The 57671-nt window shown below is 60.0% G+C and carries 41 protein-coding genes (1 of these 41 running past the window's edge); 28 read left to right on the top strand and 13 right to left on the bottom strand.

From position 1 onward, the window contains the following. The 4 genes in view from DCC24_RS05910 to DCC24_RS05895 are tightly spaced (at most 29 nt apart) and all read left to right on the top strand, a layout consistent with a single transcriptional unit that may run on beyond the window. On the top strand, window positions 1-1427 hold the 3' portion of the coding sequence (locus DCC24_RS05910) for an amidohydrolase (protein ID WP_110099001.1). Its footprint begins 190 nt before the window's first position; 1427 of the gene's 1617 nt are visible here — the last part of the coding sequence; its start codon lies beyond the left edge, outside the window; its stop codon occupies window positions 1425-1427. Between the two features lie 29 nt (window positions 1428-1456). After that, window positions 1457-2419: an ABC transporter substrate-binding protein gene (locus tag DCC24_RS05905; RefSeq protein WP_233492000.1), complete on the top strand. Its 963-nt coding sequence runs from the start codon at window positions 1457-1459 to the stop codon at window positions 2417-2419. Next, entirely contained in the window at window positions 2416-3384 is a 969-nt protein-coding gene (locus tag DCC24_RS05900; protein ID WP_110098999.1) for an amino acid ABC transporter permease, read from the top strand. The genes DCC24_RS05905 and DCC24_RS05900 overlap by 4 nt, the downstream gene beginning before the upstream one ends. Before the next feature lie 3 nt (window positions 3385-3387). After that, complete coding sequence (locus DCC24_RS05895) at window positions 3388-4155, top strand: amino acid ABC transporter ATP-binding protein (protein ID WP_110098998.1); 768 nt, start codon at window positions 3388-3390, stop codon at window positions 4153-4155. Between the two features lie 21 nt (window positions 4156-4176). Here DCC24_RS05895 and panD read toward each other — a convergent pair whose 3' ends face one another. Then, the gene (gene panD, locus DCC24_RS05890) at window positions 4177-4587 is read right to left on the bottom strand and encodes an aspartate 1-decarboxylase (RefSeq protein WP_110098997.1); all 411 of its coding nucleotides are present in this window, start codon (window positions 4585-4587) and stop codon (window positions 4177-4179) included. Window positions 4588-4778: 191 nt separating this feature from the next. On the opposite strand from panD, the gene DCC24_RS05885 reads away from it, so the two are divergent. Then, the gene (locus DCC24_RS05885) at window positions 4779-6692 is read left to right on the top strand and encodes a heavy metal translocating P-type ATPase (protein ID WP_110098996.1); all 1914 of its coding nucleotides are present in this window, start codon (window positions 4779-4781) and stop codon (window positions 6690-6692) included. 37 nt (window positions 6693-6729) lie between these two features. Here the strand turns inward: DCC24_RS05885 and DCC24_RS05880 are convergent, their stop codons facing one another. The 5 genes from DCC24_RS05880 to DCC24_RS05865 all read right to left on the bottom strand — a co-directional run bounded on the left by DCC24_RS05880 (window position 6730) and on the right by DCC24_RS05865 (window position 13123). After that, a complete protein-coding gene (locus DCC24_RS05880; protein WP_110098995.1) occupies window positions 6730-7986 on the bottom strand; it encodes a DUF418 domain-containing protein in 1257 nt (418 codons plus the stop codon). A 177-nt stretch (window positions 7987-8163) separates the two neighbouring features. After that, window positions 8164-8973, bottom strand: coding sequence for an alpha/beta fold hydrolase (locus tag DCC24_RS05875; RefSeq protein WP_110098994.1), 810 nt, complete (start codon window positions 8971-8973; stop codon window positions 8164-8166). A gap of 218 nt (window positions 8974-9191) precedes the next feature. Continuing rightward, window positions 9192-10814, bottom strand: coding sequence for an AbgT family transporter (locus DCC24_RS05870; protein WP_110098993.1), 1623 nt, complete (start codon window positions 10812-10814; stop codon window positions 9192-9194). 121 nt (window positions 10815-10935) lie between these two features. After that, window positions 10936-11070, bottom strand: a complete 135-nt coding sequence (locus tag DCC24_RS12520) for a hypothetical protein (RefSeq protein ID WP_255410800.1) — start codon at window positions 11068-11070, stop codon at window positions 10936-10938. 163 nt (window positions 11071-11233) lie between these two features. Further along, window positions 11234-13123 (bottom strand): FAD-binding monooxygenase, encoded by a 1890-nt coding sequence (locus tag DCC24_RS05865; protein ID WP_110098992.1) that lies wholly within the window; start codon window positions 13121-13123, stop codon window positions 11234-11236. Between the two features lie 139 nt (window positions 13124-13262). On the opposite strand from DCC24_RS05865, the gene DCC24_RS05860 reads away from it, so the two are divergent. The 13 genes from DCC24_RS05860 to DCC24_RS05800 all read left to right on the top strand — a co-directional run bounded on the left by DCC24_RS05860 (window position 13263) and on the right by DCC24_RS05800 (window position 28170). Further along, complete coding sequence (locus DCC24_RS05860; protein WP_158524609.1) at window positions 13263-13988, top strand: IclR family transcriptional regulator; 726 nt, start codon at window positions 13263-13265, stop codon at window positions 13986-13988. 140 nt (window positions 13989-14128) lie between these two features. Continuing rightward, window positions 14129-15775 carry a thiamine pyrophosphate-binding protein gene (locus tag DCC24_RS05855; protein WP_110098990.1) on the top strand — a complete coding sequence of 549 codons (1647 nt, stop codon included), beginning with the start codon at window positions 14129-14131 and terminating at the stop codon, window positions 15773-15775. A 165-nt stretch (window positions 15776-15940) separates the two neighbouring features. After that, on the top strand, window positions 15941-16528 hold the full coding sequence (locus tag DCC24_RS05850) for a TRAP transporter small permease (protein WP_110098989.1): 588 nt from the start codon (window positions 15941-15943) through the stop codon (window positions 16526-16528). Continuing rightward, on the top strand, window positions 16525-17898 hold the full coding sequence (locus DCC24_RS05845) for a TRAP transporter large permease (RefSeq protein WP_110098988.1): 1374 nt from the start codon (window positions 16525-16527) through the stop codon (window positions 17896-17898). Before DCC24_RS05850 ends, DCC24_RS05845 begins: the two co-directional genes overlap by 4 nt. Window positions 17899-17934: 36 nt before the next feature. Further along, window positions 17935-19119 carry a TRAP transporter substrate-binding protein gene (locus tag DCC24_RS05840; RefSeq protein WP_110098987.1) on the top strand — a complete coding sequence of 395 codons (1185 nt, stop codon included), beginning with the start codon at window positions 17935-17937 and terminating at the stop codon, window positions 19117-19119. 77 nt (window positions 19120-19196) lie between these two features. Further along, window positions 19197-20690, top strand: coding sequence for a fumarylacetoacetate hydrolase family protein (locus DCC24_RS05835; protein ID WP_110098986.1), 1494 nt, complete (start codon window positions 19197-19199; stop codon window positions 20688-20690). After that, window positions 20690-21388 (top strand): GntR family transcriptional regulator, encoded by a 699-nt coding sequence (locus tag DCC24_RS05830; RefSeq protein WP_110098985.1) that lies wholly within the window; start codon window positions 20690-20692, stop codon window positions 21386-21388. Before DCC24_RS05835 ends, DCC24_RS05830 begins: the two co-directional genes overlap by 1 nt. 2 nt (window positions 21389-21390) lie before the next feature. Further along, complete coding sequence (hpaE, locus tag DCC24_RS05825; RefSeq protein ID WP_110098984.1) at window positions 21391-22899, top strand: 5-carboxymethyl-2-hydroxymuconate semialdehyde dehydrogenase; 1509 nt, start codon at window positions 21391-21393, stop codon at window positions 22897-22899. A 48-nt stretch (window positions 22900-22947) separates the two neighbouring features. After that, entirely contained in the window at window positions 22948-24108 is a 1161-nt protein-coding gene (gene hpaD, locus DCC24_RS05820; RefSeq protein WP_110098983.1) for a 3,4-dihydroxyphenylacetate 2,3-dioxygenase, read from the top strand. A gap of 41 nt (window positions 24109-24149) precedes the next feature. Beyond that, window positions 24150-25559, top strand: coding sequence for an FAD-binding oxidoreductase (locus DCC24_RS05815; protein WP_110098982.1), 1410 nt, complete (start codon window positions 24150-24152; stop codon window positions 25557-25559). Window positions 25560-25568: 9 nt separating this feature from the next. After that, the gene (locus tag DCC24_RS05810) at window positions 25569-26354 is read left to right on the top strand and encodes a 2-oxo-hepta-3-ene-1,7-dioate hydratase (protein WP_110098981.1); all 786 of its coding nucleotides are present in this window, start codon (window positions 25569-25571) and stop codon (window positions 26352-26354) included. Continuing rightward, window positions 26339-27196, top strand: a complete 858-nt coding sequence (locus DCC24_RS05805; RefSeq protein WP_110098980.1) for an HpcH/HpaI aldolase/citrate lyase family protein — start codon at window positions 26339-26341, stop codon at window positions 27194-27196. Before DCC24_RS05810 ends, DCC24_RS05805 begins: the two co-directional genes overlap by 16 nt. Then, on the top strand, window positions 27193-28170 hold the full coding sequence (locus DCC24_RS05800; RefSeq protein WP_233487907.1) for a helix-turn-helix domain-containing protein: 978 nt from the start codon (window positions 27193-27195) through the stop codon (window positions 28168-28170). The genes DCC24_RS05805 and DCC24_RS05800 overlap by 4 nt, the downstream gene beginning before the upstream one ends. Here the strand turns inward: DCC24_RS05800 and DCC24_RS05795 are convergent. Further along, complete coding sequence (locus DCC24_RS05795; RefSeq protein ID WP_110098979.1) at window positions 28151-29485, bottom strand: NAD(P)/FAD-dependent oxidoreductase; 1335 nt, start codon at window positions 29483-29485, stop codon at window positions 28151-28153. The genes DCC24_RS05800 and DCC24_RS05795 overlap by 20 nt on opposite strands. After that, complete coding sequence (locus tag DCC24_RS05790; RefSeq protein ID WP_110098978.1) at window positions 29478-30947, bottom strand: APC family permease; 1470 nt, start codon at window positions 30945-30947, stop codon at window positions 29478-29480. The genes DCC24_RS05795 and DCC24_RS05790 overlap by 8 nt, the downstream gene beginning before the upstream one ends. A 175-nt stretch (window positions 30948-31122) precedes the next feature. Between DCC24_RS05790 and DCC24_RS05785 the strand changes: the two genes are divergently transcribed. Then, entirely contained in the window at window positions 31123-32538 is a 1416-nt protein-coding gene (locus tag DCC24_RS05785; RefSeq protein WP_110099069.1) for an aldehyde dehydrogenase family protein, read from the top strand. Window positions 32539-32685: 147 nt separating this feature from the next. Then, a complete protein-coding gene (locus DCC24_RS05780) occupies window positions 32686-34506 on the top strand; it encodes an alkaline phosphatase (RefSeq protein ID WP_110098977.1) in 1821 nt (606 codons plus the stop codon). 73 nt (window positions 34507-34579) lie between these two features. On the opposite strand, the gene DCC24_RS05775 is transcribed toward DCC24_RS05780, so the two are convergent. After that, entirely contained in the window at window positions 34580-35425 is an 846-nt protein-coding gene (locus DCC24_RS05775; protein ID WP_110098976.1) for a CoA transferase, read from the bottom strand. A 113-nt stretch (window positions 35426-35538) separates the two neighbouring features. Here DCC24_RS05775 and DCC24_RS05770 point away from each other — a divergent pair, with 113 nt between their 5' ends. From DCC24_RS05770 to DCC24_RS05755, 4 genes are all read left to right on the top strand, one after another. After that, window positions 35539-36648 (top strand): alcohol dehydrogenase catalytic domain-containing protein, encoded by a 1110-nt coding sequence (locus DCC24_RS05770; protein ID WP_110098975.1) that lies wholly within the window; start codon window positions 35539-35541, stop codon window positions 36646-36648. 147 nt (window positions 36649-36795) lie between these two features. Further along, a complete protein-coding gene (locus tag DCC24_RS12185) occupies window positions 36796-40119 on the top strand; it encodes an isopeptide-forming domain-containing fimbrial protein (RefSeq protein WP_199446234.1) in 3324 nt (1107 codons plus the stop codon). Window positions 40120-40488: 369 nt separating this feature from the next. After that, complete coding sequence (locus DCC24_RS12550; protein WP_110098974.1) at window positions 40489-43206, top strand: metallophosphoesterase family protein; 2718 nt, start codon at window positions 40489-40491, stop codon at window positions 43204-43206. Between the two features lie 172 nt (window positions 43207-43378). Further along, window positions 43379-46882, top strand: coding sequence for a lamin tail domain-containing protein (locus DCC24_RS05755; protein ID WP_158524608.1), 3504 nt, complete (start codon window positions 43379-43381; stop codon window positions 46880-46882). On the opposite strand, the gene DCC24_RS05750 is transcribed toward DCC24_RS05755, so the two are convergent. Further along, a complete protein-coding gene (locus DCC24_RS05750; RefSeq protein WP_110098972.1) occupies window positions 46879-48207 on the bottom strand; it encodes a hypothetical protein in 1329 nt (442 codons plus the stop codon). The two genes, DCC24_RS05755 and DCC24_RS05750, sit on opposite strands and share 4 nt — an antisense overlap. Window positions 48208-48299: 92 nt before the next feature. Beyond that, entirely contained in the window at window positions 48300-49442 is a 1143-nt protein-coding gene (locus DCC24_RS05745) for a zinc-binding dehydrogenase (protein ID WP_110099068.1), read from the bottom strand. 374 nt (window positions 49443-49816) lie between these two features. Here DCC24_RS05745 and DCC24_RS05740 point away from each other — a divergent pair, with 374 nt between their 5' ends. The 4 genes from DCC24_RS05740 to DCC24_RS05725 all read left to right on the top strand — a co-directional run bounded on the left by DCC24_RS05740 (window position 49817) and on the right by DCC24_RS05725 (window position 55395). Next, window positions 49817-50893, top strand: coding sequence for a 2,3-butanediol dehydrogenase (locus DCC24_RS05740; protein WP_110098971.1), 1077 nt, complete (start codon window positions 49817-49819; stop codon window positions 50891-50893). Window positions 50894-50984: 91 nt separating this feature from the next. Further along, the gene (locus DCC24_RS05735; protein WP_110098970.1) at window positions 50985-51731 is read left to right on the top strand and encodes an IclR family transcriptional regulator; all 747 of its coding nucleotides are present in this window, start codon (window positions 50985-50987) and stop codon (window positions 51729-51731) included. Window positions 51732-51826: 95 nt separating this feature from the next. Further along, on the top strand, window positions 51827-53215 hold the full coding sequence (locus tag DCC24_RS05730) for an FAD-binding oxidoreductase (RefSeq protein WP_110098969.1): 1389 nt from the start codon (window positions 51827-51829) through the stop codon (window positions 53213-53215). A 2-nt stretch (window positions 53216-53217) separates the two neighbouring features. Next, window positions 53218-55395: a malate synthase G gene (locus DCC24_RS05725; RefSeq protein WP_110098968.1), complete on the top strand. Its 2178-nt coding sequence runs from the start codon at window positions 53218-53220 to the stop codon at window positions 55393-55395. A gap of 48 nt (window positions 55396-55443) precedes the next feature. Here DCC24_RS05725 and DCC24_RS05720 read toward each other — a convergent pair whose 3' ends face one another. Next, window positions 55444-56460: an alpha/beta hydrolase gene (locus tag DCC24_RS05720; RefSeq protein WP_110098967.1), complete on the bottom strand. Its 1017-nt coding sequence runs from the start codon at window positions 56458-56460 to the stop codon at window positions 55444-55446. A gap of 2 nt (window positions 56461-56462) precedes the next feature. Next, complete coding sequence (locus DCC24_RS05715; RefSeq protein WP_110098966.1) at window positions 56463-57506, bottom strand: hypothetical protein; 1044 nt, start codon at window positions 57504-57506, stop codon at window positions 56463-56465. Window positions 57507-57671: the final 165 nt, after the last annotated feature.

The raw sequence follows: 57671 nt of genomic DNA, 5'->3' as shown, positions 1-57671 counted from the left end.
ACGCACACATTCACACTGGCGATATGGCGCGAGGGCTGGTGGCACCTCAGCTGGGTGGAGCCACAAATTACCAAGAAGTGTTGCGACGGTTGTCCGAGTTTGCAACATTCCGGTCGGGTGAAACCTGGGTGCTTGGCGGACGTTGGGATTCTCATGAATGGCACTGCGGATCGGCTCCAGATAAGGCTGACCTCGATGCGATTTTTGGGGCGACACCTGCGGTGCTACAAAGCGTCGATGGACACGCCTCGTGGGCAAATTCTGCTGCCCTTGCGCAGGCGGGAATTCACCGCGAAAGCCCCGAAGCTCAGGGTGGTGAGATCGTTCGGGACGATACGGGTGACCCCACAGGATTATTGCGAGAAGCTGCACAAGATATACCTCGTCGGATGGCAGAGAGTTCGCTTGAACCGCAGCTTCCCGACCTGATCAGTACCACTCAGGATGAGCTGATTCGTCTTGGCATTACCCAGATCACGGATTTCGATGGAGAAGAAATCCGGAACGTGTATCAACAACTGGATGACGCCCGAAAGCTTCGTTTGCGGGTTAATAAAGCGGTACAAGCAGCTGATCTTGAGCTCGCGATAGCGCAGGGGCGTCGAACCGGTGCGGGCTCTGATTACCTGCGGACCGGTCCCGTAAAGTTCTTTTCCGACGGTGCGTTGGGGACCCACTCTGCTTTGGTCTCAGAACCCTATGCAGACTCCACCCCAGAGCAGCCGTGTAACTGTGGCATCGCGGTTACGAGTGTTGCGGACCTCGTCACTGGTGTCACGCGAGCGAATGCACACGGGCTGTCAACAGCCATTCACGCGATTGGCGACCAGGCCAACACCAACGTCTTAAAGATCTACGCCGGTGTGTTTCTGTCCACCCGTGCCAACCGGTTGGTCAACCGCATCGAACACGCCCAGCATCTCAGTCACACCGACGTCGCCCGTTTTGCCTCCTACGGCGTGGTGGCTTCACAACAACCCACGCATTGCACCACCGACTATCCACTGAACTCCAAACGTCTCGGTGACCGCCCGCTGGCTAGTTATGCCTGGAAGACTCTCCTTGACGCGGGGGCCCTGGTCGCATTCGGATCCGATGCTCCCGTTGAACCAGCGAATCCATGGTTTGCTATCCACGCCGCAGTTACCCGGCGCACCCGAGAACCGAATGCGCTGACAGATGGTAAGACCTCAGAAACGTTGACTGTTGCCCAAGCACTTCATGCTCACACACAGTCGCCGGCAGACGCACTAGGACTTGGGGAGTTGAGCGGAACCCTTGCCCCGGGAAAGTATGCGGATTTCATTGCCTGCGACCAAGACCCCTTTGAAGTAGGACCCACCGATCTCTGGAAAACACAGGTGCAGGCCACAGTGATTGGCGGGACGGTCCAATATTCTGCGCCAGATTCCGCAGACGTCGGATGAAAACATCATCCCGAAAGGTGAAAATACGCGTGAAGAACGTCAAAACATGGAGCCTCGTCACAGTACTTGCTGGGTCGTTACTCGGCCTGAACGGTTGCGGAGCGGAAGCGCTGTGGCTCATTGATGAGGAAACCGATCCAGCAAAAATAGACCTCAGCGATTTCGAGGCAACCCCGGTACCCGAGGAAGAGAAGGCCAAAGAAATCATCGAGAGGATAGAGCCTCAAGAAGAACTTCACGCCATGCTTCCTCCCGAATACCGCGCTGGGCTGAAATGGACAACGTCAGTCGGCTACCCGCCAATGGAACTGTGGGCGAGCAATAACGAAGACATTATCGGCGTCGATCCCGCAATGGCACGAGCAATGTCCGCGGCCCTTGGTGTTGAGATGACCTTGGAAGACCAGGAATTCAACGCCATGATTCCAGGGTTGATCTCCGGGCGCTACGACGTATTGGCCAGTTCGATGACCGACACGGAAGAACGACGGGAGACGACGTCCTTTGTGAGCTATGTGAAGTCTGGCAACGCGTTCCTGGTGGAAAAAGGCAATCCGCTCAACGTCGAGGTACCAGAGGATCTATGTGGCAAAAAAGTAGCACTGGTCGATGGTGGCTCTAGTGCTGCATTTGCTGAAGGTGTTTCAGCAGAATGCGAAAGCAATAACGAGGAACCGTATGAAATTTTGAGGTTCGAACAAGATCAGACTGCCAATCTAGCGCTGGAAAGCGGGCGAGCCGATGCCACGGTCACCGATCTGCCGGTTGCACTGTCTCACGCAAGTTCCGACAACAAAAATTTTGAAGCGGTCCCGATCGACGGCGACGAGGCCATCTGGGGTATTGGCATTGATAATGCGCAAACACAACTCGCCGAAGCCATACAGGCTGCCATGCAGTATCTGATGGATGAGGGCTACTACGAGGAGATTCTTGCCGCCTGGGACGTCGAGGTCATGGCGGTCGACGAGGCCACACTAAACGGGGAATGACCAAGAAAGGGAAAACCGTGGAGAGAAGAACTGAACCTTTTGTCTTAGCAGATGGAAGAACGATTCCCGTTGCACCGGTCAAACATGTCAAACGGTGGTTCGTCGGCGCAATTGCCATTGCGGTGCTGATCTGGTTGCTGTCGGTTCTGGTCTTCAACGAGCGGATTCGTTGGGATCGAGTGTGGGAATACCTGTTTTTCCCTAATATTCTCAGCGGAGTCGGCGTCACCATCTATATCAGCATCGTGGCAACGATTCTCGGGCTCGTGCTTGGTGTTTTCATCGCGATTATGAAGTTGTCGAATAACCCAGTACTCCGGTGGATCGCTGAAGGCTATATTTGGTTTTTCCGCGGCACTCCGGTGCTGGTGCAACTGATCTTCTGGTTTAATCTGGCGTTTCTCCTGCCGTACTTGGTGCTCAAAATCCCCTTCACGAATCTCGGGTTTCGATGGGACACGAATGAGCTCATCTCTGGCTCCACCGCTGGAATCTTAGGGCTGGGCCTGAACCTGTCTGCCTATTTCGCAGAGACAGTGCGAGCCGGAATAATGGCGGTCGACCGAGGGCAGACCGAAGCTGCGTTGGCCTCAGGAATGACGCGCGGACAAACCACCCGGTTGATTGTCTTGCCCCAGGCACTGCGCATCATCATTCCGCCGACAGGCAACGAGTTCATCTCGATGTTGAAGACCACCTCACTGATCGTGGTCGTGGCCGGTAATGACTTGATGACCAATGCCAGCCAAATCTACAAGCAAAACAACCTCATCATCGAGCTACTGATTGTGGCAAGTATTTGGTACATGGTGATGACCGCGATTGCCACGTACGGGCAGTCACTGCTGGAAAAACGGTTTGGTAAAGAACGCGTCCGTGCCATTCGTGGCACCACTTTCAGCCAGAAGGTTGTTGAAGCCACGACCGGTGCAATCAAAATCCCTCAGGGCTCGAGAAAGGGCTGACCCATGGCTAGCGACACATCACTTGTTCACGCGCATGGAGTGCGCAAAGCATTCGGCAACCACGAAGTCCTCCGTGGTATAGATTTCAGCGTCAAGCCGGGAGAGGTCTCGGTCATCATCGGACCGAGCGGATCCGGTAAGTCGACGTTCTTACGGGCGATCAACGGCTTAGAGACGCTCGACCAAGGAAGCCTCGTCGTTGATGACCAGCAAGTTGGGTTCGACTTCCGTGATGGAAAGTACCACGAGTGGCCCGATAAGCGCTGGGCTGAGTTTCGAGCCGGAATCGGGATGGTTTTTCAGCGTTTTAATCTCTATGGCCATCTCACTGCGGTCGAAAACGTGACGATCGCGCTGGTCCATGTCAAGAAGATGAGCAGGTCCGAAGCAAAAGAGATCGCAGAACGAGAACTACACCACGTAGGTCTGGCGGAGCATCAACATAAACGTCCCCACCAGCTCTCAGGCGGTCAGCAACAGCGCGTTGCGATTGCCCGTGCCTTGGCGATGGAACCAAAGCTGATTCTCTTTGACGAGCCCACCAGCGCATTGGATCCAGAACTGGTCGATGAAGTGCTGGAAACGATGAAAACTCTCGCGAAAGCGGGCATGACCATGATTGTGGTCACCCATGAAATCGGGTTCGCCCGAGAAGTGGCCGATACTATTTCCTTCTTTGATGATGGACAGATAGTGCTACGGGAAGCGCCGGAACAATTTTTCACCAGCGACAACACCCGGGTTCAGGGGTTTTTGGAGCGGGTGCGCTAGGGACAACGCGGTGGACCAGCCCTACTGCGCCAGTGGCGGGCGCTGGGCGTTATCGGTGGGTGGCTCAGCCGGGTCGTTACCCAGGCGCAGGATGTTGTTCTGCTCATCGACGTGCACCACGGTGGGTTCGTAGGTGCGGGCTTCTTCGTCGTCCATTTGCGCGTAGGCAATCAAGATGACGAGGTCCCCGGGGTGGACCAGGTGCGCGGCCGCCCCGTTGATGCCCAGGACCCGAGTGCCTCGCTGTCCGGCGATAGTGTAGGTCTCCAGGCGAGCGCCATTGGTGATATCGACAATCGAGACCAACTCACCGGGCAGAATTCCGGCAGCATCAAGCAGGTCCTGGTCGATGGTCACCGAACCAACGTAGTTCAGGTTGGCTTCAGTCACCGTGGCGCGATGGATTTTCGCGTGAAACATGGTACGGAGCATGCCTCCTAGTCTAGGGGGCTTGGGGACAGACCGTGACCTTCAGTGACCGAGCCAACGTCGATGGTCGCCACGTAGCCCGGAAGGGGACCCTCACCACGGTGAGGGATAGCAGACTACAGCAGGGCTATATACCCATTTAGCCTTGCCTAGGATTGCTGGAAGCTCGACAGCGTCAGCGAGATACTTGAGCCATGAAAAAGATCGCGACTTTCATTCGGCAGTATCCCATTGTGGCCATTACCTTGGTGTTGCTTGTCGTCGTGCTCGCCTGCGAGTTCTCCGGTGCCACCACTGCGGCGCAGTGGATTGCCACCGGGTATGTCATTGTCATTATTGCCTTGACCGCCTTCGACATGATTCGCGATATTCTGCGTGGCCACTTTGGCCTCGACATCCTTGCGTTGGTGGCGATGATTGCCTCCATTGCGGTGGGTGAATATATCGCAGCGATGATTATCGTGCTCATGCTCTCGGGTGGTGAAGCGATTGAAGACTACGCCGCCCAACGAGCGACCAAAGACCTCGACGCGTTGTTGAAGATGGCGCCAAATACCGCGCACCGGTTGCGCAGCGATGACCCGGACGCCACCGCCGATGACATTGACGTCACCGAGGTCGCCGAGGGCGATCTATTACTGGTCAAGCCTGCCGAAGTAGTGCCGGTCGACGGTGAATTGATCAGCGATTATGGCGACTTCGACGAGTCCTCGCTGACCGGTGAGAGTCTGCCGGTCCAATACGAACGCGGTCACGCGGTGCTGTCGGGTTCCATCAACGGTCAGCGGGCGGTGCGGATCCGTGCCACGGCAGACTCCAACTCCTCCCAGTATCAGAAGATTATTGCGCTGGTAGCAGAAGCCGAGCAAGCCAAAGCCCCCACCGTGCGGGTGGCCGACCGGTTTGCGGTCCCGTTCACGCTCGTCTCGTTGGCCATCGCCGGTCTGGCTTGGTGGCTGTCGGGCGACCCGGTCCGTTTCGCCGAAGTACTGGTGCTGGCTACCCCGTGCCCGTTGTTAATTGCTGCCCCGGTGGCATTCATGGGTGGGATGAGTTCCAGTACCCGTAACGGCATTATCGTCAAAGGTGGAGCCACCCTGGAGGCGTTGGCGCGGGCCAATTCAGTGGCCTTCGATAAGACCGGTACCCTCTCCTACGGCCAGCCCGAACTGGTTGACGTGATCCCCGCCGACGGGGTGGATGCCGACGAGTTGCTCACCGTGGCGGCCTCAGCTGAGCAGTACTCCTCCCACGTGCTCGCCGAAGGCGTGATCTCTGCAGCTTATGAGCGTGGACTGAGGCTGACCACCACCGAGGATGCGAACGAAATTGCGACCAATGGTGTCACTGCGGTCATCGACGGTCGCCATGTGGTGGTGGGTAAGTTGGCTTTCGTTCAAGAGACCGACCCGGAGGCAACGCGTGTTCCGTTGGAGCCGGGACAAACCTCGGTGGCGGTGGCGATCGATGGCAGGTTTGCCGGTAGTTTATTGCTCGCTGACTCGCTGCGCGACAACTCCTCGACCACCGTCCGAGAGTTGCACGACCAAGGCATCGACACGATCGCGATGCTCACCGGCGATAATCAGGACACTGCCACCTCACTGGCTGAACAAGCTGGCATTGATACGGTCCACGCCGAACTGTTGCCCCACGATAAGGTGGAGATCATCAAGACTCTGCCCAGTCCGGTGATGATGGTCGGCGATGGCGTCAATGATGCCCCGGTGCTCACCGCCGCCGATGTCGGAATCGCCATGGGCGCTCGCGGAGCCACCGCTGCCAGCGAGTCCGCCGACGCGGTGATTGTCCGCGACGACATCAGCCGGGTGGGCTTGGCGGTGCGCATCGGTAAGCACACCTTCCGGATCGCGCTGGAAGCGATATGGATTGGCATCATCCTCTCGATCGGGCTGATGCTGGTGGCCGCCTTCGGCTACATCCCCGCTGTGTGGGGCGCGCTAACCCAAGAACTCGTCGACCTGGCCGCTATCCTCTACGCCCTGAGGGCACTGACCGGTGGGATCAAGGGCAAAAACAAAAACCGGGGCGCGGACCGTCATGACGAGGCCCAGCCCTCCGACGTCACGGAAGTTTCGCGTAGCTGACGCGTGCTCCCGGGGCTCTGGGTCCACCTGGCTTTTCTTATGGGATGGCGTGGCGACCTGTTTCATGGCGATGTAATTCGCCGGAGGCCAGGCGACCAACATGGCGAGTCAGAGCCTCGAGCGGTCCACGTCCGGTGACCGCCATCCAGAGGGGGCAGACGATCAGGGCGCCGATGACCATGAACAAAGCGGTGAGGTCCTCTTCAGCTGGCCCGATCCAGTCTCCGAGGTTGATGTTGCCATAGACGATCAGCGTGACCACCGCATGGGCCGCATAAACGGTCAGGGGCATGGCTCCCATCGCCGATAGCGGGTAGGTGACCCAACGTACCGGACCGCGACATATCAGCAGGCACGCTCCAAGGACCGTGGCACCGACGCCGAGGCCCAGCATGATTTCCAGACTGCCACCGGTGTGTGGGCGGCTCGAGGTTAGGCCCAATCTCAGCCATTCCACGGGGTCGACGGGTTCTTCTTCCGGAACAACGTCCCCTGGTTTCCACGACGAAGAATCGTCTGTGTCGTAGGGGTAGAAACTCCCGTCCTCGAGGTAGCCGTAGGAGTCTTCGCTGTCGTAAATACTCCCGTAGGAAGAGTAGCTCCCCTCATCCAGGGAGGTTCCGGCGCCGTCTTCAGTCAGCGAGGCCAGGAAAAAGCCCAGCGCGGCCACCACCAGACCGCCTAGCGCTAGCACCGTAGCCAGTCGGATACTGCGCAAATTGGAACGACCAATAGCCATACCGGTCAGGGCTAGTGCGAGCCAGGCGGTGAGCGGGTAGGGGCTGAAGAAGAGAAATGCCAGTGCGCCATCAAAGGAAGAGAGGGCATTAAGCATCTCCAACAGGACCGGGCCGATGATGGCGAATCCTGCTGCCCAGACCAACAGCCAGCGACGACGCAACCGCATAAACGGCATCATGGCAATATAGAGCATTCCGAAAATCGGCAAGATGACCGAGATGGGAGTGCCCAACGCCTCGAGGGCAAGACCGATGCCGAAAATGGTGGCCGCGCGCCCTAGCAAACGAAGACGCAAGAAAGGCAATGCCTCGATATCGGGACGCCGGGTGCCTCCGGTCATCATCGCCAGCGAGATCCCGGCCAATAGCGCGAATAACAACGAGGAAAAGCCGTGCACAATTCCCGGCCAGGTCGACGGTTCGGAAATTTCGAGCTCAGGAATTAACGCCATATGGGCGAAAATCATGCCAATAATGGCCAGAGCCCGGGCGACGTCGAGGCCCGGAACGCGGGGCGGTGTTATCAGCGTGCGCGCTGAACGAAAGGAAAGCACAACATGTATTTATCTCATGCTCTTCTGGAGAGCAAATGCGACACACTGTTGAGACCTTGTTGCAATAGTGGTGGCCGTCGTGTGGGAATCAGCGCGATGATCAACACAAAGACCCAGGACTCTTTCACTGGTGCCGAGAAAGCACCGAAAATGATGGCGACCTAGAGGATGGGCACCTTAGCCTCGTTGCTTGGTCAGGAACGTCAGCATCAGGTTGGCGAGGACTTCAGGTTGTTCAAAATGGAGGAAGTGAGGGGTGTTACTGCCTTCGAGGAGATGGAATTCCGCGCCGGGGATGGCGTCGGCAACTTTCTTCGACTGCCACGGTGGAGTGAGGAGGTCCTGTTCTCCGACTACCACTAGGGTCGGTGTTTTGATCTGGGCCAATCGGTCGAGGGTGTCATGAGCCAAGTCGGCGTCCCACTGCTCGACGGTGGTTTGGATCTGCACCTCACTCTGCGGCAACCCGCGCAGAACGGGGGCGAGAAATTCCGGGAGATCAGCACGGTCCAACGTTTCGGGAGAGAAGGCAAGACCGGTGGCTGTGGCGGCAACGTCTAAGTCACCTTGAGCGTACGGGTACCGGAGGGAAGTAATCACTGCGGCTTGGAACCCGTCGCAGCGACCCCACGTGGAGTAGAGGATCAGGGACTTGACGTGGTCCGGATAGTTGATTGCGAGCTCTTGTGCGACAGCGGAGCCAAGGGACCACCCCAGAATGTGCGCTTGAGGAATCTGCAGTGCGTCCATCAGGGCCGCCACATCCTGAGCCATTGAGCGGACTGAAATATCACCATCGCCACGGTCAGTCTCGCCGATCCCCCGGTTATCGAAGGTGATGACACGGTAATTCTGAGCAAATCGGTCTTCAAACTCGGCCCAGGTACCAATAGCTCCCGAGGTGCCCATGATCAGAATCAGAGGTTCGCCCGAGCCTTGCTCTTCGTAGTGAACATTGATGCCGGTCGAGATCTGCACGTGTGGCATGTGAGGCTTCTTTCTGGCGTCGAGTCGTTCTTATCTCTGTGACTGAGACTACCTGGGTTGCACGACCAGAGACCAGGCATACAGCAGACGTAGCGCCCTGTGCTTCTCGCGTTTCACGATAGCCTGGCAACTTCGACAGGACACTTCAGACAAAGATGCCTAGATACACTCTGCAGGGAGTGCATCTAGGCATCGGGAAGCGGTCGTGGGCTGTGAAACTAGGGTGATTCGTAGAAGATCGGAGCGTTGGGTCCTAGTGGCAAGTCGAGTCCCATCCAACCGATGGTCATCAACGTCCAGACGGCCCAGAATGCTAGCGAGTAGGGCAACATTACCGAGACCAATGAGCCGATGCCGATCTTCTTGTCGTAGCGTTGGGCCACCACGATGATCAGCGCAAAGTAGGTCATCAGCGGACTGAGGATGTTGGTGGCTGAATCCGAAACGCGGTAGGCGGCCTGGGTGAACTCCGGGGAGATGCCCAGCTGCATCATGATGGGCACCATGATGGGTGCCAGCATCGCCCATTTTGCGGAGGCCGAACCGATGAATAGGTTTACCAGGCCGGTGAAGAGCATGAAGAGCAACACCAGAGGAATTCCGGTGAGGTTGATCGAGTCTAGCGCTTCGGCGCAGAGGACCGAGAGAATCAGACCCAGGTTGGTTTGTTCAAAGTAGGCGATGAACTGACCTGCGGTGAAAGACAAGACCAGGAACATGGCCATCCCGGAAATGTATTTGGAGATGTGGTTCACGGCATCGGTGTCGTTTTTCACCACATTGGTCACGATGCCGTAGACCAGGCCGGGAATGAAGAAGACGACGACGAGAATAATGGCCAGCGAGCTCATGAACGGCGACTGGATAACAGCACCGTCTTCACCACGCATCGGAGCATTCGGCGGAACAATGAGCAGAAGCAACAACCCAATGGTGATCACCAGCGAAATGCCGGCCCAGATCAGGCCCTTTTTCTGCAACGGGGTGACCTTCAGTTGTTCCTCGTCCTCGCCCTCGATGACCCCTTCACCGGTCCACTTACCCAGCCGGGGTTCCACGATGAACTGGCTGACCAGCGTACCGACGATGGCCAGGATAAAGGTTGAAGCGATGATGAACCAGTAGTTCATCGCCAGGTTCATCTGGTCGGCGTAGGCAGGGTCGATGGTGGCGGCGGCTTCAATGGTGAGCTCGCCGAGCACCACGTCTGTTCCGGAAAGCAGAAGGTTAGCACTAAACCCTGCCGAAACGCCGGCGAAGGCGGCAGCAATACCGGCCAGCGGGTGTCGTCCAAGGGCGACGAACAAGATGGCTGCCAGCGGAGGCAACACCACGTAGCCGGCGTCGGAAGCTACCGAGGACATCACACCGGCAAAGACAATGGCGAAGGTGACCAGCGTGCGGGGGATGGAGAGGATAAAACCACGTAGTGCGGTACCGATCAGTCCGGTGGATTCGGCCATACCGATACCGATCATGGTAGCGAGCACCACGCCGAGTGGGGCGAAGTTGATGAAGTTATCGACCGCTGAGGAGAAGATCCACTCAACACCTTCGGCGGAAAGCAGGTTGAACACTTCCACCGTTTCGCCTTCAACTGGATCTTCGACACTCAGCCCGGCCTGGGAGAGAACCCATGACAACAGGATGACCAGCAGGGCCAAAATCCCGAAGAGAGTGACGGGGTGCGGAAGCTTATTTCCACCCCACTCGATGACGTCCAAGAAGCGTTGGAAAAAGCCCTTCCGCTTTCCACTTTCCAAGGTTTTTGACGGGGCATCATCATCGGTGACGGTGTTGTCGGTCGTTGCTGCTCCCGAGTCGTTGTGGTGGATGCTCATAGAGGTCCTCTAGTAACGGTTATGTGATGAGATAGCCAGCGAGCTGGTGGTGTAGCACGCCGGAATGGTCTTATTTTTCCTGTGGGGAGACATAAGACCTATGAGGTGAGAAAAATCATAGCTAACGTTTTGGGGTGATTTCAAAAACGTCACTCTTAAGATCGGTGTAGTTAGCCATCCGCAGGGCCTCTTCTTCACCGTCGACCTTGAGAATGCCAATAGCGTCTTCGAAGATCCGGCGGGTAGCGATGCCCATGCCTGGGTGGAGAAACCCGACCTGCACCCCGAACGCGAGGCAGCTCCCGTTACTACAGCGGTCTAGTCGGATTTGTTGATAGCCTTCACGACAGGCCGGTGCCGGTCACCTCGATTGATGAAGGCACCGGCCCGCCAGTGTCTTTGCCACGCTTGTAGCACGCCTAGTTGGTGGTCAACACCGCATCGAAGTAGGCGGCAATACCGTCCACATCATCCAGTGGTAACACAGCGGCGACATACTGGTCCGGACGGACAATCACGACCACACCGTCGCGAGAAAGTTCACGAGCCTCAAAGATGTCCTCGTCCGGTATGGTGGCGTAGATCTTCTCCCAGTACTCCAGGCCAAACTTCCCGACTTTGGGGCGGAAGATCGTCGGGGCATCCACGCAGTCGAAGCTCGCGGTGTCTTGCTGATAGATAACATTCGGCTCAATCTGAGCGTTGATGTCATCGCCTTCGCGACGGTATTTCACAAACGGTGAGTCCGCGGAGGTCTCCAACCACTCGGCCAACTTTGAGAGCTTGGAATCGTGCTCGCCACAGGCCGGGCGGTCCGCAAAGGCGTACAGTCGCCAGCGACCATCGGCCACCGCCTGGTGGCCGATGTGCAAGGGATTGGCGTCACAGACGCGCATGGCCTTAGCCGACTTGAAGCGCTTACCCACCGGGAACCCGGTGGCCAACTCCTGGTGCTCGGTGCCGCCGGTGACCATGGACGGACGGTACTCGGTCAGGAATCCAGCCGGGAACTCGGCGGTTTTGACGTAGAAGTCCTCCAGGTAGGTCGGATCGGGCAGCTCTTCGGTTGGGGTGGCCATCAGGGTCGACCATTCCTTATCGAAGTCGATGAGGTTCTTGGCCACCTCTTGGCGCTCATCCGAGTAGGTGTGCAACAGGGTCTTAGGGCTACGCCCCGACAACACCTGGCCCAGCTTCCAAGAGATATTGAAACCGTCTTGCATTGAGACATTCATACCCTGACCAGCTTTGGCCGAGTGGGTATGGCAGGCGTCGCCGGTAATGAACACGCGCGGGGTCAATCGGCCGCGGTCTTCGGTGTCGACATCGTCGAAGTGGTCGGTCAACCGGTGTCCTACCTCGTAAACCGAGTGCCAGGCCACTGACTTCACATCCAGGGTGTAGGGAGTGATGATCTCGTTGGCCTTGCGGATGATTTCCTCAATCGGGGTCTCGCGCACCTTGTGGTCATCATCCAGAGGCACTTCACCCAAGTCCACGTACATGCGGAACAGATGCCCACCCTCGCGAGGGATGTGCAGAATCTGGCCGTGCTTGGAGTTGATGGCGCACTTGGTGCGGATATCCGGGAAGTCGGTGTTAGCCAGCACGTCCATGACACCCCAGGCGTGGTTGGCGACATCGCCAGTCATCACCCGCCCGATGGAATCGCGGACGCGAGAGTGGGCGCCATCGCAACCCACGACGTACTTGGCGCGCACGGTGCGTTGTTCGCCCTTCCGGGGGCCGGCTACGTACTCCACCTGGACCTCGACCGGGTAGTCCTGCTCGCGGTCCACACTCAGTCCGAGGAACTTAATCCCATAATCCGGGGTAATCCGACTCGGGGCCCGCAGTGCAGCTTCGGCGTAGCCATCCAATACGCGTGCCTGGTTGACGATCAGGTGTGGGAACTCGGAGATGCCGGAAGGGTCATCGGGAGTCCGGGCGGTACGAATGATGTTCTCGGGGTTGGTGGGGTCCGGCTTCCAAAAACACATCTCGGTGAGCCAGAAGGCCTCGTCGATAATTTCGCTAGCGAAGCCAAAGGCTTGGAAGGTCTCCACCGAGCGGGCCTGAATACCGTCGGCCTGGCCGATCTCCAGACGTCCCTCACGGCGTTCAATAATGCGTGTATTGACTTCGGGGTAGTAGGACAGCTGAGCGGCGGCCAGCATACCGGCCGGACCGGTTCCGACAATCAGCACGTCCATTTCGTCGGGGAGTTCGTCGCTGCGGTTGAGGCCGTAGCCAGCAGCAGGACGAATTCGGGGGTCTTCGGAGACATAGCCGTGTTCGTGGAAATGCATCGGTGGTTCACTCCTTGTCGGAAAAGACAGAGTAGATCGTGCCGTAGAGCGTGTTCTATAATCGAACACTAAACTCTATTATCGAATTTATGAGTCAGATCATAGAGGAAATATGAGCTGGCTTACAAGGAGGTGTGTCGTGGCAGACCCGGTTACTCGGTCCGCAGGATCACAAACCCTCAGTCGCGGTCTTCGAGTACTGGAAGTGCTCGCTAATTCCCCGTCTGCGATGAGCATCGACCAGGTCGCTCACGCTTTGGGGCTACACCGCTCGGTGTGCTACCGGCTGGTGCGCACCCTGGAAGACCACGGGCTGGTGGTGCGTGATCAGCTGGGGAAACTCGCGCTAGGTGTACGACTCGTGGCCTTGGGCGCCTCGGTCGAGCGAGATATGCGTGCCACTGCCCTGCCCTTATTGACCCTGGCCGCTCAACGGTTAGTCATGACCTGCTTTCTGGCCATCGAAGACCGCGGGGAATGCTTGACGGTCACCAGTGTGGAACCTCCCCACCAAGAAACCGTCATCGCCCAGCGCCCCGGCGCGCGCCATGCCATCCAGGACGGGGCCACCGGAAGAGCGATCTTGGCGATCATGGATGAGGCTTGCTGGCCAGAGGGCATCAGCGACGAGGTGCGAGCCAATGTCCACGAGATCAGGCAGTGCGGTTGGGCGGAGTCCTACAGTCAGGTCATCCCCGGGCTGTACGGCGTCGCGATCCCAGTGCGCTTCGAGGACGGTCGGCTGGGATCGGTTGGAGCGTTGAGTCTTTTCCACGCCACGGGCGAGCATCTCAACCGTGTCTTGGAAGGCCTGTGCACAGTTGAGACCGGACTTGTTGAAGCTGGCGTGTGTACTTTAAGGTAGGGGTGTCGAAGGTCATAGTGGGCTGAACCAACTGTGACGCCTTCTCGGCCTGGCGTTTGAAAAAGAAACGCTAACTCTTCGGTGAAGAGCCAGACATATATGGAATCGATCGACATATCTGTCTGTTGGGAGCGTTTCATATGCCAACTGTTGCTGCTGTTCTTGCCGATGCCCTCCACCGTCACGCCACCGCCTTCTTCGGGCTGATGGGCAATGGCAATGCCTATTTCATTGACGCGCTACATCAGCTCGGCACCGACATCGTGCCGGTCCGCCACGAAGTCGCCACGGTAGCCTCCGCCGATGCCTACTACCGGGTGCGCCAAGAACTCGCGGTGGCCACCACGACCTATGGGCCGGGCTTTACCAACACGCTGACCGCGCTCGCTGAAGCCTCGCTGTCGCGGATCCCGCTGATCCTGGTGGTCGGAGACCAGCCCACCCCGGGGCGTCGCCCCTGGGATATCGACCAAACCGCCGCCGCGGCCTCCATGGACGTGCCGACACTGACCGTTGAGCCCTCCAACGCCGGCACCGTAGCCATCTCTGCTGTCGAACGAGCCGTGTCGCTACAACGCCCCGTGGTCCTCGCAATTCCCTATGACTTGGCCACCGCTGAGGTCAGCGCCGGTGGTGCCGTCATCCCCGAGCTCACCCCTAAGGCGCCGAGCCCGGTAGTTGATACCAAGACCATCCACAACATGGCCACTGCCTTGCGAGAGGCTTCCCAGCCACTCATTCTGGGCGGTCGCGGTGCCCGTCAGTGTGCCGGGGCCTTGCGTGAATTGGCCGGCCTGCTCGGCGCCGATGTGGCTACCTCCGCACCCGGGCGCGGACTGTTCGACACCGATGGCACCGACGGATTTACCGATTTGGGCGTGTGCGGAGGATTCGCCGCCCCGGGCTCCGCCCAGCGCATACGTGAAGCCGATGTTGTCCTGGTAGTGGGAGCCGGACTGAACCAATTCACCATGGCCTTTGGTGAGGCCTTCGGCCCCGAGGCGCACGTCATCCAGATTGACAGCGAACCACAGGCCACCCACGCCCGCGTCAACCAGTTCCTCAGCGCTGATTCCGCTACCGCCGTCCCCGCGCTACTGGATGCGTATAAAGCCACCACCTCTGCGACCGAGTCGCGGGCGAAGACTGAAAACACCGAAGACATCGCTCGCGAGCTCCGCGCCTATGAGACCGGCACCGAATTCGGCCCCACCGGTGGGCTCGACCCCCGCGCGCTGAGCACCCGGTTGAACGAGCTGCTGCCACCAGACCGGATCTACATCACCGATGGTGGCCACTTCATCGGCTGGCCCAATATGTTCTTCGACGTGCCCGAGATCGACCACATGATCTTGCTGGGCACAGCCTTCCAAACTATTGGGCTGGGTTTCTCCGCCTCTGTCGGAGTTGCTCACGCTGCCCCGGAGAAAACCACTGTGCTGGTCACCGGTGACGGGGGTGGCATGATGGCCTTCGCTGATGCTGAATCCCTGATCCGTACTGCCAAGAGCGCCGTGGTCATCGTTTTCAACGACGCCGCCTACGGGGCTGAGGTCTTCCAATACGGCAGTAAGGGATTGGCCGAAGAACCCATGCGCGTCGGCGAGATCGACTTCGCCGGGCTGGCCACCAGTCTGGGCGCTCGCGCCTGCGTGGTCCGCAGTTTCAACGACCTGGAGGACTTCACCCAGTGGGTTGCTGACGGCGCACACGGCACCTTCGTATTGGACTGTCGCGTCGACGGGAGCATCGTCGCCCCGTATATGCAAGAGATCGCGGGGATTTAACGCTGTATACCGCCCTGCCACTGTGAATGATGTCATGTGGTCTATATGACATGAGATCTCAGATCGTATATAGTCTGAGCTCAGCGGGTATGACCTAGACCACTATGCAGCGGTTGAAACGCCCTCTCTCATCACACTCCCACCCTGAGAAAGTAGCAGTGGACCATGGAGAAACTAATACGCATTGCGGTTCGTTTTCTCGCAGTGCTCTCAGCGATCGCAGTCGTCGTGATGGTCATTGCCATCGCCATCGATGTCTTTGCACGCAATATCACTGGTGCATCGTTACCGGGCATGATCGAAATCGCCGAAACAGCCATGGTGACCGCCGTAGCCTTCGGTCTGGCCTGGGCCGGACTGAACGGCGAACACGTCGCGGTTTCCCTGGTGACCGACCGTTTTGGTCCCGGATTGACCAGAGCTACCAATGTCTTCGTCTGGGCCCTGGTGACTCTCTACACCGGCTGGCTCTCCTACGCCAACATCATGCGCGCCATCGATTCCTTCATCTTCCGTGAAACCCGCTTTGGCATCGTGCAGTGGCCGATGTACCCGATGCGCTGGATTCTAGCGATCGGCCTGCTCTCTTTGTTGTTGGTGGCCGTCCTTAACCTGGTGCGCACATTGCGTGGCCAAGAACCCACCGGCCACGCCGATGAGGTCCAAGCCGCTCTGGCCGACCAGCCGGATGTCGTCTCCAAAACATCCGCCAGCATCGCAACTTCTACCGCCGAAGGAGGCCGTGCATCATGAGTCTCGGCGCTGTCGTGATCCTCGTGCTGGTGCTGATGCTGGCACTGCTACTGCTCCGAGTCCCCGTGGCCGTCTCCTTGGGTCTGGCCGGTGCCATCGGCCTGGTGCTTTTGCATGGATTTAACCATGCCACCCTGGAACTCGGTGCTGACCCGTTCTCCCAGATCGCATCCTTCTCATTGACCATCGTGCCGATGTTCGTGCTCATGGGCATGTTCGCAGTACGAGCCCATGTGGCCGAATACGTCTTCGCCATCGCCGACCGCGTGTTGAGCCGTTTTCCCGGCGGGCTTGGTGTCGCCACTGTGGTCGCCTCGGCCGGTTTCTCCGCGGTCTCCGGTTCCTCGATCGGTACCGCGGCCACGATGGCGCGCCTGGCTGTCGGAGAAATGCGTAAATCTGGGTACCCGGCTCACATGGCCACCGCCTTGGTTGCGGTCGCCGGAACCCTGGGATCGATGATTCCGCCCTCGACTTTCCTCGTCCTTTACGCCATCCTCTCTCAGCAATCGGTAGGAGAAATGCTGGCCGCCGGTATTGTCCCCGGCGCGCTCTCTGCGTTGGCCTATGCCATCTGGATCGGCTTTGCCGGCTGGCAGCTCCGCCATCGTGGCCAGGTTGTCGCAGACGCAGAGAACGTCCAAGATGCCCTGAGCCAAGCCAAAGCCATCCAGGCGGAAAACCGTCGCCACGCCCCGTTGTCCTCTCTGCCGTGGCGCGGTCTGGGCTACATTCTTCTGCTGTTCGCCATCGTGCTGGGCGGGATGTACTCCGGGCTCTTCACCGCCACCGAGTCCGCTGCATTCGGCGCGATTGCCGCGGTGCTGATTCTGATCTGGGAATTGCGTAAACAAGGCGCCAAGGGCATTTGGCAGGGTATTAAAGGCGCCCTGGAATCCACGGCGGGGACCACCGCGATGGTTTTCTTTATCATCATCGGTTCCGGAATTCTCTCAGCCTTCTTCGTCTCCGCTGGCGTGCCGGGAATGGTCACCGCCGCAGTGAGTAGCTGGAACCTGTCACCGACCTGGATCATGCTGATTCTACTGTTGTGCCTGGTACCGATGGGGATGGTGCTGGAATCGTTGTCCCTGCTGATGATCTCGGTTCCGCTGATCCTGCCGGTCGCCCTAGAATTCGGCTTCGACCCAATCTGGTTGGGCATTCTGATCGTGAAATTCATCGAAATTGGCATGGTTACTCCGCCGGTGGGCATCAACGCCTTCGTCGTCTCTGGCGCCACCGGCGTGAAATCCGAGACCGTCTTCCGCGGTATCATTCCGTTCTTTGTTATCGACATGATCTTGATCCTGATCTTCTTCTTCACCCCGGATCTGATCCTGTTTTTGCCCGGATTAGTACAGAACTAGCCCTGGGTGAGCCCTGGCGCAGAAAGAAGTGAACTCATGAACTGGACGACAAAAACTGCCCGTCGCGCACGAACCTCGACCCGTGGCTTGCTGGCGGTCGCCGGTATCGTGGCTGGCTCGCTGACGTTGACTGCCTGTGAAGAGGGCGTGGTCGACTGGGAACGAGCAGATCAGACCGATGCCGAATACATCTTCACCCAAGCCAACGGCGCCAGCGTGGGGACCCAGCACGAGCTGGTTGCCGAAGCCTATATGGACGCGGTCGAAGAAGCTTCCGATGGGCGTATCGCCTTTGAACGCACCCCCTTCCAAGCCATCTGCGATATGGCCGATGTCGCAGACTGTATACGTGACGGTCGTGCCGACTTCGGACTAACCGTCACCGATTACACCCCACACCTGCTACCCACCACCTCCGTGCTGTCCATCTCGTTCAAAACCGATGACATTCAAGCAGCTACCCAGGCGCTTTACGAACTCCACCGCGAGTACGAGCCAGCCAAAGAGGTTATGGAGAAAGCTAACCTGGAACACGTTTCAACGTGGCCGGTAGGCGCGCTGCTCATCGGGGCGAAGACCCCGATTGATGGATTTGAAGATCTCGATGGGCTCCAGGCTCGCGCAGCCGGTCCGGTCACTCAGCGCTCGCTGGAAGATGCCGGAATGAATGTCAGCGCCATCACCGCCGGAGAAACCTATGAGGCACTACAGCGCGGAGTAATTGACTCGGTGGCCTCCTCGCTGGACTTCGGCGTGAACTTTGCCATCACCGAACAACTTCCTTATTGGGTCGACCCTGGTTTTGACCAATACACCGCCTACGGCATGTGGTGGAATAAAGACTCCTATGAGTCCTTGCCTGAGGACCTGCAGGCCACCGTGGATGACGTAACGAAGGAATTCAATGAGGGCAAGACCATTGACGTTGCCAACGGTGAGCTGGAAAATATCTGTGATGAGATGCTCGACTCCCCGGACGTGGAAGATTTCGACACTTGGTCCGATGAGGAAACTCAGAAATGGAAAGACATCGCTGCCGAGGGGGCCGAGGAAACCTGGTTGGATGTGATGGACTCGTTGGATTTCGAGAACGCGGAAGAATACCTGCGGGTCTACAACGAGAAGTACGAGTCCCTGAAATCTCCGGAAAACCCAGACGATGCCGGTATCGCCTGCGCTCAGCGCTGGCAAGAACGTCACGGCGATGCATCAAATAAGTGATTGTGACACCCTGACCCCATCGCATAGAATGATATACGATTTCGAATACTCTCAGATCTGCTGAGCAGGAGGCCTGCATGCCGAACCCTCTCCACGACGTTCCCGTCACCCCGGGCAAGATTATTGCGGTGCACGTGGCCTTTGAGTCTCGCGCCGCCCAGCGCGGTCGGCGCCCGGCCACCCCGTCTTATTTCCTTAAGCCCACGAGCTCCTTATCGGGCTCCGGTGCCGACGTAGCACGCCCCGCCGGGACCGAGCTGATGGCTTTTGAGGGCGAAATCGCCCTGATCATCGGGGAACCGGCCCGCCGGGTCTGCCTCGAAGACGCCTGGAAGCATGTGGCTGGGGTGACCGCCGCAAACGACCTGGGCATCTACGACTACCGCCCGGCAGATAAGGGCTCTAACCTCCGCTCCAAGGGCCGGGACGGTTACACGCCCCTGGGCCCGACCGTGATTGACGCCCACAGCATTGATCCGACCGCACTCCGGTTGCGCACCTGGGTCAACGGTGAGCTGGTCCAGGAGGATGGCACCTCCGAGGACCAGCTGATCTTCCCGCTGGCTCAGTTCGTGGCCGACCTGTCGCAGCACATGACCCTGGAAACCGGTGACGTGATCCTGACCGGTACCCCGGCCGGCTCGTCAGTGGTGGCCCCCGGCGACACCGTGGAGGTCGAGGTCGATGCCCCCACCGCCACGGGCGCACCCACCTCGGGTCGGCTGATCACCCACATTACGGAGGGCCCCGGCGACTTCGACCCGGCGCTTGGGATGTTGCCGGCTGTCGATGAAAAGCAAGCCGAAGACGCTTGGGGATCCCGTGAAGCCGCCGGTCTGCCACCGGTTGCAGATCCCACCGCGGCGCTCCCTGATGAGTTGCGGACCAAGCTGAAGGTAGCGCCCACCGCCGGACTATCGGCCCAATTGCGTTCCCGCGGTCTGAACAACGTCGTCATCGAAGGCGTGAAGCCCCAAACCGCGGGCACCAAGATGGTCGGGGTGGCCAAGACCCTGCGTTTTGTGCCCAACCGTGAGGACCTCTTCGGCAGCCACGGCGGTGGCTACAACGCCCAAAAACAGTGCTTTGATGCCGTCCGACCGGGCGAAGTCATTGTCATTGAAGCTCGCGGTGAAGCCGGCTCTGGCACCCTGGGCGATATTCTCGCCCTCCGCGCCCAGTACAACGGAGCCGCCGGTGTGGTCACCGACGGGGGAGTCCGCGACTACGCCGAGGTTCAGCGTATCGGCCTACCGGTCTTCACCCAGACCGCGCACCCGGCCGTGTTGGGGCGTAAGCACGTGCCCTGGGAGGTCGATGTGGCCGTTAGTTGTGGCAACGCCACGGTGCTCCCCGGCGACGTGATCGTTGGTGACGACGACGGGGTGCTTGTGATCCCGCGCGATCTCGCCGACGAAGTTGTCGAGGCCGCTCTGGCCAAAGAGCACCAGGATGAGTGGGTGGCCAACCAGGTTCGAGCCGGCGCACCGATCAAGGGCACCTTCCCGCCCACTGGCGAACAGAAAGAGGCCTATGAGCGCTACGTCGCCGAAAGCGGGGAACAGAACTGATGACCCCACCGACCACAACCGAGACCGAGCAATTGTCCAAAGCCCAGATTGCTTACCGGTGGATTCGGCAACGGATCTTCACCCAAGAATTCAGCCCCGGCTACCGGCTGGTGCTGGCCACCATCGGTGATGCCCTGAATATGTCGGTGGTACCGGTGCGGGAGGCCATCCGCCAGTTGGAAGCCGAAGGACTGGTGACCTATCAGCGCAATGTGGGCGCACACGTATCGATGGTGGATGAATCCCAGTACATCAACTCGATGCAGACCGTGGGCATTCTCGAAGGGGCCGCAACCGCCGCGGCTGCCCCGCATGTGAGCGCAGATGATCTGGCCGAAGCCCGGGCGCTGAATGCGCAAATGCAGCGCTCGCTGTCACATTTCGACCCGGCCAGCTTCACCAAAACCAACCAGGCCTTCCACCAGGTGCTCTTCGCTCGGTGCCCGAACCAGCGACTGACCGATCTGGTCTATGCCGAATGGGACCGGCTGAACCACCTGCGGGAATCCACCTTCTCCTTCGTACCCGGACGCGCCACCGAATCGGTGGCCGAACACGCCCACATTCTGGACCTCATTGCCGGCCATGCGTCCGCGATCGAGATTGAACAAGCCGCCCGAGACCACCGCAACGCCACGCTGACCAGCTACCTGAACAGCCCCGAACACCAGAACCGATCGACCCTAGGAAAGTACTGACTGTGACTGCCACCTCCCAACGCCCCGCCAACCTGCCCGATCAGATCCGTCACTACATCGGTGGCGAGTTCGTTGATTCCCTTGACGGTGACACGTTCGAGGTGCTCGACCCGGTCACCAACGAACCCTATATCAAGGCTTCCTCCGGGAAGAAAGCAGATATCGACCGTGCCGTGGCTACCGCCAAGGACGCTTTCAACAACGGCCCCTGGCCGACCATGCTGTCACGCGAACGCTCCCGCGTGTTACACAAGATCGCCGATGTGGTCGAATCCCGCGGTGACGAGCTGGCCGCCATGGAATGTTTCGACACCGGTCTACCGATTACCCAGGCTCTGGGCCAGGCCCGTCGTGCCGCCGAGAACTTCCGGTTCTTCGCCGACCTAATTGTCGCCCAGCACGATAACGCCTTCAAGGTGCCGGGCCGCCAGGCCAACTACGTCAACCGCAAGCCGATCGGTGTGGCCGGGCTGATCACCCCGTGGAATACCCCGTTCATGCTGGAATCCTGGAAGCTCGGCCCGGCCATTGCCACCGGGAATACCGTGGTGCTCAAGCCGGCCGAATTCACCCCGCTGTCAGCGTCGCTGTGGCCGGGCATCTTTGAAGAGGCCGGACTACCGACCGGTGTGTTCAACATGGTCCAGGGTTTCGGTGAAGAAGGTTTCGCCGGTGACTCGCTGGTCAAGCATCCCGACGTTCCGCTGATCTCCTTCACTGGTGAATCGAAGACCGGTGAGATCATCTACGCCAACGCCGCCCCCTATCTGAAGGGTCTGTCCATGGAGCTGGGCGGTAAATCCCCGGCCGTGGTCTTCGACGATGCCGATCTGCAGACCGCAATTGACGCGACCATTTTCGGGGTGTTCTCCCTGAACGGTGAACGCTGCACGGCCGGCTCCCGCATCCTGGTGCAGCGCGGGATCTACGATGAGTTCGTTCAGCGCTACGCCGCCCAGGCCAAGCGGGTCACGGTGGGTTTGCCCTCAGAGAAGACCACCGAGGTCGGCGCCCTGGTCCACCCCGAGCACTTCGAGAAAGTCATGTCCTACGTGGAGATCGGCAAGAACGAAGCCAACCTGGTCGCCGGTGGCTCCCGTCCCGAGCAGTTCCCCGACGGCAATTTCGTTCAGCCCACCGTTTTCGCCGATGTCTCCCCGGACGCCCGGATCTTCCAGGAAGAAATCTTCGGCCCCGTGGTGGCCATTACGCCCTTCGACACCGAAGAAGAAGCCCTTCAGCTGGCCAATAACACCAAGTACGGTCTGGCCGCCTACATCTGGACCAACGATCTGAAGCGCGCCCACAATTTTGCCCAACACGTTGAGGCCGGCATGGTGTGGTTGAACTCTAATAACGTCCGCGACCTGCGCACCCCCTTTGGCGGGGTCAAGGCCTCCGGCCTGGGCCAAGAGGGCGGTTACCGCTCCATCGACTTCTACACCGACCAGCAGGCCGTGCACATCAACCTCGGCGAAGTCCACAACCCGGTCTTCGGCAAGCAGGACTAAGCGCACCCCAGGCCGCTGACCCTCGTGAGCACAGAAAGAACAGAGACCATGACTGATATGAAGGATCGCACGCTGACCTCCTCGGGATTCTATGTCTCCCAGGAGACCCCGATTCAGACTGATAACCCCATCCCCAGCCCGAGCGTGGAAGCACCCGATGTGTTGCGGTGCGCCTCGATGGAACTGGTCGTCACCGACCTGGCCGCCTCCCGGGAGTTCTACGTGGACGTGCTCGGTTTGGTGGTCACCGCAGAAGATGAGCACACCATCTACCTACGGTCGATGGAAGAGTTCATCCACCACAACCTGATCCTGCGCGCCGGCCAGCTGCCCGCGGTGGCGGCGTTTTCCTACCGCGTGCGCACCCCGGAGGACCTCGACAAAGCCGTGGCCTTCTACGAAGAACTCGGCTGCCGGGTCGAACGCAAAAAGGACGGGTTCGTCAAGGGCCTGGGTGACTCGGTGCGCGTGGAAGACCCACTGGGCTTCCCCTATGAGTTCTTCTACGAGGTCGAGCACGTCGAGCGTCTGGCCTGGCGCTACGACCTCTACAGCCCCGGGGCCCTGGTGCGTCTGGACCACTTCAACCAGATCACCCCCGATGTCCCCCGGGCAGCCCGCTACATGCAGGATCTAGGTTTCCGCGTCACCGAGGATATTCAGGACGAGCACGGCGTGGTCTATGCGGCCTGGATGCGACGCAAACCCACCGTGCACGACACCGCCATGACCGGCGGTGACGGCCCGCGGATGCACCACGTGGCCTTTTCCACCCACGAGAAGCACAACATTCTGGCCATCTGCGACAAGATGGGGGCCTTACGCATCTCCGACCGCATTGAGCGTGGCCCGGGACGGCACGGTGTCTCCAATGCCTTCTACCTCTACCTGCGTGACCCGGATGGCCACCGCGTGGAGATCTACACCCAGGACTACTACACCGGCGACCCGGACAACCCGGTGGTCACCTGGGATGTGCACGACAACCAGCGACGTGACTTCTGGGGCAACCCGGTTGTACCCTCCTGGTACACCGACGGTTCCCTGGTCCTGGACTTGGACGGCAATCCGCAGCCGTTGACCAGCCGAGAAGAAGACTCCGAAATGGAGGTCACCATCGGCGCCGACGGCTTCTCCTATACCCGCGAATCCGGTGAAGAAATGCCCGACTGGAAGAAAGGCGAATATAAGCTGGGCAACCAGCTCTAGACTGAAAGACAGTCCGCCTCCACGCTGGAAGGAAACACCGTATGAGCACCACCGAGAATTTCTCCACCGTTCTGGCCGAGTTGCGCGACCAGCTACCTGCCGATGCGGTGGTGGACGATCCCCGGGCGTTGAGTGTGTATCAATACGATCGTTCCGGACATCTCAGCGACACTGTGCCCTCAGCTGCGGTCTTCCCCCGCACCGTCGAGGAGGTTCAGCACATCGCACGGGTGTGCTTCCACCATCGGATCCCGATGGTGCCTCGTGGCGCGGGGACCGGGCTGGCCGGTTCGGCCATCGGTAGCACCGGTGAGATCATGGTCTGCACCGACCGGATGAACCAGATCCTGCAACTGCAACCCGAGAACCGTTTGGTCACGGTCCAGCCGGGCATCCTCAACGGAGAACTCAACACCTACCTGGCCACCCAGGGCTTCTGGTGGCCACCGGACCCGGCCTCCAAAGACATCTCCACCGTGGGTGGCAATATCTCCATGAATGCCGGAGGGTTGCTCTGCGCCAAATATGGGGTCACCCGTGAAGCGGTGCTATCGTTGCAGGTCGTGCTCGCCGACGGGTCACTGATCACCGTCGGGCACCACACCGTCAAAGGCGTGACCGGCTACGATTTGTGCGCGTTGCTGATCGGCTCCGAAGGCACCTTGGGCATCATCGTCGAGGCCACCCTGAAAATCCGGCCCCTCACCCCGGGTAGCACCGTCACCCTAGGCGCCTCGTTTCCGACCGTGACCGATGCGGCAGAGGCCGCCTCAGCGGTCACCCGCCACGGCCACACCCCGGCGATGATGGAGCTGCTCGATGACCTCACCGTGGCGTTGGTGACAGAACACACCGGCGAAAACTTCGGCTCCGGCAACTCCTTCCTGCTGATCCAAACTGACGGACCGGCCGCCGCGACTGAAGCCGAAGAGATTGGGGCGATCCTCACCGACCACCAGGCCGAGCTGACCATCACCGACGACCCGGAAGAATCCCAGCGCCTGGTCGGTATCCGTCGCAGTGTCTTCCCCTCTCTGGAGGCCAAAGGACAGTTACTGGTCGAAGATATTGCCGTGCCCCGGTCCACAATGGCCGAAGCCTTCGCCCGAATTCGCGACCTCGAACAAGCCTCCGGGATCAAAATCCCCACCGCCTGCCACGCCGGAGACGGCAACCTGCACCCGGTATTTGTCGTCGAAGGTCAAGACCACGGCCAGAACCGCGAGGTGCCCGAGGCCATCTGGGACGTGGCCGGACAGGTCTTTACCATGGCCCTGGAATTGGGTGGCACCCTCACCGGTGAACACGGGGTGGGCGTGCTGAAATCCCGGTGGCTGCCCGACGAGCTGGGTGACGTGCAGTACCGGCTGCAACAGAACATCAAAGCCGCCTTCGACCCCCACAACTTGATGAACCCGGGCAAAGTCTTTCGCCCGGCACCCACCGCCTAAGGACAGCCCATGTTGGATCACCAGACCCACACTGCGATCGCCGATGAACTCCACCGGGCCAACCGAGACCGCACCCCGGTCCCGCTACTGACCGCCCGATACCCGGACATGGTGATTGAAGACTCCTACGCCATTCAAAAAATCTGGGCCGAACGCCAGGTCGAAGCCGGCCGCCACCCGGTCGGACACAAGATCGGGCTGACCTCCAAGGCCATGCAGGACGCCACCGGCATCGACGAGCCCGACTACGGGGTGATCTTCGATGATCAGGTCTTCGACTCCGGCCATGTCTACCAGTGGGAGAACTACACCCACCCGCGCATTGAAATGGAATTGGCCTTCGTGCTCCACCAGGACCTCGAAGGCCCCGGCGTGACCCTCTTCGATGTGCTGCGAGCCACCGAATACGTGGTGCCGGCTCTGGAAGTGCTCGACTCTCGGATCGAGATGCAGGGCCGTACGATTATCGACACCATCTCCGATAACGCCGCACTGGGTTCGATGGTCATCGGTGGCCGGCCGGTCTCCCCGGATGCGGTGGACCTACGCTGGGTGGCCGGCGCACTGTGGCGCAACCACGAAATTATCGAAACCGGGGTCGCCTCCGGCGTGTTGAACCACCCCGGCAATGGCGTGCACTGGCTGGCCAACCGGATTGCTGGCCACGGCGACCACCTGGCCGCTGGAGAAATGATTCTCGCCGGATCCTTCACCCGCCCGATGTGGGTCTACCAGAACGACACGGTCTATGCCGATTACGGTGCATTGGGAGTCGTGACATGTCACTTCGCGTAAAACAACTCCTCGCCCAAGACCCCGCCACCAGTGGCCTATTGCCCGGGGCACTACCGAGCCTGCGGGATCTATTCCCCGCCCAGAGCGGCAAACCCGACCAGCACGGCCCCATCGTCGGGATCTTCGTCTCTTCCGGTGACGCCGGGGTGGCCGAAATCTGCGCCGGGGCCGGATTCGATTACCTACTCATCGACGGCGAACACTCTCCGCTGAGTCTAGAATCCATCCAGTCCCAGCTGCGCGCCATCGCTGGTTATCCGGTGCTCTCGGTGGTCCGGGTACCACATAACGACCCGGTGTTGATCAAGCAATACCTGGATCTGGGCGTGCAATCACTGATTGTGCCCATGGTCGACACCCCCGACCAAGCCCGGGCGGCTGCTTCGGCGGTGGCCTACCCGCCGGACGGGGTCCGTGGCCTCGGCTCGGCCCTGGCCCGCTCGGGTCGCTGGTCCCGGATCCCCGACTACTTGGCGCGGGCCCGCCACACCCTGACCCTGTTGGTCCAGATCGAATCCCACACCGCGGTCAACCACGCCGCTGAGATTCTGGCCACCGACGGTGTTGACGGAGTCTTCATCGGCCCCTCGGATCTCTCCGCCTCGATGGGGCTGCTGGGCCGTCAGACCCACCCGGAGGTCATCGCCGCCGTCACGCAGGTCATCGCCCAGGCGAACGCGGCCGGCAAGATTGTGGGCGTCAACGCGTTCCACGCCGATCAGGCTCGCGACTACGTGGCCGCCGGGGCCGACTTCGTCAACGTCTCCGCCGATGTGGCGATCCTGGCCCGCGGAACCGAGAAGCTGGTGGCAGAGTGGGGGATCGAACAGGAAGCGCCGTGACTGTCGCACCTGATCACCGGTTCGGCGCCTGTCAGCATCCGGGGCCACACAAGCACTTGAGCCTGGCCCAGTGGACCGAGGCCATCTCCCACAGCTTCCACAACCTGACCATCACCGCAGACGACCCGCAGGCGTTTCGGGCCGGGCGCCGGCAGGCGCTACTGGGAGAGATCCTGCTGGTGGATATGGCCACCGACGCCCACCGGGTGTGCCAGCCGCACGTTGTGCCCGAAAACACCCAACCGGCCATGTGTAAGCTTTCGTTGCAGATCGAGGGACAATCCCAGCTGACCCAGGACTGCCGGACCACAGTGCTGGCCCCCGGGGATTTGGCCCTGTACGTCACCCACCGGCCCTATGAGCTGGTCTTCGACCGGCCCCAGCGCTCGCTGGTGATGCAGTTCCCCCAAGAGTATCTGCACCTGGTGCAAGAACAGGTTTCTCTGGTCACCGCCACACCGGTCAGTCGCGAACACGGACTGGGTCGGGTGGTGGTGCCACTATTTGAAAACCTGGTGAACAACCTGCAGATCCTGCATACCCCCAGCGCGCTGTCGCTGGTGCGTTCATCCTTGCAGATGCTGGTCACCATCCTGTTGGAGGCCTCCAAGGCCCAAGGACGTGACACCAGTGAGAATCCGCTGTTTCATCTCGCCACCGCCTATATCGAAGACCACCTGGGGGATGCGGAGCTGGGGCCACAACGCATTGCCGAGTACTTCTACGTCTCCGTCCGCCAGCTCTATACCCGCTTCGCCGAGCACGGCACCACGGTCAGCACCATGATTCGCGACCTGCGGTTGCACCGGATCCGCGACGATCTCGCCGATCCGGTGCATGCCTCCGAGACCGTGCAACAGATCAGTACCCGCTATGGGATTCACGACGCCTCGCAGGTCTCCAAGCTGTTCAAACAGGCCTTTGGCGAATCGCCCTCGGCCTACCGGGCCCGGGTTAAGAACCCAGGTGCGTGATCAGCTTCCGGGCGGTGGTCAGTCCCGACTCCAGGGCCCCGTCCACGCACACCCCGCGCCAGCCACGAGCCAACTCAGAGCCGGCAAAGACCACCGGGGGCTCGAGCCGTTCGAAGTGGTGCCAGGCATCGGTGAACTGCCCGGTGCGTAACGTGCCCCAGGCTTGGCCCGACCACGGGTCGTTCTGCCAGTCGTGACCGGTAGACTCCACCACCTCGAGGTCATCGCGCCAGTAGTCGAGAATCCGCTGGGCATCAGCGGTGGACTCCAGATCCACGGCGGAGGCCTCCGGGCCGAAGCCGACCAGGATGGTATCGCCTTCGGGGGTGAAGTATTCGGAGCGGATACAGGCCATCGGCGCCGGGTAGGGCGCATAGGCCAGTAGCTTGTGTCGGCCCTTGACCTTGAACCAGATTTTCGCCCCCGAGGTGTTCCACCCCTGCTCGATGGTCGCGGTGATCGTCTCGGGTAGCTCAGGGGTGAAACGGATGGTGCGCAACGCACCCGCCGGGACGGTGACGATCACCGCGCTGGCCTCGCGCACCTCACCGGTGGCCAGCGTGACACGGGCGCTGTGCCCGTCGTGGTCGACGGCGGTGACCGGAGTGTTGAGCTGAATCGGGCAACTCAGCTCGGCAGCCATCGGCTCGTAGAGGCCTTTCATGCCGTTGACTAGCTTGTACTTCAGGGTGATGTCATCCAGTAGTCTCAATCGGTGATCCGAGAGTGCGACCCAGTGTTTGGCCATCAGCGCCGACCCAGTGTGGGGCGAGCCCACGTACCCGGCCGACCAGTAGGCATCGACCAGATCGATCTGCTCCTGAGTGAAATTCCCGCTGGCCCGCACTGCGTCCAACACCGAGGCTTGGTCATCGGCCAGGAACTGCTCGCGCAACTCCGCGGGCCCGTCGAAATCCTCCGAGAGGATCCAGAGCGGATCGTAGGGGTGAGGGAAGTACTGCTCTGAGCGAGCAAAGATCTCGGCCATCGGGGGCTGAATCGTCCGATCCAGATCCTGTAGGGTGCCCTGATGCGTGGTGTCTTGCGAATTCCAGTACACCAGTTCGGGCTCCGGTGAGGCGACAATCGGTTGCTGGTAGCGGGTGATCTCCTGCCACACATGGGCTTGGAACCAGTGCACCCACGTCGCGCCGAGCTCAATCGCGCGCCCCATGCGCTCATCGGTCCAGGCTCGTCCACCGACCCGGTCGCGGGCCTCGACGATCTCGCACGAGATCCCGGCGGACTCTAATTCGCGGGCGGCACGCAATCCAGCGAAACCGGCCCCAATAATCACAACGTGTGGTTCAGTCATGGTGTTCCTTTCCGACGGTGACAAGTTCGGCTGGTGCGCCCGGCACGGCCTCGGGTTCGCGACGTCGTAGCACCTCGCCCCAGAGCAACCCGAGCACTCCGGAGCCGAGAATGATGCCGGGCATGATGAAGATCAGCGAGGAGCCTTCCTCAGCGTCGATCATCACATCGAAATTGGCCAAGATCAGGATGAACACCACCGCCAGCCCGAGGGCTGCTAGGGCCGGGGCGATGACGCGCACCCAGAGCCCGTAGCCGTGGGGGTGGCGGATAAACCAGGCCATGATCGCCACGGAGGTGACCGCTAAGAGGAAGACGAGTCCGAAAGCTGCGGCATTGGTCAACCAGGTGAATAGCGTGATGACCGGAAACAGCGGGCCGAGTTCGTGGCCGGTGCCGGCGATGGCGAAGCCGATCACGACCACCACGGCCAGGGCTGACTGGGTGAGAGATCCGGCCAGCGGGGCGCCGGTGCCGGTGGTGGCTGCCAGCTGACGAGGTAGTACCCCGGAGCGGCCGAGGGAGAAAAAGTAGCGGGCGGCGGCATTATGGAAGGCCAACAGTACGGCAATCAGGCTGGTGACGAACAGGATCGAGGCGAATTGGCCCAGCACGGGGCTGGTCTCGCTGAGCCACACGAAGACCAGATCGGGGCCGAGCTCGGCAGAACGCTCGACCACCTGCGAGGGGCCAATACCAATACCGAAGGCCCACGCGGAGAACGCGTAGAAGATCGCGATGGTGATCAGTGCGATGTAGGTGGCTCCGGCCACGGTGCGACGGGGGTCGGTGACCTCTTCGGAGTAGATCGCACCAGACTCAAAGCCCATAAAGGCCGCAATCCCAAAGGCCAGCAGCACGCCGATACCGGGGGCAAAGAACTGATCGGGGGCAAAGGCATCAGCGGCGGCTCCCTCAGGTGCCACCGCAAGTGCCAGCACATCGATGATGATCACGACCAGGAACTCCAACGCGACGACCACGCCCAGCACCTTGGCGGATAGATCGATGGAGTTGATGCCCAGAATTGCGACCAGGGCCCAACAGAGCAGGGCCATCAGCCACCAGGACACCTCCAGGCCGGTGAGTTCTCGTAGCAGATTGGAGGAAGCAAACCCTACCAGACCGTAGAGCCCGATTTGCATCATGTTGTAGGAGACCAGTGCCAGAATAGCGGCTGCAATACCTTGGCGGAGCCCCAGCCCGGCTGAGACATAGGCATAAAACGCTCCGGCATTGTGCAGGTGTCGGCTCATCGCGGCGAATCCCACCGCAAAGACGACCAGTAACAATCCGAGCACGATATAGGTTTGTGGCACACCCAGCATGCCGGAGACCGCGTAGTTAGTTGGGATCCCGCCAGCCATCACCGTCAGTGGGGCGGAGGCGGCAATGATCACCAAGACCAGGGACACGGTACCGATCCGTCGGGGCGCGGGGGTGGTGTGGGTCGTGGTTGTCATGATCTGTCCTTCACTGGAAACTAGGTCTCTCTAGTGTGAGCCAGATCACTTGAAGTGTCTTGTCGATTCCTGCACAACGCTTGGGCGCCAGCGCAGTGCAGTGTTGAGTGTGACTCACGTCTCATGTGTCGGGGTTAGGGTGTGGAGTAACAACATTCTGATGAAGGGACAAGAGATGACTGCCGATCTCACCACATATCAAGGATTGCTAGAAGCTGTCACCGTCGATGGTGGCGTGGAGGTTAAAGACCCGGCCACCGCCGAGGTAATCGGCTCGACCGGACAGGCGAGCGTCGATGACGTTGACGCCGCCGTACAGCGGGCCAAGCGGGCTCAGCCAGCATGGGCTGCGCTGGGTGGTGACAAGCGGTCCGAGTATCTGAACCGTGTCGCCGATGCGGTCGAAGCCAGCGCTGAGGCTCTTGCCGAATTGCTCAGCCGTGAGGTGGGCAAGCCGTTGAACGGCCCGAACGCTCGTTTCGAAGTGGGAGCGGTTGCGGGATGGCTCCGCGCCACCGCGTCCTTCGAGCTCAATGACGAGGTGCTCGTGGACGATGAGTCCGGCACCGCAGTGCTGAGCTATCGACCCGTCGGTGTGGTGGGTGCGGTGGGCCCCTGGAACTGGCCGATGATGATCTCCACCTGGCAGTTCGGCGCCGCACTCAAAATGGGCAACACGGTGGTTCTCAAGCCCTCCGAATACACTCCGTTATCCGTCCAGGCATTGGTGGCCGTGGTCAACCAGGTCCTACCTGAGGCGGTGCTCCAGGTGGTGGCCGGGGGCGGCGAGATCGGCGCGGCGCTGACGGAGCACCAGGACGTGGACAAGGTGATGTTTACCGGTTCGACCCGCACCGGCCAGGCCATTATGCGCTCGGCCGCGACGGACCTGAAGCGCCTGACCCTGGAGCTGGGCGGTAATGACGCCGGCATCATGTTGGACGACGCCGATCCGAAGGCGCTGGCTGAAGAGTTGTTCTGGGGTGCCTTCATTAACACCGGACAGACGTGTGCGGCCATGAAGCGGCTCTATGTTCCCGAGGCTTTGTACGACCAGGTTGTCGACGAGCTAGCCCAACAAGCCAGCAACGTTGCTATGGGTGTGGGTCTGGAGGAGCATAACGTGCTGGGCCCATTGCAGAACCAACAGCAGTACGACATCGTTGCCGATCTGGTCAACAAAGCCCGCGAGGGCGGGGCCCGGATGGTGACCGGTGGGAACCCCGATCCCGACCAGGCGGGGTACTTCTATCCCGCAACTATTGTGGCCGATATCGATCAGTCCAATCCGCTGGTACAAGAAGAACAGTTCGGCCCGGTGTTGCCGGTCATCCGCTACACGGACCTAGACCAGGCCATTGCGTGGGCTAATGAGCTCAACGTCGGTCTGGGTTCCTCGGTCTGGAGTAGTGATCGACAGCGGGCACTGACGGTTGCCGATCGGCTTCAGGCCGGTACCACCTGGATCAATCAGCACGGTGCGATAGATCCGCGGGTGCCATTCGGTGGCATTAAGAAATCTGGATTCGGCCTCGAGTTTGGGGTGGAAGGCCTCAAGCACGTCGCGGTGCCAAAGGTTACGAAATACTAAATCTGTGGCCCTCTGACGCCGGGCCGCGATCGCTCATTCCCCAGGTCCCGGCCCTGTTTGCTGTATGTTTACTGAATCGTTATAAACCTTGAAAAAGAGATTAACGATATATCTTTGTGGCCTTCGTAGCGTGGAGCGCAGTGCCGAATGCTGTTCGGTACCGTTTTTCTCAACCACGACGAAGAGGACTCGTTAATAATGCGTATTTTCCGCTCCACGTGCGGCCGCATCGCCTTGGGTGCTGCTGCAACGGTGGCAACCGCATCGCTGGTAGCCCCCTCCGCCACGGCGCAAGAAACCGCTAACGCCCCCGAGGCCGCCCAGGCCCCGAAGAACATCATCCTGCTCATCGGTGATGGTATGGGTTATAACCACGTCGACTCCGCCAGCTTGTTTGAAAATGGTGAGTCGAACTGGCAGATCTCCGTTGATCCCGAGAACGATCAGCAACAACACCAGTCAGACTACGGTGACAACCCCCAGCAGTCGTACGAAGAGTTCGACCTGCAGATTGGCATGTCCCACCACTCGCTGGATTCACCGGTCTACGATCCCGAAGCCGCCTGGGCTGACTTTGACTGGGTGAAGAACAACCCGACCGACTCCGCTGCCTCCGGTACCGCTCTGGCGTCCGGTCACAAGACCCACAACGGCTCCCTGGGCGTTGATGATGACGGCGAACCAGTCGAAAACTTCGCTGAGTACGCTGCGGAGAAGGGTCTGGCCACCGGTGTGGTCTCCTCGGTTCCCTTCGGCCACGCCACCCCGGCCTCCTGGGGTGCACACGTTGCCGATCGTGGTGAAAACCACGCCATCGCCGAGCAGATGATCAACGGTGAGCTGGACGTCATTATCGGTGCCGGTCACCCGCTCTACGATGTGGACGGTCAGGAGCGCGAGGCCAACTGGAAGTGGCTGACCGAGGAACAGTACACCGACCTGCAGGAGGGCAACACCGACTTCACCTTCCTGGAGACCACCGCTGAGCTGAAGGACGTGGCCAACGGTAACAACGTTCCGGAGTCCCTATTCGGCCTGGTGCCGGTGGCAGAAACCCTGCAGTTTGACCGCACCGCCCTGGCTGAGGCTGAGCCTCGTCGTGACAACGGCCGTGTGGACGGCGTTCCCCTGGAAGAGGGTCAGTCCCCGCTGCCCGGTGAAATCGCTAAGAACGACGTGCCGACCCTGGCTGAACTGACCGACGCTGCCCTGAACGTTCTGGAGCAGAACGACGAGGGCTTCTTCACCATGATCGAAGGCGGCGCCATTGACTGGGCCGGTCACGCTAACGCCACCACCGGTAACCTCGAAGAGCAGATCGAATTCAACGACGCTGTGGATACCGTCGTGAACTGGGTTGAGGAAAACTCCAGCTGGGATGAGACCCTGGTGATGGTGACCGCTGACCACGAGACCGGCTTCCTCTCCGGCCCCGGTGCAGGTACCGCCTGGACTCAGATCACCGGTGAAGCTGGCCAGCTTCCCGTTGACGGCTGGTACTCCGGTGACCACACTCAGGCTCTGGTGCCGTTCTTCGCACACGGTGCTGGCGCTGACTCCGTGCTGAACTACGTTCAGGGTGAAGACCCGGTTCGCGGTCAGTACATCGACAACACCGATGTGGCTAAGCTCAGCTTCGACCTGCTCTCCGGCGAAGCCGCCCCCGGTCCCGGTGCTGGCGACGATGACGAAGAAGCCCCTGGCTCCGATGACGACGACGCTCAGACCCCCGGGTCTGACGACGAAGACGGCACCGCCGGTTCCGATGAGGACGAAGAGGGCACCGCTGGCGCCGGTACCGAAGACGGCGTTGCCGGCTCCGGCGACGATGTTGCCGCTGGTGACTCCGAGCAGTCCGGTAGCCTGGCTGACACAGGTACCAGCGTGGCCATCATTGCCCTGCTGATTGCTGGTGCTTTGCTGGTTGCTGGTGTGACCCTGATGGTGCTGCGGAAGAAGACCGCCTAAGCGTCACAAGCTCACCAACCTTTCAGGGGCCTACCCGCCAGGTAGGCCCCTGAGTCGTGTTGATGGTGAGTGATTAATGATCGGTGCTAACCACCGGTTCAAACGGCAGATCGTGCTCGCGAGCAAAAGCCACCCACTCGGCGTTGGTGCGTGAGGCGAACTGAGTGGCCAACTCTTCGGCTGTTGATCCCAAGAGCTCGGCGGTGCGTTGGGCGAAATGTGGTTCCAGACTCGCCACCGCCAACACACCGTCAGCGGTGTCATACATCCGATAGAACGGATTGCCACCTCCCAACGGTGCGCCCGGGGTGGTCATCCCGTAGCGGGCCGGAGCGGCTGCCCACTCGGCAGCCTGGTCCAGCACCACCCGTTGCACCGTGCCCTCGGTGATCTCCGGATGATTTCGCAACAAGTTCAGGCCAGCTAAAGCCGCCGTCGCGCCGCGTTCGCCACCGAGTAAATCGCCACCCAGAATCTGTGGCATGGCTGGTGGTACGAGCGAGCCGTGCCGGGCCTGATAGGTGAGATCATGGCCGGGCTCATTCTCTCGGTCACCGTCGAAACCCACGATCTCCACGTGCACCAGATTAAACTGTCGTACCACCTGGTCCAAGCCCAATTTGGCCACGGCAGCCGGCCGAATCGAGGTGATCAACACCTGCGCGGTGGCCGCGATCTCGAGCAGCTGACCCCGGCCCGCGTCGGTCTTCAGATCAGCTTGGACGATCTGCATCCCCGCGGTGAGCTCGGCGTAGTAGTCGGGAACGAACTGGCGCAACGGATCACCGGCTGGATTCTCCAGTTTAATGACGGTTGCGCCCAGGTCTCGGAGTCGAGCTGCCGCCAAGGGCCCAGGCAGATTGATGGCTGTGGAGACAACCGTGATGTTGTCGAGTGGCTTGAGTGAGGTCTGTGTCACACTCAGTACTCTAATGGATCTGAGCGTCACCGAAAATGGCTGTCCGCGGACTCTTGTCGCCGGTGGTTCGCTCTGCTTGACTGAGGGCACAACCACTATTGAGGAGGCAGTTCGTGCAGATCACCGGTGCAGTTTTGGAAGAGATTGGTCGGGACCGGCCCTACGGCGAGTCCCAACCCATTGTGGTGCAAGAACTCGAGCTGTCCGAGCCCGGAGGGTCTGAACTATTGGTGCGTATGGAAGCAGCCGGGGTCTGCCACTCTGATCTATCCGTGGTCAATGGGTCTCGCGTCCGACCGGTGCCGATGCTCTTAGGCCACGAGGCTGCCGGCATCGTGGAGAAAGTCGGAGACGAGGTGACCGATATCGAGGTCGGTCAGCGCGTGGTGATGACTTTCCTGCCCCGGTGCGGAGAGTGCAAGAACTGTCAGACTGACGGAAAATTGCCCTGTTCGGTAGGGTCAGCAACCAATAATGACGGAACCCTCATCTCCGGACAGCGCCATCTCTCGCGCGATGGTCAGACGGTCGAGCACCATCTAGGTGTCTCCGGATTTGCCACCCACGCCGTGGTGGACCGCCGCTCAGTCGTACCGGTGGGTGATGACGTTCCGGCCGAAATCGCAGCGGTCTTTGGATGCGCCGTGCTGACCGGTGGTGGCGCCCTGCTCAACGCTGTTGCCCCCGAGGCCGGCGAGTCGGTGATGATCGTCGGGCTGGGCGGGGTCGGCATGGCAGCACTGTTGACTGCAGTAGCCGAAGGAATTGACCGCATTATCGCTGTCGATATGTCCGAAGAAAAGCTCGAGCAGGCCCGCCAGCTGGGCGCCCACGAGACCTACACTTCCGAAGAAGTCAAAGACCAAGGCATCACCGCAGACCATACCCTGGAATGCGCCGGTCACCCCAGCGCCTTCGAACTCGCATTCTCTGCCACCAACCCCGGCGGTCGGACGGTGACCGCAGGGCTCCCCTCCCCGGATGCCACCTCCACCATCACCCCGCTGACTTTGACCAGCGAAGTACGTACCGTGATGGGCTCCTACCTGGGATCTTCGGTGCCATCCCGAGACATTCCGCGGTTCGAAAAGCTGTGGCGGGAGGGAAAACTTCCCGTTGAAAAGCTCATCACCCGCCATATTCGCCTTGACGAGATCAATGATGCGATGGATCAGCTCGCTGACGGAGCTGCGGTGCGTCAGATCATCGATTTCTCAGGCTGACTTGCCGGCTCAGAAGGGTAGTAATTAACCTCACAGGTGTTCGGTGGTGCGTCGTGTATATTCAGTAGCCACGCGCGCACTTACTCGCTAGTATATAAACGATCATCGCTCATCACCCCTGGTCAGGGGCTTATCGAAGGAACGCCTGTGCCCATCCGCTTACGCCTGCGCTTCAGCGCGATATTTTTGACTGCCCTTGCCCTGGTTGCCGGGCTGGTTCTTCCCTCGGCCCTCCCGGCTGAGGCTGAGACCGGTCAGACTAAGGCCTATGAATTTACCGGAAACTGGATTGACCAGCCGGAGGCTTTGGAGTCCGGGGTTGGGGTTGTCGGGGCCCAGTGGCGACTCGATATCAACGACTCGGCCGCTGCTCCGGGTAATGCCAATGTTGATGGCAACGTTCTTGAAGTGACCCTGGAGAACGCGGTGTTTACCGATACGCCGGAGACCTGCGAGTCAGCGGAGTTGTCGGAGGATCGCCGCTCCGTGACGTGTGATCTGGGTGAACGCGCTCAGGGTACCGCCGAGGTTGCTTTCACCGGTGTGCTGGCTGATGGCCCGGCCGGTTCCTTCGTGACTGCGACTGGTACGTTCCGGGGCCACGAGGTCAAGCTCCCCGAGATCCCGATTATCAAAAACTTCGGTATGACCGCAAAATTCGATGGTGGTCACCCACAGTCGCTGATTGCCACCAATACCAGGTATCAGAACATCAACTTCCCCTTCTCGATTTCTCACGCTCAGCAGACCGCCAACGGCCCGGACTCGGTGACCTACAGGCTAGACATTCGCTACGTCGACCAGAATGGGAGAATGGTCGCTACTGTCGATCCTCGCCAGACGAGCTGTTCGGCCAATGACCGTATCCAGTCCGGTTACCCGTTCTCGGATGGTCAGCACGCCGAAAACCAGTCCACGCATTTTCCCGACTGCACCCTGAGAAAAACCGGGGACACCACCTTCGAGCTCACCCTCAGCGACCTGAACTACGACAACGGGCCTCGTTTGGACTCCAACGGTCAGCCTCTCCCGGTCGGTTGGGATGTGATCACCGCCGGTAATATTCACCTTCAGGTGCCATATAACCAGCAGGCACGGGGCGGTACGGTGCGGCTCAAAGCAGAGCCCCAGACCTACACCTCGGTTGAGGGAGAAACCTACGAGGACACCTTAGATAATAAGACCAACGCCATTCCGGTCGTGCGCGGTGCGTTTACCGGAGGGTGGGTTCTCGGTGCCCAGCGCCCCAACGCTTACCCAGGCTCTCCCTGGACAAATACGTACCGCGTACCAGCCGGCGCTACCGTGACCTCGGTCGCGGCCACCACGCCAACCACGAGCCAGAATTCAAAAGCGCACAATTGGGTCTGCACGACTTTCGACACTGAGTATGTAGAGTTTCAAGACGCACGTGTGTCATTGAAACGGGAGGCGCAACCTACCTATATTTATGATGACTCGTACGAGGGAGATATTTGGTACTACACCGGTGACATGGTTGACGCCTGGACCGGGGAGCCGGTAGATCCCAATTTCTTCAACTGTGGTACCGAGGCCAAGAGGAGCGATCCTGCTCACGGCAACCCGCCAGGCTGGTCAACTGAGAAGCCCGATGACCTCTCCACGGTCAAGGCCGTGAAGGTTGAACTTCGCCCAGAGCTCTTGGCCGAAACAACACACGAGAGATCAGTGGTCTACCTGGTTTCGGAGCTAAAGCTGAAACCGAGTGCGAAGCCCGGTCAAGACGTTTATACCTGGGCTTACTCTCTGGAACAAGGTCGTAACGAGTGGCGAGCCGATCGGATCCAGAACAATCTTGATTATTATGACCGCTCGATGAATCCTGATCTCGCAGAGCCACACAACACCTTGACGCCGGAGGGCTGGCGCTACCCGTACTCCGGGCCAGGACGTGATGCTCTTCTGGTCGTCGGGTCGTTCCCGTTGGTGGAGAACCTCATTGAGAATACCGAATACAAACCAGGTGACGCTGCGAAGTACACGGTGCGTTATGGTTTGGAATCCAACTTGGCTGAACCGGACACTGACCAGGTCGTGGTGAAAAACACCTTGGCGAAGGGCATGGAATACGTCCCCGGGACCGCGCAAGCGAGGACTGGAGCTGCGGTGGGCGAGCCGGAGGTGAGTACGAATGACGATGGCCAGCAGGTACTGACCTGGACCATCGATAACGTGCTACCCAACGACGAACTGGGTGAGATAGTCTTTGAGGCCACGGTGCCTGACGATGCCGAACCGGGTGCGGTTTTCGTGAATAAAGCCACAGCCACGTCCCAGGAAGTCACGGTTGACGATAGCGTGCAGTTCGTGGTCCCGCGCTCTGGACACACCTCGATTGTGAAGGATACCGAGCAGGCCACCTTGGACCTGCCGAAGGCTGATGACCCGGATCAGGACGTCACCGCCTGGTGGGATGTAAAGGTCACTTCCGAAGACCCGAACACCTCCTCGTTTGTGGACGTCATCGACTCATTGCCGTATGACGGTGATGGTAGGGGGACCTCAACCGATGCCCAGTTGAAGTTGGCTTCGGTAGACGCTCCCCAGGGTGCGACTGTTTACTACACGACGGTTGATCCCGCTGAGCTGGACGAAGATCCGGGAGCTGAGGTCAACGGTGGTGCTGGTACTCCGTCGGATATTTGGTCCACCGAGTTTACTGAGGATGCCACGGCTGTGCGTGTGATTACCGGTGAGCTGGCGCCCGGAAAGACGCTTTCCTTCCGGGTCAACCTTTCGGTGATCGGTGGTAAGAATGGCGATATTCTGGTGAATAAAGCGGTTGGACGTGCAGAGAGTACCCAGTTACGGATGCGTACGTCCTCGCCTGTGACGTTCGTTGGTGCTGAGGAGCCCTCGCCGTCGCCAAGTGAGCCGACTGAGCCGTCGCCAAGTGAGCCTTCTCCTACGGAGCCCACTCCTACGGAACCGTCTGAGCCGTCTCCGAGTGAGCCTTCGCCTACGGAGCCTTCGCCTACGGAGCCTTCGCCGACTGAGCCGAGCCCCAGCGAACCGACTCCGAGTGAACCCTCTCCTACGGAACCGTCTGAGCCGACTCCGAGTGAGTCTTCGCCAAGTGAGCCGACTGAGCCGAGCCCCAGTGAACCGACTCCGAGTGAGTCTTCGCCAAGTGAGCCGACTGAGCCGAGCCCCAGTGAACCGACTCCGAGTGAGCCTTCTCCTAGTGAGACGCAGCCAGGTTCTTCTGAGCCTTCGAGTCCGGAGCCTAGTGGCTCGGCGTCGACTCCTACGTCTACCCCGGAAGAGCCGGGCGTGACTGAGTCTTCCACTGCTGGTCAGCCAGGTGCGACGCCTGATCAGCCTTCGTATCGTGAGGACGGTGATTTGGCCAGCACTGGTAGTGCAGCGCTGAGTATTGTTATGGGTGCTGTGGCGTTGATTGGTCTGGGCCTTGTGCTTACGGTCGTTCGACGGCAACGTCATAGCTAACTAGCTGACTGACTGGTTAGTCGCACGGCGGCGAACTCCACCGCGGGTTCGTCGCCGTTCTGCGTTTCAGCACTCTATTCCAGCGACTTGCCCCTAGCGTTCTCCGCAACGGTCAACGAGCTGACAACAGGAGGCGTCGGTAAGACCGGCTCTACGTGTTGTTTCAGCTGGTGGCGTCGCCTGGTGTCAAATACGTATGTGGTGTCTAACACTAGTGTTCAGTGTTTTTTCAGCCTCTACTCAAAGTGCATTCAAATTAAATCCGGAGTTCACACAGAGTTCGTTCGCTTTCTCCATAATCGAGACGGTGCGTTTCTATTGCGCGCTTTCTTATGCTCGTAGACCTGTTAACTCACACTTTGAATTGAGATGAGAGCTTTGAAGAAACTGTTTTCCTTCCGCGCGGTCGGTGGATTGTTGACGCTGGCTTTGGTTGGGGGCGGTATCGCCACGGCCGTTGTTCCAGCTGTTGGGGCCCCTGAAGATCAACTTATTACTAGTGGAACGACTGAATGGCGTTATCTTGATGACGGCACTGATCCTGCTGATGGTCTGCCTGGTCGCACCGATTGGACTCTGGCTGAGTTTGATGACAGTCAGTGGAAGACCGGCGCCGGGAGTTTTGGTGCGAAGAAAGGCGAGAAAGCAGAGCTGTCTGGTGGGTATACTCCGGATAACCTGCTGAACCAGTACAAAGAGGGTACCGGAGAGAACCATGAAGCGTTTTTCTTCCGTACCACCATCGATGTTGACGCTGCTGAGCTGGAAGGCGATAAGCAGCTGGCCGGTGAAGTGATCTACGATGACGCGGCAACTGTCTTCGTTAACGGAGAAAAAGTTGCTGGTTTCGACGATGCTGGCATTCAGTATGCGGCTGAAGGCGAAGGACGCAACCTGGTTTATGGTGGCTCTAACGCTGGTGCTCCGAAGACCGGCCAGATCGAGGTCGATGCAGATATCCTCGAGCCCGGGGAGAACACTATTGCGGTTCAATTGCACCAGGGGCGGGCCGACAGCTCTGATATTTACTTGGATATGACCAAGCTGAGCCTCACTGGTGGGGGCCAGGACTCACCGAATCAGGCCCAGCATTCCTTGCTCCTGGGCGTCGGCTCCGACCCCAGTGAGCGCTACATCTCCTGGTTCACCGCCACTGGTGTTCATGAAGTCGTGCAGATCGCAGCTGGTGAGCACGCTGAGATGCCGACTGAGGCCCAGACAGTTCAGGCAGTCACGCGCAGGACGAGTGCTGTTGAGGGTGAAGATTTTGTTCACGCTACCCTGACCGGTCTGACCCCGGGTGTTTATTCCTATCGTGTTGGTTCCGAGGAAGGTGGCTGGACTGATATTGAGCAGTTCCGCGTCTACGAGGACACCTTGGAGCACCAGTTCACCTTCATGGGCGACGCTCAGATCGGAGCGTCTGGCAATATTGAAAGGGATGGCATTGGTTGGCAGACCACCTTGGATGCTGCCAACGAAATGTTCCCCGAGGCCCAATTCATGTACTCGGCCGGTGACCAGGTGCAGACCTACGCTGGGGATTCGGCCGAGTACCGGTCTTATCTGGCTCCGAAGCAGATGCGTACTCAGGTTTCTGCCCAGACTCTGGGTAACCACGACTTCAACCGCAACCAGATTCAGAAGCTCTATGGTGAGCACTTCCACCAGCCCAACCTGTGGGAAGGCGACCCGACCGAGGGCACCTACTGGTTCAAGTACAACGGCGTATTGCATCTGAACATCAGCACCGAATATCCGCTGAATGATGGTAGCTACGATGCCTTGCGGGCTTATTTGCAGAATGTCATTGCTGAAGAGTCTCACGACACTCACTGGACCGTGCTGACCTTCCACCGCTCGATCTACTCCTCCGGAGCTACCCACTCGCAGACGATCACCACCCGGCGCCTCCGTGAAGGCATCTCCCCGATCGTCAAGGACCTTGATATCGACCTGGTGCTGGCTGGTCATGACCACAGCTACACCCGTACTCACCTGATGGACGGTACCACCCCGATCGTCCCCGAGGACGCCGAGGCTAACGCTGAGACGTTCGCAGCGACCCCCGTCAATGACCCGAACGTCGACCACGACGTTGTCTACCCTCAAGATGGTCAGGTGCTGTACATCACCGCGAACTCGTCCTCCGGTTCAAAGTACTACAGCCTTGTACCGTCTAGCTGGACCCCGTGGAAGCACACCAATAACCAGAACTACACTCCACAGTTCACCAACGTGGACGTCAAGGAGTGCTCGCTGACCATGACCACGCTCACTAACACGGGTGAGCAGGTCGATAAGGTCGAGCTGGTCAAGGACAAACTGGCTCCGGAGATAGTTCATCCCGGTGACACCTCGATTCAGGTCGGGGCTGACTTCGATCCGCTGGCCGGCGTTGAGGTTTCCGACGGTTGCGATGCCGTTGCCGTTGAAGACGTCACCGTCACCGGTGAAGTTGATACCGCCGTACCCGGAGAATACGAGCTGATCTACACCCTTGTGGATGCTTCCGGGAACGAACGGGCCGTGACTCGTACCGTGACCGTAGTTGAAGGTCAAGCCCCAGGCGAAGACCCGACTGAGGTTCCGACGGAGAAGCCAACTGAGGTTCCCACGGAGGATCCAACTGAGGTTCCGACGGACGAGCCAACCGAGGAGCCGACGGAAGGTAGCACCCAGGAGCCTACTGAGGGTGCAACTGAGGAGCCGACGGAAGGTAGCACCCAGGAGCCTACTGAGGGTGCAACTGAGGAGCCGACGGAAGGTAGCACCCAGGAGCCTACTGAGGGCGCAACTGAGGAGCCGACCGAAGGTAGCACCCAGGAGCCTACTGAGGGCGCAACCGAGAAGCCGACCGACGACACTAGTCAGAAGGCCAGCGAGGATGCTTCTGCGACTGCGACAGAGTCGACAGAGCCTGAGTCCAGCGAAGCTGGTCAGGACGCCGAGCAACCCGGTCAGCAAGACCGTGATGGTGATCTGGCCAGCACCGGTACGATGGCCTTGGCTATCGGCGTGGTAGCTGCTGTGCTGATTGCTCTGGGTCTACTGCTGACCATCACCCGACGGAAGCGTCACAGCTAAGAGTTGACCGACATAACCACAACAGTTCGGTGGCGAACTCACTGACGGGTTCGCCACCGAATTGCGTTCCGGTGAAGGTTTCGACGGTGTTAATCTTGGGGTCACCGGCGGTTCTCGTGTATCTGCTCTACTACTGGTGGTCACTTCATCACTCATGAGAGGAAATCTGCCGATGTTCTCTGCGCGCAAGCGTGTCCTGGCGACCATCTTGCTGGCGCCTCTGACCGGTGCCGGCTTGGTGCTAGCTCCCTTCACAGCCACCGCTGAAACTCTTGAACAACCATCCGCCGAGGTGGCCCAGTCCGAGGTCACGGTGGTGATTAATGAAGTCGTGTCGAAGGGTGGAGACCCTGGCGACTGGGTGGAGTTCTACAACTACGGCACTGAGGATGTCGATCTGTCGGGCTACGTTCTGAAAGACGATGACGACAGCCACTCCTATGTCTTCCCGGAGAACACGGTGATTCCGGCTGGGGGATACCTGGTCATCGACGAGAAAACCGCTGATAACCCAGGATTTGATTTCGGGCTCGGCGGAAAAGATCAGGTACGCCTGTTCGCACCCGATGGCACCACCCTGGTGGATTCGGTGTCGTGGGATACCCACGCCAATGGTAGCTATAGTCGCAACGCTGACGGTGACGTAGTCGAAACCGCCAACCCCACCAAGGGCGCTGCTAACGACTTCGGTTCCGAGGATCCCGCTCCTGGAAACGACCGGTCTGTGGTGATCAACGAAGTCGTTTATGACGACATCGAAGGTTACGAAGACTCCATCGAGCTCTACAACACTTCTGAGACCGAGGTGGACCTGACCGGCTACAGCGTTCACGACGACAAAGATCGCCCCGGGGAAGGTGACTTGACAGGTTCCTTGGCCCCCGGCGAGTTCCTGGTGCTCACCAAAGACAAGGACTTTTCCTTCGGTCTGGGGAAGGGCGACTCGGTTTCCCTCCGCGATGCGTCTGGCGCCGAAATTGATCGCCTCGACTACGAGGCCACCAGCCCGATCGCTAACTTCTCTCGGTGCCCGGACGGCACTGGCGAGTTCCAGCACGGTACCAAGACCACGCTGGGTGCACCCAATAATTGCGAACCAGTTGCCGAGATTCCGACCCCAGGCGAGTTGGTGCTCAACGAGATTGATTCCTCCCCGGCTGACTGGCTGGAATTCTTGAATCCCGGTGATGAAGAGATCGACATTTCCGGTGTGGAAATTCGAGACAACTCCGATGACCACCGCTTCCGCTTCCCGCAGGACACCACGTTGGGCGCGGGTGAATACCTGATCGTCGACAGCAAGACCACCGGTGAGGTCTACAACGATACTGCCGATATCTGGGAAGAGGGCACCTTTGAGGCAGCGATCGGTATTGGATCCGGAGACAGCATCCGCGTCTACGATGCCGAGACAGGTGAACTGACGACCGAATACAGCTGGAGTAACCACCCGGCCATTGATGGCGATGAACAAGCTGCCACCTGGGCACGGTGCCCCAATGCGACCGGACCCTTCGGGCTGGGTTATGCCACCCCGGGTGAAGCCAACAAATGCGCTCAGCCGGCCGTGGTGATCAACGAAATTGAATCCAATGGTGACGCCACCGACTGGGTGGAGGTCAGCAACGTCTCCGAGTCCGAGGTCAACATCTCCGGCTGGACGCTGATGGATAACGACCCCATCGGTCACGCCAACGACACCACGCCACTGCCCGAGGGCACCACGCTGGCTCCCGGTGAGCTGTTCGTCTTCGACCAGGGTGAGCACTTCGACTTCGGCCTGGGCTCCGACGACACCGCAACCATCCGCGATGCCGCCGGCAACACCGTCGACGAGCACTCTTGGACCCAGCACGCCGAGGGCGTACTGGCCCGTTGCGATGGTGAACTGATCGACGTCCCGGTTTCCACCAAGGGTCAGCCCAACGCCTGCGGTAACCCCGTGGTGCTCAACGAAGTTGAATCCTCCGACGCCGATGGTGGCGAAGACTGGATCGAACTCTACAACCCCACGGCTGAGAAGCTGGATGTCTCCGGCCTGGGCGTGATGGACGACAAAGAGCGTGACTACACCATCGCCGAGGGCACCATTATCGAGCCCGAGAGCTACCTGGTGATCGACAACCTGGACTTCGGTCTCGGTGGCGATGACGAGGTGCGCATCTTTGACGGCGAGCGGTTGATTCAGTCGACCAGCTGGAGCTCTCACGCTGAGCAGACCTGGGGTCGCTGCCCGGATGCTACCGGTGAATTCGCCAACACTCAGAAGCCCACCCCCGGCGCGGTCAACCAGTGCCACGGCATCCCGAATGTCATTGAATGGCCCGGCGACCCGAATCCGCGTGTGATTGATGAGGAACCGATGTTCTTGACCGACTCCTCCGGTCTGGATTTTGCTGATGGTCACCTGTGGGCCGTAGATAACGGCACCGGCATCTTCTGGAAGCTGGTTGCCCACCAGGACGGCTCCGTGGAATACGCCGAAGGATGGGAAAACGGCAAGCGTGCCCGGTTTATCCAGGATGCTGACAACCCGGAGGCCGCTGGCCCAGATGCGGAAGGCATCACCGTTGACGGCGACGGCATGGTTTACATTGCCTCCGAGCGTGACAATAGCGATAAAGGGACCAACTACAACACCATCCTGCAGGTTGATCCCAACGAGCCCGGCCCCGATGTGGTCGCCAGTGCTCAGTGGGATCTGACCGACCTGTTGCCCAGTGTCAATGCCAACCTGGGCATTGAAGCTGTCGAATGGATCTCCAACGACGCTGTGAAGGACAAGATCGTTGATCTCTCCCAGGCTGAAGACGGATCGGTGCTCTACGATCCGGCAAACCACCCGAACGCTATCGCCAACGGGCTGTTCTTCACCGCTTTGGAGAACGACGGCAAGCTGTATGCTTTCGTTCTGGAACCGGAAGGCAAGACTACTTTGGTGACGGTCATTGATCCTCAGATCGGTGGCGCGATGGGACTGCACTACGACGTGGATACCGATACGCTGTGGGTTGCTGCTGATGACGGATACCAAGGCACTCACGCCAAGGTGACCTTCAATGGCACCGACACTCCGGAGGTGGTTCACGTCCAGCGTCCGGCTGGTATGGAGAACCTCAACAACGAGGGCTTCGCCATCTCCACCATGGACTACTGCGTTGACGGTGAACGTCCGGTCTGGTGGTTCGCCGATGGGTTCGAGTCCGGTTCATTGCGCGCTGGCACCCTGAAGTGCGGTGCCCCGGATGACGAACCAACTGAGGAGCCGACGGACGAACCGACTGAGAACCCGACCGGTGGTCCGACGGACGAACCGACGGAAGAACCAACTGAGGAGCCGACGGACGAACCGACTGAGAACCCGACCGGTGGTCCGACGGACGATCCGACTGAGGAGCCGACGGACGAACCGACTGAGAACCCGACCGGTGGTCCGACGGACGATCCAACTGAAGAGCCGACGGACGAGACCACTGAGTCTGACCAGCCCGGTCAAAAGCAACCGGAGGGCGACGACAGCGTCCCGGCCGCAGGCCAGGATGGAGAGGACGGTAGCTCTCAGGATGGTCTGGCTGCGACCGGTGCGGTGGGTATTCCGCTCGGGGTTGTCGGTATCGTCTTGCTCCTGCTGGGCGCATTCATGGCGATTCGACAGAACCGCCGGATGCTGAACTAACTCTCCCAGCGCTGCTGCTCGCGCGCGTGGGTCTCAAGGTAGGCACCTGGAGAAAACTTCTCGTCGTAGAAGTCAGTATCCAGGTGCTGAGCCTGGAGATAGTTCATAATCCACACTGACGGAACCGTGCCGGGGAATTTCCCGAAGGTCTCGTCGATATATTCGGCCTGGATCGAGATCAACTCGATAAACTCCTCGTCGAACGGTGCTGCTGCTGAACGCACGCGTGGCGTGTCCTTCCAGGGCCCCGGTGTGTCCGGGTGGAATGGTCCGCCGACCCCAAACTTCCGCTCCGCCAGAGCATGCACGGCCTGAGTCATCGAGCCGAAATGCGGGCGGGTGAAGGACTCGAATACACCCTCACGTCCGGTGGGGTTCGGGATCGCCCAGCGCTCATCCTGGTCGTAGCGGAAGCTCAGTCCCGGCACCTCTGCTTCACCGGATGCACCCAGCACCGAGAGCCGGTCGATCCCGTCAAAGCTCCACCCGCCGAGTCCGATGGCCCCCAATGCCAGATGTCCAACATAACTGGATGTCATCAGCTCGGCACTGGCTTCAGCCAGTGAGTACTGCTCGACGAAGCTCAGCGGTTGTGGGTCGTCGAAGTGGTCCAGCCGGTGCTCGAATTTCTCCAATCCGGGAATCGGACGATCGTTGATGTCGTCGAAGAGCACGTATCCGTTCTGGGAGAAGAAGGCGATGTTCAGTAGCGTCTGTTGGGCTAAGTCCGCGACCGGAATCACCAACAGTGAGCCCGGCCAGTTGCCAATCCAGGTGTTATGCCCCTCGAAATAGGGTTGTTTGCGAGGTAAATACAGTCGCTCGTCGTTGAGCTTGACCGCCCGAGCTAACACCGCGTTGAGTGTCGCTTCGACCTGGTCGGTCTCGGCGGGGCTCGCGCCTTCCCAGCTGTGCTCCAGCGGCTGATCGCGGGTGGGCAGATAGTAGGTGCCGGAGTCATCGGTGAAGAAGAACTGGGTGGTGTGAAACCCGGCTGCTGAGGGGAAAGTTCGGCCGATAGCCGAGCCACTGTAGTTGGGAAACTGGGGCTGGTAGCCGGGGTGTCGAGTAATGCCGAAGTGCCAACCGGTTTGACCGGTTACGGTGGCTAAAACCAACGCCCGTTGGAGATTGGTCAGGGGACGAGACGCCTGCGAGGAGGTGTAGGCTAATACCCCGTCCGGGATCTCACCGCCGACCGGAAACCGCCGAGATCGGCGACCGATGATCGCCTCATACAGCGGGAACTCCGCAAGTTCGGCCAGAGCCGTGCGTTCGTGATCGGATAAGGAAATCGACTGCAGGCCATTATCAAAAACCGTCATGGTGCTCCTTTGAGTGTGTCAGCAGGTCCGGTCAGTGATGCCTGTATCGTAACGACGGATACACCATGGCAGAAGGGTGTTGTCACGAACTGTCACATCGCCCTGGTGTGTTCACCGCCGATCTGCACCACGCCACGACCTCGAATCTTCCGGTTCGCCAGGTCCTGATACGCCTGATCGATCTGGTCAAAGCGGTAACGGTTGGTGATCAGTTTCGAGAACTCAAGTGCGCCGGTAGCCGCCAGCTCGATGACCTTCGGCATCGTCTGGGCCGGAGGAGCGCCGAAGCAGCCACGAATCTGGATCTTGCGACGGACCAGCTTGGTGATTTCGACCTCCAAGAGATGACCGGCCGGGGCAATACCTGCTAACACCACGCGACCGCCGTCATCCACCAGATCCACGGCCTGCTTGGTGGTGGGGGTCGAACCGAGCGCCTCAAACACCACCGTGGCGCCGTGTCCCAGCAGCTGGGTCACCACCGTGGCTGGATCAGTTACGGTGGAATTGATGGTCGCAGTGGCACCCAGCTCCCGAGCGAGCGCAAGCTTCTCGTCGTCAATATCCACAGCAATGATGTTGGTAGCCCCGGCAGCCCGGGCAAGATGAATAATGCTCAAACCGATCCCACCGGCAGCGACCACTACCACGTCATCGCCGGGTCCTACCTCGCCGACGTGGTAGACCGCACCGTAGCCGGTGAAGATACTGCACCCGAGGATCGCGGCATCCTGAAGTGACACCTCATCCGGGAGCGGGAAGACCGCATTGACCGGCACCACCGCGCGGTCGGCATGACCCGACATGGAATACATGGCCACCTGAGAGCCGTCGGCACGGTGGAGCCGGGTGGTCCCATCCAGGAGGTGACCGTTGAGTCGGTTCTGTGTGAAAAACACCTCGCAGAGTTCGGAGATCCCGCGCTCGCAGTGTCGGCACCGTCCACACGGCATGATAAAGCTACAGGCGACCCGGTCCCCAGGTTTCACGCGAGTCACCCGGTCTCCCACCTGCAGCACCACCCCGGAAATCTCGTGTCCTAACACCGCCGGGCGAGGGAATGCCACCTCGTCTTTGAGCACGTGCAAATCGGTATGGCAAACACCGCACGCGGCCACCTCGACCAGCACCTCATCAGCTCGGGGCGCATCCAGTGACAGCACTTCGGGGCGTAGCCGAGGTTCACGGTCCTGGAGGACGAACGATTGCACGGATGCGGGTGGGGTAGCGGTCATGGTGAGGAGGTCTCCTTTCACCAACATGACGAGATCCACGCAGGTATCTCAAAAATCAACAGTCTTAGCAAAGAGCGGAACTCGCGAGGTCGGTTTGAGCTGTCAAAACGCACCTCAGACCGAAAATCTGCGGAGTTTTCGCTCGCTGTGGCCGAGTCGCAGAATTTCCCATTCGGCTCTGACATGCACATTTACGCATATGTTTATAAGAGGCCGTGGAAAGTCCTGCGCTGACCGGGTTTCCCTAGCTTAACACAGTAGTGAGGTAGATCACGTTACCGGCGGTTACCCCCGTATGACTTACCCGACGGGCGTCAGTACGCTGAAAGCGAGTCCACATCACAACTCACAAATACGACAAAGGGAGCAAAGTGATGAAGGCAGTACTGTACTACGGCAAAGAAGATCTACGCAACGAAGAAATCGATGAGCCAGAGTTGGTTCCCGGTACCGTGAAAATTGCCCCGGCATACAACGGTATCTGCGGCTCGGACTTGAGCTTGTACTTTAACGGTCCGGTACCGCCGGCACCGACCGCAGACGAAAAGCACCCCCTGACCGGAGACACCCTGCCGATCGTCTTCGGCCACGAATTCTCCGGCGTCGTCACCGAGGTTGCTGACGACGTGGAAGGCATCAGCCCCGGCGATCACGTTGCTGTTGAACCGGTCATCGTCTGTGGCGAATGTTTTTCCTGCCAGTCTGGTCAGTACAACCTGTGCACTAAGGCCGGTAGCCACGGCATCTCCGGTAACGGCGGTGGCTTGGCGGAACAGCTCGTCGTGGACAAGCAGTGGGTTCACCAGGTCGGTGACCTGCCCCTGGATCAGGCTGCGCTGATCGAGCCGCTGTCTGTAGCGCTACACGCTGTGAAGAAGTCCGGCGTGGAGTCCGGTCAGACCGCGGTGGTTGGCGGTATGGGCCCGGTGGGCCAGCTGGTCGCCGCCGTGCTGAAGGCGCGTGGCGTTCATGTGATTGCCTCCGAGGTGTCGGCCAAGCGGAAGGAATTCGCCAAGAAGGCCGGCTACGTCGACGCCGTGATCGATCCGACCGAAGAGGACCTTGTCGACTACGTCAAGGACAAGACCGACAACGCCGGTGCCGCCGTGGCCTTTGACTGCGCCGGTGCTCAGGTGGTCTTCGAACAAATGCTGGACTCCCTGGGCGCAGGCGGCCATCTCGAGGTCGTCGCTGTGCACACCAAGGCCGTTGACCTGGATATCACCAACAAGCTGACCCTCTCGGAGCACTCGGTGGGTGCTTCTTTCGGATACGCCGGTGACCACGAAGAAGCTATTGAGCTCGTGAAGTCCGGCAAGGTGAACCTCGAGCAGTTCATCTCCTCAGTGATCAAGCCCGAAGATATCGTGGAAAAGGGTTTCAACCAGTTGCGTGACCACGCTGATGAGGAAGTGAAGATCCTCGTCGAGGTCAACGCTCAGGATAAGTAAGACTGCGTTCTCGCTCACATCGCGCTCCCTTCCGGTAAAGTTTCCGCAATATGGACTTATCGTTCCGCGGACTGACTGGAAGGGAGCGCGAATGGTTAACGGCGTCCAATCGGTGGAGCGGGCTTTCCTCCTTCTGGAGCACATTGCCGGTGCCGGCGGTGAGATCTCGCTGTCCGAGCTAGCCGAGCAGACCGCACTCCCGCTGCCGACGATTCATCGGTTGTTGAAGACCCTGGCCCACAGTGGCTACGTTCGGCACTTGCCGAATAAGCACTATGGGCTGGGACCGCGTCTGATCCGGCTCGGTGACCTCGCTTCACAACAGTTGGGGTCTTGGGCGCGACCCTATCTCGCCGAAGTCACCGATGCCGTTCAGGAATCCACCAATATGGCTGTGCTGGACGGCGATATGGCGACCTATGTCGCCCAGGTTCCCTCCGCTCAAAGTATGCGTATGTTCACCGAAATCGGTCGGCGCGTCCACACCAATTGCTCCGGTGTCGGAAAAGCCATGCTCTCTCAGCTACCAGACGAGCAGATCGAACAATTGCTCGCCCGTGCGGGGATCCACCAGCCCACCGGACGGGGCCCTGCCACAGTCGCCGAACTGCTCGACGACATTCGCACCGTCCGCGCTCGCGGATACGCCACCGACCACGAAGAACAAGAACTCGGCGTGCGCTGTTTTGCCGTCCCCGTCCCGGACTTGCCGACCCCGGCGGCCATTTCTGTCTCGGGTCCGGTGACCCGGGTGGATGCTGCGTTCAAAGAACGAGCCGTGCCCTTACTCCAGCGAGTCGCCTGGCGCATCGCACGTGTCGCCGCAACGCGTGGCTAATATCCACGATACGGAAAAGAACTTTCACAAATACGCGAGGTGGGCTAGAGTACATTTCGTCACACCTGCCCGTGAACTCCATCTCAGGGGGACCGATGGAACGTCTTGCGCTTGAAGAGCTCCAGCAGCAACTCCCTGCTGACGTGCTGGTGACCAATCCGGCCACCATCGAGTCGTACCGCTGGGATCGGGCGAACGACCCTGAGGCCGGTACCCCTCTGGTTGTGGTGCGTCCGACCAGCACCGAGCAGGTCCAACAGATCGTGACCATCGCCGCCAAGTACCGCATTGCCCTGGTACCCCGGGGTGCCGGAACCAGCCTCTCGGGTGGCTCTACCGCCGTGGACAACGGTATTGTGCTCTCGCTGGAACGGATGAACTCCATCGAGGTTCACCCGCAAACACGTTCGGTCACCGCCGGCCCCGGGGCGCTGAATGCCGAGGTCAAGGCCGCCGCGGCAGAGCACGGGCTGTGGTACCCACCAGACCCCTCCTCCTTCGAGATCTGCTCCATTGGTGGCAATGTGGCCACCAATGCCGGAGGCTTGTGCTGTGTGAAATACGGGGTCACCACCGATTACGTGTTGGGGATGACCGTGGTGCTCGCCGATGGCAAGATCATCACGCTCGGTGGCCCCTGCATCAAAGACGTGGCCGGGCTGTCGTTGACCAAGCTGTTCGTGGGGTCGGAAGGCACCCTCGGCGTGATCACCGAAGTCCATCTGCGCCTGATCCCGCACCAAAAACAACCCACCACGATGGTGGCCACCTTCCCGAGCCTGGAGTCGGCGACCCAGGCGGTGCAACAGATCACCCAGACAATGCGCCCCTCCATGCTGGAATTCATGGATCAGGCCACCATCCAGGCCGTCAACGCCGCTACCGGCATGGGACTGGACGATCAGGCTGCAGCGTTGCTGATTGCCCAATCCGATGAATCGACTGCCTCGGCGGTGGAAGAAATCCAGCGGATGGAAGCGATCTGTACCGAGCAGGGGGCTACCGAGGCCTTCTGTACCGATGATCCTGAGGAAGGCGAGGCTTTTGTCACCGCCCGTCGAGTCGCGATCCCCTCTATTGAACGGATGGGTGCGGTGTTGCTAGAAGACGTCGGCGTGCCTCTGCCGAAACTTAGCGAGTTGGTGGTGGGGATCAACCAGATCGCGACCCGGCACCAGGTGAGCATCCCGACCATGGCTCACGCCGGGGACGGCAATACTCACCCGCTGGTGGTTTTGGATCCCACCGATCCAGAGCAACAGGCCCGAGCGCACCAGGCCTACGGAGAGATTATGGACCTGGCGATCGGTTTGGGCGGGACCATCACCGGCGAACACGGAGTGGGGCGACTGAAGCGACCCTGGTTGCAGGACTATCTCGGCGAGGACATCATGGAACTCAACCAACGCATTAAGGACGCCCTGGACCCGCTGGGCATCATGAACCCCGGCGCCATCTTTGACGCGACAGATAAGGAGAACTGACCGTGACTCAACCAAACTACACCGAACGTGCTGGACTGCAGGTGGCCGATGAGTTGCTGGAGTTCGTGGAAACCCACGCGCTACCGGCTGCTGAGCAACACGCCGAGAGCTTCTGGTCCGGGGTGGCTGAGATCTTCGCCGATCTGACCCCGAAGAACCAGGCGCTGTTAGCCACCCGTGATGAGCTACAGCAGCAGCTGGACACCTACTACCGCGAGCACAACGGCGTCGGCGACGCTGCGAGGTATCGCGCATTCTTGGAAGAGATCGGCTACCTGTTGCCGGCCCCCGACGAGGTCAAGGCCACCACGACCAACCTGGATGTGGAGATCACCCACCAGGCTGGCCCGCAGCTGGTGGTCCCGGTGAGCAACGCCCGCTTTGCCATCAACGCCGCCAATGCCCGATGGGGTTCGCTCTACGATGCCTACTACGGCACCGATGCGATCGATCAGTCTGAGGGGAAAGAACCGGTGGGAGACTACAACCCGGTTCGCGGTGCTGCGGTGATCGCTAAGGGTCGCGAACTGCTGGATTTCGCTGCCCCGTTGACCGCTGGATCTCATGCTGATTCCACCGGCTACCGGGTGGTTGAGGGTGCCCTGAAAGTCACGTTGTCGAACGGGACCGAGACCGAGCTGGCTAATCCAGAGGGCTTCATCGGCTACACCGGATCCCCCCAACGGCCCGAGACGGTGTTGTTGCGCCATAACGGCCTGCACCTGGAGATTGACTTCGACCCTTCGGGCACCATTGGCTCCACCGATGGCGCCGGGATCCAGGACATCATGCTGGAATCTGCCGTGACCTCGATCATCGATCTGGAAGACTCGGTGGCTGCGGTAGACGCCGAAGATAAAACCCTGTGCTACTCCAACTGGTCCGGGCTGGTCAACGGCACGCTGAGTGAAGAGGTGACCAAAAACGGCACGACCTTCACCCGCGTGCTGGCCGATGACCGCCACTACACCGCCGCCAATGGCACCGACACCATCTCACTGAAGGGCCGATCGCTTTTGTTGGTGCGCACCGTGGGCCACCTGATGACCACCGATGCTGTGCTGGATGCCGAGGGCAATGAGGTGCCCGAGGGTATTTTGGACGCGATTATCACCTCGCTGGTGGCCGTGCCGAACCTGCGCTCCGGCAAAGGGAATTCGTCGACCGGATCGCTGTATATCGTCAAACCGAAGATGCACGGTCCGGCCGAAGTTGCTTTCGCCGTGGAGACCCTGGGCCGGGTCGAGCAGCTACTCGGATTGCCCGCAACCAGCCTGAAGATCGGCATTATGGACGAGGAGCGTCGTACCTCGGTCAACCTAGCTGCCGCGATCAACGAAGCCAGCGATCGGGTGTTCTTCATCAACACCGGATTCCTGGATCGCACCGGAGATGAGATCCACACCTCGATGCACGCCGGTGCCGTGGTGCGCAAGGCCGATATGAAGGCTCAGCCCTTCCTGAAGGCCTACGAAAACTCCAACGTCGACATTGGCTTGGCGGCCGGCTTCCGCGGTACCGCCCAAATTGGTAAGGGCATGTGGGCCAAGCCGGATCTGATGGCCGATATGCTTCAGGAGAAGATCGGTCACGTCCGCTCCGGAGCCACCGCCGCCTGGGTGCCCTCACCGACCGCGGCCACATTACATGCCCTGCACTACCACTTGGAAGATGCTTTTCAGGTCCAGTCCGAGATCGCTCAGCGTCAGGCCCAGTCCCTCGAGCCGTTGCTCCAGCCCCCGCTGGGTGAGCCCGAGAAGCTCAGCGATGAGCAGCGCCTGGCCGAGGTGGACGAAAACGTCCAATCCATCTTGGGCTATGTGGTGCGCTGGATCGACCAGGGCGTGGGTTGCTCGAAAGTTCCCGATATTCACGACGTGGCCCTGATGGAAGACCGCGCCACCCTGCGGATTTCCTCTCAGCTACTGGCCAACTGGCTCGAGCACGGCATTGTCACTCAGGAGCAGGTGGATGAATCTCTGGCTCGCCTGTCTACAGTGGTCGATGAGCAGAACGCTGGCGACCCGAACTACGAGGTGTTGATGCCCAACGGTCAGGGCGGGATCGCCTTCCAGGCCGCTCGTGCGCTGATCGTTGAAGGGGCCACCCAGCCCAACGGTTACACCGAACCATTGTTGCACCGCTACCGTCGGGCCAAGAAGCAGGAACAGCGCGGCTAATTCTCACACGCACTCGGCACCGTTCTGAATCGGGACGGTGCCGAGGCGTTAAAGGTCGCGCATGAACCTGACGGCGTGGTGCATTGCCTCACGTGCGCCACGCCAGACGCCCAAGGAATTGACGAAGGGGTGCAAGAGTCCGGAATTCACCCGCAGTGTGGTCTCCACTCCGGCCTCACGTAGAGCCTGAGCATAGGCGAGACCTTCGTCGCGCAGTGGATCAAATCCGGCCACTGACACGTAGGCCGGTGCGGTGCGTGCCAGCAACTCAGGTGGCGCCAACAATGGAGAAACGCGCCAGTCGGTGGCCAACTCCAGTTCAGAACCCAGATAGTGGTTGCGATACCATCGCATGTGCTTGCGCGTGAGGAAGTACCCGCGTGCGAATTCGTCGTATGAGACCGTATCCAGCCGGCTCAGGTTAGTTACCGGCACAAAGAGCATCTGTGCCACTGGCTGTGAGCTACCTGAATCCGCTCTGAGCAAAGATACCGCCGCACTTAGGTGCCCACCGGCCGAATCGCCGGCAATGATCACCTTATGCGGATCCACCCCGGGAACCTGGCCTTCCAGGACGGCATCCAGGGCGTCGTTCACGGCCAACAGCGCCGTCGGATGAGGGTGTTCCGGGGCGAGCGGGTACTCCAGGCTAATCACGATGACCTCGGCACGATGGCACAAGAACCGGGCGGTCGAATCGTGACTGCGCGTCGATCCCAGGGTCCAGCCACCCCCATGAGCGTAGAGCACAGCGGGACGAGGGATCTGAGCTCCAATCGGATAGTAGATCCGCGCGAGTACTCCGCCCACATACCGGGTGCTGACAGCTAAAACGGCCGGACTTCCTGGGTCGCCGGCGGCCGCTTCCTTCTCGATCTCCCTGCGGGCCTGATCTACCGGGAGATCGGAGAAGTCTTTCGTGGCGAGGTTGAGAACCGCCAGAGAAAGACGAACATCGGAGTCCATCCGGTCCCCCGAGCGATTCGTCAGAGCAGGGACAACTCGGTCCAGTACAGTAGCAGGGATCCGGTCGAGGGCCCGAGCCGCCAGCGTGAGGCTAGACATGGTTAATACCGCATCAAGGCAGCAACATTCTCGACGCGACCGTCGGAAATGATGATGACCCGTCCGGAATTCAACAGCGTATGCAGAATGGCGGTGTTCACCTGACCGGTGCCGTCTGAGGCCGACAGTGCCGGGTTGATAAAGAGTCGGTCCACCCGTCCTTCGACCGCTCCATCGCGAATCACATCGGGTTGGGTTTCGCCCAAACCCGTACCGGCTACATTGGCGAAGCGCTCATATTCGGCATCATCGGCGGAGGCGAAGCGTGGGCGGATGATCTGGTCCCAGACCGCATCGCGCAGTTCGGCACCGGATTTGGCCTCCGGGTTACCGGCCAGGAATTCCTCGGTCACTACCGGGTACGACGAATAGCCTCGAATCTCGGGGACGAGCTCCGACACGGAGGCCACGACCAGTGGCTGGGATCGCGCGCGGCCGAGTTCATCACCCAGCGAGGCGCCCACATCGTGTAAGAACTTTTGTTGTTCGACTTCGAAGTTGCTGTTCCCATTGCCACGCACCCCGGGCGTGTAGCCGGAACTGCGGTCATCGGATTCCCATTCTTCACGGGATTCGGGAACGTGCCGCAGCGGAAGCTCCTCGACGGTGTCCTTGGTGGCATCAAAAAGCCGCACCTTATTCTGCGCTAACGCCAGAATGTAGAACGCTGATGACTCGGTGAGCGCTTCGGCAATGGGTCGCAGGACAAAGTGGTGGTTGACGTGGACGTATTCGGTGACCGGAACGCCGAGACGGTAGGCCCGCCAGAAACCGTCGGCCGCAAAGAGCGCGAGCGTCTCCGACTGCTCGCGGACGAAATCAGAATCAGACACCAGGTCTTCCAGCGGCGCCACGATCTGATCAATGGCAACGTCACACTGCTTCTTGGCCTCGTTGACGGCCGACTTGATGCGGGTCGCCGTTTCAGAAGACGTGTGGTGGGTCGGATTCGTGGGGAGAAAAATCGAGACTTTCAGCCCCTCGGCGTTGGCCATGGCCTTCAGGTCGTCTGTCGTGATCTGATCAAATTGTCCATGTAGTCCCATGAGTTCACACTACCGATGAGGACTACGTCACGTCTACCGGCTCTTCACAATCGAGGGTGTAGACGGGGGTCTCGGGGAAGTGGCGCGTCGATAGCTGGATAGAGGTCGAGGCCTTCCGATGATGGAAGTTCCTACACAAGCCATCTGAAAGACCTCGACGTGCCT

Source organism: Auritidibacter sp. NML100628 (assembly GCF_003185985.1).
In the GTDB taxonomy this organism is placed as follows: domain Bacteria; phylum Actinomycetota; class Actinomycetes; order Actinomycetales; family Micrococcaceae; genus Auritidibacter; species Auritidibacter ignavus.
The sequence above is the reverse complement of the archived record's forward strand: the minus strand, read 5'-3'. Positions and strand labels throughout refer to the sequence as shown.

Excerpts from the sequence above, each read along its gene's own strand:
- DCC24_RS05830 (WP_110098985.1), top strand. The coding sequence starts at position 20,690 with ATGACCCCACCGACCACAACCGAGACCGAGCAATTGTCCAAAGCCCAG.
- hpaD (WP_110098983.1), top strand. The coding sequence starts at position 22,948 with ATGACTGATATGAAGGATCGCACGCTGACCTCCTCGGGATTCTATGTC.
- DCC24_RS12520 (WP_255410800.1), bottom strand. The coding sequence starts at position 11,070 with ATGGGCATCGCTACCCGCCGGATCTTCGAAGACGCTATTGGCATTCTC.
- DCC24_RS05900 (WP_110098999.1), top strand. The coding sequence starts at position 2,416 with ATGACCAAGAAAGGGAAAACCGTGGAGAGAAGAACTGAACCTTTTGTC.
- DCC24_RS05810 (WP_110098981.1), top strand. The coding sequence starts at position 25,569 with ATGTTGGATCACCAGACCCACACTGCGATCGCCGATGAACTCCACCGG.
- DCC24_RS05720 (WP_110098967.1), bottom strand. The coding sequence starts at position 56,460 with ATGTCTAGCCTCACGCTGGCGGCTCGGGCCCTCGACCGGATCCCTGCT.
- DCC24_RS05785 (WP_110099069.1), top strand. The coding sequence starts at position 31,123 with ATGACTGCCGATCTCACCACATATCAAGGATTGCTAGAAGCTGTCACC.
- DCC24_RS05895 (WP_110098998.1), top strand. The coding sequence starts at position 3,388 with ATGGCTAGCGACACATCACTTGTTCACGCGCATGGAGTGCGCAAAGCA.
- DCC24_RS05790 (WP_110098978.1), bottom strand. The coding sequence starts at position 30,947 with ATGACAACCACGACCCACACCACCCCCGCGCCCCGACGGATCGGTACC.
- DCC24_RS05745 (WP_110099068.1), bottom strand. The coding sequence starts at position 49,442 with ATGACCGCTACCCCACCCGCATCCGTGCAATCGTTCGTCCTCCAGGAC.
- DCC24_RS05715 (WP_110098966.1), bottom strand. The coding sequence starts at position 57,506 with ATGGGACTACATGGACAATTTGATCAGATCACGACAGACGACCTGAAG.
- DCC24_RS05750 (WP_110098972.1), bottom strand. The coding sequence starts at position 48,207 with ATGACGGTTTTTGATAATGGCCTGCAGTCGATTTCCTTATCCGATCAC.
- DCC24_RS05855 (WP_110098990.1), top strand. The coding sequence starts at position 14,129 with ATGCCAACTGTTGCTGCTGTTCTTGCCGATGCCCTCCACCGTCACGCC.
- DCC24_RS05780 (WP_110098977.1), top strand. The coding sequence starts at position 32,686 with ATGCTGTTCGGTACCGTTTTTCTCAACCACGACGAAGAGGACTCGTTA.
- DCC24_RS05805 (WP_110098980.1), top strand. The coding sequence starts at position 26,339 with ATGTCACTTCGCGTAAAACAACTCCTCGCCCAAGACCCCGCCACCAGT.
- DCC24_RS05735 (WP_110098970.1), top strand. The coding sequence starts at position 50,985 with ATGGTTAACGGCGTCCAATCGGTGGAGCGGGCTTTCCTCCTTCTGGAG.
- DCC24_RS05755 (WP_158524608.1), top strand. The coding sequence starts at position 43,379 with ATGTTCTCTGCGCGCAAGCGTGTCCTGGCGACCATCTTGCTGGCGCCT.
- DCC24_RS05885 (WP_110098996.1), top strand. The coding sequence starts at position 4,779 with ATGAAAAAGATCGCGACTTTCATTCGGCAGTATCCCATTGTGGCCATT.
- DCC24_RS05870 (WP_110098993.1), bottom strand. The coding sequence starts at position 10,814 with ATGAGCATCCACCACAACGACTCGGGAGCAGCAACGACCGACAACACC.
- DCC24_RS05730 (WP_110098969.1), top strand. The coding sequence starts at position 51,827 with ATGGAACGTCTTGCGCTTGAAGAGCTCCAGCAGCAACTCCCTGCTGAC.
- DCC24_RS05875 (WP_110098994.1), bottom strand. The coding sequence starts at position 8,973 with ATGCCACACGTGCAGATCTCGACCGGCATCAATGTTCACTACGAAGAG.
- DCC24_RS05865 (WP_110098992.1), bottom strand. The coding sequence starts at position 13,123 with ATGCATTTCCACGAACACGGCTATGTCTCCGAAGACCCCCGAATTCGT.
- DCC24_RS05815 (WP_110098982.1), top strand. The coding sequence starts at position 24,150 with ATGAGCACCACCGAGAATTTCTCCACCGTTCTGGCCGAGTTGCGCGAC.
- DCC24_RS05740 (WP_110098971.1), top strand. The coding sequence starts at position 49,817 with ATGAAGGCAGTACTGTACTACGGCAAAGAAGATCTACGCAACGAAGAA.
- DCC24_RS05850 (WP_110098989.1), top strand. The coding sequence starts at position 15,941 with ATGGAGAAACTAATACGCATTGCGGTTCGTTTTCTCGCAGTGCTCTCA.
- DCC24_RS12550 (WP_110098974.1), top strand. The coding sequence starts at position 40,489 with ATGAGAGCTTTGAAGAAACTGTTTTCCTTCCGCGCGGTCGGTGGATTG.
- DCC24_RS05795 (WP_110098979.1), bottom strand. The coding sequence starts at position 29,485 with ATGACTGAACCACACGTTGTGATTATTGGGGCCGGTTTCGCTGGATTG.
- DCC24_RS05840 (WP_110098987.1), top strand. The coding sequence starts at position 17,935 with ATGAACTGGACGACAAAAACTGCCCGTCGCGCACGAACCTCGACCCGT.
- panD (WP_110098997.1), bottom strand. The coding sequence starts at position 4,587 with ATGCTCCGTACCATGTTTCACGCGAAAATCCATCGCGCCACGGTGACT.
- DCC24_RS05845 (WP_110098988.1), top strand. The coding sequence starts at position 16,525 with ATGAGTCTCGGCGCTGTCGTGATCCTCGTGCTGGTGCTGATGCTGGCA.
- DCC24_RS05835 (WP_110098986.1), top strand. The coding sequence starts at position 19,197 with ATGCCGAACCCTCTCCACGACGTTCCCGTCACCCCGGGCAAGATTATT.